General features: G+C 54.6%; 63 protein-coding genes, 1 tRNA gene and 1 riboswitch (1 of these 65 running past the window's edge). Of the genes, 35 read left to right on the top strand and 29 right to left on the bottom strand.

Annotation, left to right across the window (positions count from 1 at the left end; translation table 11 throughout):
• From NMC31_RS07615 to tsuB, 6 genes are all read left to right on the top strand, one after another.
• A protein-coding gene (locus NMC31_RS07615; RefSeq protein ID WP_253897489.1) for an SDR family oxidoreductase crosses the window boundary here: on the top strand, positions 1-661 show its 3' portion. The gene continues 164 nt to the left of window position 1, outside the view; only the last 661 of its 825 coding nucleotides appear in the window; its start codon lies beyond the left edge, outside the window; its stop codon occupies positions 659-661.
• Positions 662-698: 37 nt separating this feature from the next.
• Positions 699-1,616 (top strand): LysR family transcriptional regulator, encoded by a 918-nt coding sequence (locus NMC31_RS07610; RefSeq protein WP_149462348.1) that lies wholly within the window; start codon positions 699-701, stop codon positions 1,614-1,616.
• A gap of 230 nt (positions 1,617-1,846) precedes the next feature.
• Entirely contained in the window at positions 1,847-1,909 is a 63-nt protein-coding gene (gene yoeI, locus NMC31_RS26165; RefSeq protein WP_108475379.1) for a membrane protein YoeI, read from the top strand.
• The gene (gene plaP / locus NMC31_RS07605) at positions 1,899-3,257 is read left to right on the top strand and encodes a putrescine/proton symporter PlaP (RefSeq protein ID WP_108475161.1); all 1,359 of its coding nucleotides are present in this window, start codon (positions 1,899-1,901) and stop codon (positions 3,255-3,257) included. Before yoeI ends, plaP begins: the two co-directional genes overlap by 11 nt.
• Before the next feature lie 186 nt (positions 3,258-3,443).
• Positions 3,444-4,499, top strand: a complete 1,056-nt coding sequence (gene tsuA / locus NMC31_RS07600; protein WP_149462347.1) for a thiosulfate utilization transporter TsuA/YeeE — start codon at positions 3,444-3,446, stop codon at positions 4,497-4,499.
• 14 nt (positions 4,500-4,513) lie between these two features.
• On the top strand, positions 4,514-4,741 hold the full coding sequence (tsuB, locus tag NMC31_RS07595; protein ID WP_015963873.1) for a thiosulfate utilization sulfurtransferase TsuB/YeeD: 228 nt from the start codon (positions 4,514-4,516) through the stop codon (positions 4,739-4,741).
• 29 nt (positions 4,742-4,770) lie between these two features.
• On the opposite strand, the gene NMC31_RS07590 is transcribed toward tsuB, so the two are convergent.
• The 7 genes from NMC31_RS07590 to sbcB form a co-directional block, all read right to left on the bottom strand.
• Positions 4,771-5,187: a hypothetical protein gene (locus tag NMC31_RS07590; RefSeq protein ID WP_253897488.1), complete on the bottom strand. Its 417-nt coding sequence runs from the start codon at positions 5,185-5,187 to the stop codon at positions 4,771-4,773.
• A complete protein-coding gene (locus NMC31_RS07585) occupies positions 5,163-6,449 on the bottom strand; it encodes a phosphatase PAP2/dual specificity phosphatase family protein (protein WP_253897487.1) in 1,287 nt (428 codons plus the stop codon). Before NMC31_RS07585 ends, NMC31_RS07590 begins: the two co-directional genes overlap by 25 nt.
• The gene (locus NMC31_RS07580; RefSeq protein ID WP_253897486.1) at positions 6,446-8,206 is read right to left on the bottom strand and encodes a bifunctional alpha/beta hydrolase/class I SAM-dependent methyltransferase; all 1,761 of its coding nucleotides are present in this window, start codon (positions 8,204-8,206) and stop codon (positions 6,446-6,448) included. Before NMC31_RS07580 ends, NMC31_RS07585 begins: the two co-directional genes overlap by 4 nt.
• The gene (locus tag NMC31_RS07575) at positions 8,199-8,840 is read right to left on the bottom strand and encodes a lysophospholipid acyltransferase family protein (RefSeq protein ID WP_253897485.1); all 642 of its coding nucleotides are present in this window, start codon (positions 8,838-8,840) and stop codon (positions 8,199-8,201) included. The genes NMC31_RS07580 and NMC31_RS07575 overlap by 8 nt, the downstream gene beginning before the upstream one ends.
• A gap of 3 nt (positions 8,841-8,843) precedes the next feature.
• A complete protein-coding gene (locus NMC31_RS07570; RefSeq protein WP_436649891.1) occupies positions 8,844-9,779 on the bottom strand; it encodes a phosphatidate cytidylyltransferase in 936 nt (311 codons plus the stop codon).
• The gene (locus NMC31_RS07565; protein ID WP_149462342.1) at positions 9,758-10,363 is read right to left on the bottom strand and encodes a CDP-alcohol phosphatidyltransferase family protein; all 606 of its coding nucleotides are present in this window, start codon (positions 10,361-10,363) and stop codon (positions 9,758-9,760) included. The genes NMC31_RS07570 and NMC31_RS07565 overlap by 22 nt, the downstream gene beginning before the upstream one ends.
• Positions 10,364-10,529: 166 nt before the next feature.
• On the bottom strand, positions 10,530-11,954 hold the full coding sequence (sbcB, locus tag NMC31_RS07560) for an exodeoxyribonuclease I (protein WP_253897483.1): 1,425 nt from the start codon (positions 11,952-11,954) through the stop codon (positions 10,530-10,532).
• 190 nt (positions 11,955-12,144) lie between these two features.
• Between sbcB and dacD the strand changes: the two genes are divergently transcribed.
• From dacD to NMC31_RS07540, 4 genes are all read left to right on the top strand, one after another.
• Positions 12,145-13,311, top strand: a complete 1,167-nt coding sequence (dacD, locus tag NMC31_RS07555) for a serine-type D-Ala-D-Ala carboxypeptidase DacD (protein WP_149462340.1) — start codon at positions 12,145-12,147, stop codon at positions 13,309-13,311.
• Between the two features lie 116 nt (positions 13,312-13,427).
• On the top strand, positions 13,428-13,901 hold the full coding sequence (gene sbmC / locus NMC31_RS07550; protein WP_149462339.1) for a DNA gyrase inhibitor SbmC: 474 nt from the start codon (positions 13,428-13,430) through the stop codon (positions 13,899-13,901).
• Positions 13,902-13,991: 90 nt separating this feature from the next.
• Positions 13,992-15,050: an FUSC family protein gene (locus tag NMC31_RS07545; RefSeq protein ID WP_253897482.1), complete on the top strand. Its 1,059-nt coding sequence runs from the start codon at positions 13,992-13,994 to the stop codon at positions 15,048-15,050.
• Positions 15,051-15,216: 166 nt separating this feature from the next.
• Positions 15,217-15,552, top strand: coding sequence for a DUF496 family protein (locus NMC31_RS07540; RefSeq protein WP_015963878.1), 336 nt, complete (start codon positions 15,217-15,219; stop codon positions 15,550-15,552).
• A 35-nt stretch (positions 15,553-15,587) separates the two neighbouring features.
• Here NMC31_RS07540 and NMC31_RS07535 read toward each other — a convergent pair whose 3' ends face one another.
• The 21 genes from NMC31_RS07535 to pduA form a co-directional block, all read right to left on the bottom strand.
• Positions 15,588-16,448: a GHMP family kinase ATP-binding protein gene (locus NMC31_RS07535; protein ID WP_253897481.1), complete on the bottom strand. Its 861-nt coding sequence runs from the start codon at positions 16,446-16,448 to the stop codon at positions 15,588-15,590.
• 92 nt (positions 16,449-16,540) lie between these two features.
• A complete protein-coding gene (locus NMC31_RS07530) occupies positions 16,541-17,755 on the bottom strand; it encodes an acetate/propionate family kinase (protein WP_253897480.1) in 1,215 nt (404 codons plus the stop codon).
• Positions 17,740-18,192 (bottom strand): propanediol utilization protein PduV, encoded by a 453-nt coding sequence (gene pduV / locus NMC31_RS07525; RefSeq protein WP_253897479.1) that lies wholly within the window; start codon positions 18,190-18,192, stop codon positions 17,740-17,742. The genes NMC31_RS07530 and pduV overlap by 16 nt, the downstream gene beginning before the upstream one ends.
• A gap of 4 nt (positions 18,193-18,196) precedes the next feature.
• Entirely contained in the window at positions 18,197-18,547 is a 351-nt protein-coding gene (pduU, locus tag NMC31_RS07520; protein ID WP_253897478.1) for a propanediol utilization microcompartment protein PduU, read from the bottom strand.
• A complete protein-coding gene (gene pduT / locus NMC31_RS07515; protein ID WP_253897477.1) occupies positions 18,547-19,101 on the bottom strand; it encodes a propanediol utilization microcompartment protein PduT in 555 nt (184 codons plus the stop codon). The genes pduU and pduT overlap by 1 nt, the downstream gene beginning before the upstream one ends.
• A gap of 2 nt (positions 19,102-19,103) precedes the next feature.
• Positions 19,104-20,459, bottom strand: a complete 1,356-nt coding sequence (locus NMC31_RS07510; protein ID WP_253897476.1) for a 4Fe-4S dicluster domain-containing protein — start codon at positions 20,457-20,459, stop codon at positions 19,104-19,106.
• Positions 20,456-21,568, bottom strand: a complete 1,113-nt coding sequence (locus tag NMC31_RS07505; RefSeq protein WP_253897475.1) for a 1-propanol dehydrogenase PduQ — start codon at positions 21,566-21,568, stop codon at positions 20,456-20,458. The genes NMC31_RS07510 and NMC31_RS07505 overlap by 4 nt, the downstream gene beginning before the upstream one ends.
• Positions 21,569-21,578: 10 nt before the next feature.
• Positions 21,579-22,964: a CoA-acylating propionaldehyde dehydrogenase PduP gene (pduP, locus tag NMC31_RS07500; protein WP_253897474.1), complete on the bottom strand. Its 1,386-nt coding sequence runs from the start codon at positions 22,962-22,964 to the stop codon at positions 21,579-21,581.
• A complete protein-coding gene (gene pduO, locus NMC31_RS07495) occupies positions 22,961-23,968 on the bottom strand; it encodes a two-domain cob(I)yrinic acid a,c-diamide adenosyltransferase PduO (RefSeq protein WP_253897473.1) in 1,008 nt (335 codons plus the stop codon). The genes pduP and pduO overlap by 4 nt, the downstream gene beginning before the upstream one ends.
• Positions 23,969-23,977: 9 nt before the next feature.
• Positions 23,978-24,253, bottom strand: a complete 276-nt coding sequence (gene pduN / locus NMC31_RS07490; RefSeq protein WP_253897472.1) for a propanediol utilization microcompartment protein PduN — start codon at positions 24,251-24,253, stop codon at positions 23,978-23,980.
• Positions 24,254-24,256: 3 nt separating this feature from the next.
• Positions 24,257-24,748 carry a microcompartment protein PduM gene (gene pduM, locus NMC31_RS07485; RefSeq protein ID WP_253897601.1) on the bottom strand — a complete coding sequence of 164 codons (492 nt, stop codon included), beginning with the start codon at positions 24,746-24,748 and terminating at the stop codon, positions 24,257-24,259.
• Positions 24,748-25,377, bottom strand: a complete 630-nt coding sequence (locus NMC31_RS07480) for a phosphate propanoyltransferase (protein WP_253897471.1) — start codon at positions 25,375-25,377, stop codon at positions 24,748-24,750. The genes pduM and NMC31_RS07480 overlap by 1 nt, the downstream gene beginning before the upstream one ends.
• Positions 25,378-25,388: 11 nt before the next feature.
• Positions 25,389-25,838, bottom strand: coding sequence for a BMC domain-containing protein (locus NMC31_RS07475; RefSeq protein WP_253897470.1), 450 nt, complete (start codon positions 25,836-25,838; stop codon positions 25,389-25,391).
• A gap of 23 nt (positions 25,839-25,861) precedes the next feature.
• Positions 25,862-26,137 carry a propanediol utilization microcompartment protein PduJ gene (pduJ, locus tag NMC31_RS07470; RefSeq protein WP_149462325.1) on the bottom strand — a complete coding sequence of 92 codons (276 nt, stop codon included), beginning with the start codon at positions 26,135-26,137 and terminating at the stop codon, positions 25,862-25,864.
• 19 nt (positions 26,138-26,156) lie between these two features.
• Complete coding sequence (locus NMC31_RS07465) at positions 26,157-26,507, bottom strand: glycerol dehydratase reactivase beta/small subunit family protein (protein ID WP_253897469.1); 351 nt, start codon at positions 26,505-26,507, stop codon at positions 26,157-26,159.
• Positions 26,497-28,329: a diol dehydratase reactivase subunit alpha gene (locus NMC31_RS07460; RefSeq protein ID WP_253897468.1), complete on the bottom strand. Its 1,833-nt coding sequence runs from the start codon at positions 28,327-28,329 to the stop codon at positions 26,497-26,499. Before NMC31_RS07460 ends, NMC31_RS07465 begins: the two co-directional genes overlap by 11 nt.
• Before the next feature lie 9 nt (positions 28,330-28,338).
• On the bottom strand, positions 28,339-28,860 hold the full coding sequence (gene pduE, locus NMC31_RS07455; RefSeq protein WP_149462322.1) for a propanediol dehydratase small subunit PduE: 522 nt from the start codon (positions 28,858-28,860) through the stop codon (positions 28,339-28,341).
• A 13-nt stretch (positions 28,861-28,873) separates the two neighbouring features.
• Positions 28,874-29,542 carry a propanediol/glycerol family dehydratase medium subunit gene (locus NMC31_RS07450; RefSeq protein WP_149462321.1) on the bottom strand — a complete coding sequence of 223 codons (669 nt, stop codon included), beginning with the start codon at positions 29,540-29,542 and terminating at the stop codon, positions 28,874-28,876.
• Positions 29,543-29,552: 10 nt separating this feature from the next.
• Positions 29,553-31,217, bottom strand: a complete 1,665-nt coding sequence (pduC, locus tag NMC31_RS07445) for a propanediol dehydratase large subunit PduC (protein WP_253897467.1) — start codon at positions 31,215-31,217, stop codon at positions 29,553-29,555.
• 18 nt (positions 31,218-31,235) lie between these two features.
• Entirely contained in the window at positions 31,236-32,048 is an 813-nt protein-coding gene (gene pduB, locus NMC31_RS07440) for a propanediol utilization microcompartment protein PduB (RefSeq protein ID WP_149462319.1), read from the bottom strand.
• Positions 32,045-32,329, bottom strand: coding sequence for a propanediol utilization microcompartment protein PduA (pduA, locus tag NMC31_RS07435; protein ID WP_149462318.1), 285 nt, complete (start codon positions 32,327-32,329; stop codon positions 32,045-32,047). The genes pduB and pduA overlap by 4 nt, the downstream gene beginning before the upstream one ends.
• Positions 32,330-32,849: 520 nt before the next feature.
• Here pduA and pduF point away from each other — a divergent pair.
• From pduF to ldtA, 23 genes are all read left to right on the top strand, one after another.
• Positions 32,850-33,638, top strand: a complete 789-nt coding sequence (gene pduF, locus NMC31_RS07430; RefSeq protein ID WP_253897466.1) for a propanediol diffusion facilitator PduF — start codon at positions 32,850-32,852, stop codon at positions 33,636-33,638.
• A 212-nt stretch (positions 33,639-33,850) separates the two neighbouring features.
• A complete protein-coding gene (gene pocR / locus NMC31_RS07425) occupies positions 33,851-34,768 on the top strand; it encodes a transcriptional regulator PocR (protein ID WP_149462316.1) in 918 nt (305 codons plus the stop codon).
• A gap of 226 nt (positions 34,769-34,994) precedes the next feature.
• Positions 34,995-35,170, top strand: a riboswitch (cobalamin riboswitch).
• Positions 35,171-35,268: 98 nt separating this feature from the next.
• Positions 35,269-36,648: a cobyrinic acid a,c-diamide synthase CobB gene (locus NMC31_RS07420; protein WP_253897465.1), complete on the top strand. Its 1,380-nt coding sequence runs from the start codon at positions 35,269-35,271 to the stop codon at positions 36,646-36,648.
• Complete coding sequence (gene cbiB, locus NMC31_RS07415) at positions 36,645-37,604, top strand: adenosylcobinamide-phosphate synthase CbiB (RefSeq protein WP_253897464.1); 960 nt, start codon at positions 36,645-36,647, stop codon at positions 37,602-37,604. The genes NMC31_RS07420 and cbiB overlap by 4 nt, the downstream gene beginning before the upstream one ends.
• 10 nt (positions 37,605-37,614) lie before the next feature.
• A complete protein-coding gene (locus NMC31_RS07410; protein WP_253897463.1) occupies positions 37,615-38,247 on the top strand; it encodes a cobalt-precorrin-8 methylmutase in 633 nt (210 codons plus the stop codon).
• Positions 38,244-39,383 (top strand): cobalt-precorrin-5B (C(1))-methyltransferase CbiD, encoded by a 1,140-nt coding sequence (cbiD, locus tag NMC31_RS07405; RefSeq protein ID WP_253897462.1) that lies wholly within the window; start codon positions 38,244-38,246, stop codon positions 39,381-39,383. Before NMC31_RS07410 ends, cbiD begins: the two co-directional genes overlap by 4 nt.
• Positions 39,377-39,982 carry a cobalt-precorrin-7 (C(5))-methyltransferase gene (locus tag NMC31_RS07400; protein ID WP_253897461.1) on the top strand — a complete coding sequence of 202 codons (606 nt, stop codon included), beginning with the start codon at positions 39,377-39,379 and terminating at the stop codon, positions 39,980-39,982. The genes cbiD and NMC31_RS07400 overlap by 7 nt, the downstream gene beginning before the upstream one ends.
• Positions 39,972-40,541, top strand: a complete 570-nt coding sequence (locus tag NMC31_RS07395; RefSeq protein WP_149462310.1) for a decarboxylating cobalt-precorrin-6B (C(15))-methyltransferase — start codon at positions 39,972-39,974, stop codon at positions 40,539-40,541. The genes NMC31_RS07400 and NMC31_RS07395 overlap by 11 nt, the downstream gene beginning before the upstream one ends.
• Positions 40,534-41,307, top strand: a complete 774-nt coding sequence (locus NMC31_RS07390; RefSeq protein ID WP_149462309.1) for a cobalt-precorrin-4 methyltransferase — start codon at positions 40,534-40,536, stop codon at positions 41,305-41,307. Before NMC31_RS07395 ends, NMC31_RS07390 begins: the two co-directional genes overlap by 8 nt.
• Positions 41,288-42,343 carry a cobalt-precorrin 5A hydrolase gene (gene cbiG / locus NMC31_RS07385; protein ID WP_253897460.1) on the top strand — a complete coding sequence of 352 codons (1,056 nt, stop codon included), beginning with the start codon at positions 41,288-41,290 and terminating at the stop codon, positions 42,341-42,343. The genes NMC31_RS07390 and cbiG overlap by 20 nt, the downstream gene beginning before the upstream one ends.
• Positions 42,343-43,068, top strand: a complete 726-nt coding sequence (locus tag NMC31_RS07380; RefSeq protein WP_253897459.1) for a precorrin-3B C(17)-methyltransferase — start codon at positions 42,343-42,345, stop codon at positions 43,066-43,068. Before cbiG ends, NMC31_RS07380 begins: the two co-directional genes overlap by 1 nt.
• Positions 43,065-43,865 (top strand): cobalt-precorrin-6A reductase, encoded by an 801-nt coding sequence (locus NMC31_RS07375; RefSeq protein ID WP_253897458.1) that lies wholly within the window; start codon positions 43,065-43,067, stop codon positions 43,863-43,865. The genes NMC31_RS07380 and NMC31_RS07375 overlap by 4 nt, the downstream gene beginning before the upstream one ends.
• Positions 43,862-44,656 (top strand): sirohydrochlorin cobaltochelatase, encoded by a 795-nt coding sequence (cbiK, locus tag NMC31_RS07370; protein WP_253897457.1) that lies wholly within the window; start codon positions 43,862-43,864, stop codon positions 44,654-44,656. Before NMC31_RS07375 ends, cbiK begins: the two co-directional genes overlap by 4 nt.
• The gene (locus tag NMC31_RS07365) at positions 44,653-45,363 is read left to right on the top strand and encodes a cobalt-factor II C(20)-methyltransferase (protein WP_253897456.1); all 711 of its coding nucleotides are present in this window, start codon (positions 44,653-44,655) and stop codon (positions 45,361-45,363) included. Before cbiK ends, NMC31_RS07365 begins: the two co-directional genes overlap by 4 nt.
• Positions 45,363-46,100 (top strand): cobalt ECF transporter S component CbiM, encoded by a 738-nt coding sequence (gene cbiM / locus NMC31_RS07360; RefSeq protein ID WP_253897455.1) that lies wholly within the window; start codon positions 45,363-45,365, stop codon positions 46,098-46,100. The genes NMC31_RS07365 and cbiM overlap by 1 nt, the downstream gene beginning before the upstream one ends.
• Positions 46,101-46,382 carry an energy-coupling factor ABC transporter substrate-binding protein gene (locus NMC31_RS07355; protein WP_015963893.1) on the top strand — a complete coding sequence of 94 codons (282 nt, stop codon included), beginning with the start codon at positions 46,101-46,103 and terminating at the stop codon, positions 46,380-46,382.
• On the top strand, positions 46,369-47,046 hold the full coding sequence (locus NMC31_RS07350; RefSeq protein ID WP_253897600.1) for an energy-coupling factor ABC transporter transmembrane protein: 678 nt from the start codon (positions 46,369-46,371) through the stop codon (positions 47,044-47,046). Before NMC31_RS07355 ends, NMC31_RS07350 begins: the two co-directional genes overlap by 14 nt.
• Before the next feature lie 8 nt (positions 47,047-47,054).
• Entirely contained in the window at positions 47,055-47,867 is an 813-nt protein-coding gene (locus NMC31_RS07345) for an energy-coupling factor ABC transporter ATP-binding protein (RefSeq protein ID WP_253897454.1), read from the top strand.
• Entirely contained in the window at positions 47,867-49,393 is a 1,527-nt protein-coding gene (locus NMC31_RS07340; protein WP_253897599.1) for a cobyric acid synthase, read from the top strand. The genes NMC31_RS07345 and NMC31_RS07340 overlap by 1 nt, the downstream gene beginning before the upstream one ends.
• Complete coding sequence (cobU, locus tag NMC31_RS07335; RefSeq protein ID WP_253897598.1) at positions 49,387-49,932, top strand: bifunctional adenosylcobinamide kinase/adenosylcobinamide-phosphate guanylyltransferase; 546 nt, start codon at positions 49,387-49,389, stop codon at positions 49,930-49,932. The genes NMC31_RS07340 and cobU overlap by 7 nt, the downstream gene beginning before the upstream one ends.
• The gene (cobS, locus tag NMC31_RS07330; protein ID WP_253897453.1) at positions 49,929-50,669 is read left to right on the top strand and encodes an adenosylcobinamide-GDP ribazoletransferase; all 741 of its coding nucleotides are present in this window, start codon (positions 49,929-49,931) and stop codon (positions 50,667-50,669) included. The genes cobU and cobS overlap by 4 nt, the downstream gene beginning before the upstream one ends.
• A 30-nt stretch (positions 50,670-50,699) precedes the next feature.
• Entirely contained in the window at positions 50,700-51,755 is a 1,056-nt protein-coding gene (gene cobT, locus NMC31_RS07325) for a nicotinate-nucleotide--dimethylbenzimidazole phosphoribosyltransferase (protein ID WP_253897452.1), read from the top strand.
• 142 nt (positions 51,756-51,897) lie between these two features.
• A complete protein-coding gene (gene ldtA, locus NMC31_RS07320; RefSeq protein ID WP_253897451.1) occupies positions 51,898-52,827 on the top strand; it encodes a L,D-transpeptidase in 930 nt (309 codons plus the stop codon).
• A 44-nt stretch (positions 52,828-52,871) separates the two neighbouring features.
• Here ldtA and NMC31_RS07315 read toward each other — a convergent pair.
• A tRNA-Asn gene (locus NMC31_RS07315) sits at positions 52,872-52,947 on the bottom strand.
• A 6-nt stretch (positions 52,948-52,953) separates the two neighbouring features.
• On the opposite strand from NMC31_RS07315, the gene NMC31_RS26260 reads away from it, so the two are divergent.
• Together NMC31_RS26260 and NMC31_RS07310 are read left to right on the top strand one after the other, a co-directional pair.
• Positions 52,954-53,046: a DUF5951 family protein gene (locus tag NMC31_RS26260; protein ID WP_223145796.1), complete on the top strand. Its 93-nt coding sequence runs from the start codon at positions 52,954-52,956 to the stop codon at positions 53,044-53,046.
• Between the two features lie 94 nt (positions 53,047-53,140).
• Positions 53,141-54,565, top strand: a complete 1,425-nt coding sequence (locus NMC31_RS07310; protein WP_253897450.1) for an EmmdR/YeeO family multidrug/toxin efflux MATE transporter — start codon at positions 53,141-53,143, stop codon at positions 54,563-54,565.
• Positions 54,566-54,671: the final 106 nt, after the last annotated feature.

Genomic DNA, 54,671 nt, shown 5'->3' with positions numbered 1-54,671 from the left:
ACTGGTTTGTGAAGCGGATGATTTAGATGCGCTTATGAATGTTGACGCACTGGTCATTACCTTACCGGCGCGTCGCAGCGGGGAGGGGGAGGATTTTTATCGCCAGGCGGTACAGGAGATAGTGGATACCGCACTCGCGCATCATATCCCGCGCATTATTTTTACCAGCTCAACCTCGGTGTACGGTAACACGCAGGGTACGATTAAAGAGAGTACGCCGCGCGACCCCGTAACGTCGAGCGGCAAGGTCCTGAAAGAGCTGGAAGACTGGCTGCATCATCTGCCGGGGACGTCCGTTGATATTTTGCGTCTGGCGGGGCTGGTGGGGCCGGGTCGTCATCCTGGCCGATTCTTCGCCGGGAAATCCGCGCCAGACGGCCAGCATGGCGTCAATCTGGTGCATCTGGAGGATGTGATTTCAGCGATTACGCTGTTATTGCAGGCTCCGAGAGGCGGACATATCTATAATATATGTGCGCCCCTCCATCCGGCCCGCGAAATTTTTTATCCGCAAATGGCGCGCGAGCTGGGACTGGAGACGCCGGTGTTTTCGCAGCATGCGGGCAGCGGCACGGGCAAACTTATTGATGGCAACCGAATTTGCCATGAACTGGGTTTCGAATACCAGTATCCTGATCCGCTGTTAATGCCGATGGAATAATCCGCCTCGGCGTTCAGCCTGATGCAAGGGGACGACCATGAAGCCTTTGCTTGATGTGCTGATTATTCTTGATGCATTAGATAAAGAAGGGAGCTTTGCCGCGGCGTCGGCAAAGCTCTACAAAACCCCCTCAGCCCTCAGTTACACCGTTCACAAGCTGGAAAGCGACCTCAATATTCAACTTCTTGATCGCAGTGGTCATCGGGCGACCTTCACCCGCACCGGGCAGATGCTGCTGGAAAAAGGCAGAGAAGTGTTGCACACGGTGCGTGAGCTGGAGCAGCAGGCGATTAAACTGCACGAAGGTTGGGAAAATGAACTGGTGATTGGCGTGGATGATACATTTCCTTTTTCACTGCTGGCACCATTAATTGAAACCTTTTATCAACATCACAGTGTTACCCGGCTGAAATTTATTAATGGCGTTCTGGGCGGATCGTGGCAGGCGCTAATTCAGGGCAACGCGGATATTATCGTCGGCGCATTGCGTGAACCGCCGCCGTTAAGCGGCTTTGGGTTTATGCCTCTTGGCCAACTGGAGCAGATTTTTGTGGTGGCGGCGCATCATCCGTTGGCGCAAATGCCGGAGCCGTTGTCCCGGCGTACAATCAAACGTTTTCGCGCGATTGTGGTCGGTGATAACACCTCATCAGAGTGTGCCACATTTCAGCAACTTCTTGACGATCAACAAGCGATCACGGTCTTCGATTTCAAAACCAAACTTGAATTACAAATCAGTGGTTTAGGTTGTGGTTATGTACCCCGATATCTCGCGCAACGCTTCCTTGAAAGTGGGGCGCTGGTTGAAAAATCTGTCGTTGCCCATATCCCCTTTGAACCGGTCTGGATTGGCTGGAATGAACAGACCTCCGGGCTCGCCAGTGTATGGTGGCGGGATGCTGTTTTAGCAAATAGTGCTATAGCTGCGGTCTATAATTCGACCGGTGCTGAATAATCAATCGGTTAGACAGCGAAGTTAGCCGATCGGCTTCACATTCTCTTGTATTTTTATGTCAATTTGATGCAGAATGTGCCGCTTGCAAAATATGAGACTAACCGACGTTTTAATACGCGTCGGTTATTTTTTTGCATCAAACAAATCATTCAATAAAAGAGGCCGGGCTTCGTACCGGATAGATACTTACTTAAAAAACGACAGTTGTTGTCGCTGAGGAAATCAAAAAAATGGGGCAATTTTTTGTTTTTGCGACGGTTTTCACCCGTAAGGAGAATAACCATGTCGCATAACGCTACTCCAAACACCTCTCGCGTGGAATTACGTAAAACCCTTACGCTGATTCCGGTTGTCATGATGGGCCTTGCCTATATGCAGCCAATGACGCTGTTTGATACGTTCGGTATCGTATCTGGTCTGACAGACGGTCATGTGCCGACTGCCTACGGCTTTGCACTGGTGGCGATTCTGTTCACCGCGCTGAGCTATGGCAAACTGGTACGTCGCTACCCGTCTGCAGGTTCTGCCTATACTTACGCCCAGAAATCCATTAGCCCGACCGTAGGCTTTATGGTGGGCTGGTCGTCGCTGCTCGACTATCTGTTCGCGCCGATGATCAACATCCTGCTGGCGAAAATCTATTTTGAAGCACTGGTGCCGTCTATCCCATCGTGGGTATTCGTTATTGCGCTGGTAGCCTTCATGACCGCCTTTAACCTGCGCAGCATTAAATCTGTCGCCAACTTCAATACCGTTATCGTGGTGTTCCAGGTGGTGCTGATTGCGGTGATTCTGGGCATGATTATTTATGGTCTGTTCCATGGTGAAGGTGCGGGTACGCTTAGCAGCACACGTCCGTTCTGGTCTGGCGATGCGCACGTGATCCCGATGATTACCGGGGCAACGATTCTGTGCTTCTCGTTTACCGGCTTTGATGGCATCAGCAACCTGTCTGAAGAGACGAAAGACGCTGAGCGTGTGATTCCGCGTGCGATTTTCCTGACTGCGCTGATCGGTGGCCTGATCTTTATCTTCTCCACCTATTTCCTGCAGCTTTACTTCCCGGATATCTCTCGCTTTAAAGATCCGGACGCGTCACAGCCTGAAATCATGCTGTACGTTGCAGGTAAAGCGTTCCAGGTTGGCGCACTGATCTTCTCCACCATTACCGTTCTGGCGTCCGGTATGGCGGCGCACGCAGGCGTTGCGCGTCTGATGTACGTAATGGGTCGTGACGGCGTGTTCCCGAAAAGCTTCTTCGGTTATGTACACCCGAAATGGCGTACTCCGGCGATGAACATCATTCTGGTGGGCGCGATTGCTCTGCTGGCAATCAACTTTGACCTGGTTATGGCAACGGCGCTGATTAACTTTGGTGCGCTGGTGGCGTTCACCTTCGTGAACCTGTCTGTTATTTCACAGTTCTGGATCCGCGAGAAGCGTAACAAAACGCTGAAAGATCACTTCCAGTATCTGTTCCTGCCAATCTGTGGGGCGCTGACCGTTGGCGCACTGTGGGTTAACCTGGAAGAGAGCTCAATGGTTCTGGGTCTGATTTGGGCGGCTATCGGCCTGATCTACCTGGCGTGCGTGACCAAAAGCTTCCGCAATCCGGTTCCGCAGTACGAAGATGTCGCGTAATCATTAAGATTCGCTGAAAACCGGAGGCCAAACGCCTCCGGTTTTTTTATGCCCTAATTTCACGCGGTTTCTAAAAATAATCGATAAATAACCAAACGGAATATCATAGAGGTTTTGGTTATTGGTCCCTGGCAGGTGTGGCTGGAATAATTTACGCACTGATATTTTCCAGGTTGATTAATTTTTATGTTGCAGATGATCGTGAGCGGAATAATTTGTGGCGCGTTGCTGGGGTTTGTGATGCAGCGTGGTCGCTTCTGCCTGACGGGCGGCTTCCGCGATATGTATATCGCGAAAAACAATCGCATGTTTTATGCCTTACTGATTGCCATTTCGGTTCAAAGCCTTGGCGTCTTCGCGCTGATTCAAACCGGGCTGGTGCAGTATGACGCGGGCGCGTTTCCGTGGCTTGGCACCGTAGTGGGCGGTTTTGTCTTTGGTATTGGTATTGTCTATGCAGGTGGTTGTGCGACCGGTACCTGGTACCGTGCCGGGGAAGGGCTGATTGGCAGCTGGATTGCGCTGGTCACCTATATGGTGATGAGCGCGGTGATGCGCTCGCCGCACGCAGCCGGCCTGAACGCGTTTCTGGGGCAGCACACCACTGCGCATAATGGTATTGCGGAAACCCTTAATATCTCCGTCTGGCCGCTGATTGCGGTGCTGCTGATTGCCACCCTCTGGCTGGTCAGCAAAGAGTTGCGTAAGCCGAAGCTGAAGGTTGCGTCACTACCGCCACGCCGGACAGGGCTGGCGCATCTGTTGTTTGAGAAACGCTGGCATCCGTTTGTCACCGCCGTATTGATTGGGCTTATTGCTTTGCTGGCATGGCCGCTGAGCGAAGCCACCGGGCGTATGTTCGGTTTAGGCATCACCTCGCCGACCGCCAACATTCTGCAATTCCTCGTTTCTGGCGAAAGCAAATACGTTAACTGGGGCGTCTTCCTGGTGCTGGGTATTTTCCTCGGTTCCTTTATCGCAGCCAAAGGTAGCCGCGAATTCCGCGTGCGTGCCGCCGATGCCAGCACCACGCTGCGCAGTGCTTCCGGCGGCGTACTGATGGGCTTCGGCGCCAGCATTGCAGGCGGTTGCTCGATCGGTAATGGCCTGGTGATGACCGCAATGATGACCTGGCAGGGCTGGATTGGTCTGGTATTTATGATCCTCGGCGTGTGGACCGCGTCGTGGATGTTGTATGTGCGTCCGCAGCGTAAAGCGAAGCTGAAAACCGCTACGGCATAACAGGAGTAAAAAAGATGACGGTAAAAAAACTCGATGTGGTCACCCAGGTGTGCCCGTTTCCCTTGATTGAAGCAAAAGCTGCAATGGCCGAAATGGCCAGCGGGGACCAACTGGTGATTGAATTCGACTGCACCCAGGCGACGGAAGCTATTCCTCAGTGGGCGGCGGAAGAGGGGCACACCGTGACTGATTTCCAGCAGGCGGGCGATGCTGCCTGGAGCATTACGGTGCAGAAAGCCTGATAGAGTGCGCCCCGCAGGTGCGGGGCGTATTACCTTGCGACCAATACAACGACCCAAATAAGCCACAGAATACCGGTAAGCAACATCGTCAATTTATATTGCTTTAAGGCCCCTGCTTGACGTTGTGCAAACGTCAGCGATTGAAGCTTCTTACGCTGCCATATAAAAAAAAGTGCCTCTCCCGCAAGATGATTATTCTTTTCGTCGATCGCGCGAAGGTACCGGGTATCAAGCCAAAGTCTCCAGCATCCGTACCAGATGAGCCCGCATACAAACGTCATTAATCCCGTGAACAAGCCCGGGGTTAAACAAGGTCTCGACAGCAGTATCCAAATCATGGGCGGAATGGAAAAAAACATGAAAAAACGCGAACTCTCAAGCGTATCTTGCACAAGCTGACGATGTAACAACGCCGCGCTGTTTAATTGATTTTCTCTGTTTTCCATCTTTGCAAGAGTTCTCTGGATGCGGGTGTAAATACAACTTCCGGTCTGGCCTGTTGAATCATTGCTATGGCAGCCGAAGGTTCAAGTTGTGGATTTCGGTAAATCAACCAGGCTGCGGTGACCAGTGCGCTACGTGATAACCCCAGCGCGCAATGTACCAGCACGCTGCCATGGTTTGCGCGCAGTTGTTCCAGTTCCGTTACTGCACGGTGTAGTAGAGTGATGTCCGGAATAACCAAATCTAACATCGGTACACAGCAGTAAGTTTTGCCACCCGTTGAACGAGAGCGTGGGAATTCGCTGGTGAGATCGAGTACGGCCTGTTGAACGGGTAATGTACGCGGATAGATGGAAATGGAGACTCCCTCCCTGACCGGGCTAATCGGGGGTAAAATTCGCGCGTATAAACGCATGGATAGCCACATTCCTGCGCGCCATGGCAGTAATAACCACCACGCAGCTGGAGCAATTCTTCCTTTTTCATCTTTCTGTAGCGCATTCACACCCGCTACGCCGTAAGCCAGGGTTACGATAAATAAGGCTAATGTGGGCCACCAAAACCAGGGCGTGATGAGGGTCGCGCAAAGTGCAACCAGCATGGCGCTAAGATAGCGCAAGCTTAGTTGCCTCTTTTTCTCTGTCGCTAATTGCCCATGCCAGTTACCCTTCTCAGGGATAAGCCAGTCGATGAATAACCCCACAGCGAATCCCGTGAGAACATCAATAAAGTGATGTTGCCAGGTTGTCAGAACCGAAATGGCAATCAGAAAAAACCAGCCGGTATTTAACGATTGCCATCGATCAGGTAAATGCCGAGAGAAATGACGCCATAGCAGCCAGCTGAGAATAATGTGCAAAGAAGGGGATTGGTTATAAGGCAAGTCGACGTGTTCAAGCTGTGCAAATAACCAACCTGTAAAGCCGGTTACATCTGGCCGGGTAAAAGTAAACTGTAAAGGAAACAACAGGAAACCTGCGCAGGCTATCAGCGAAGCCAGTAACAACTGGCAAACCAGCCGGCGCTGTTCATGGCGTGACGTGCAAACAAACAATGATAGACCGTACAGGAGATCGAGGCTCCAGTAAGGCAGGATGGTCAGTGGCAAGAAAGGAATATTCTGTTCCCAGCAAAAGACGACACTCCCGACGTCGCTGCGTCCGGCAGTGAACTGGTTCACCTGCCCATAGGTTAAGAAAAAAAAGGGGGCCAGCACTATTAGCCAGCCCACTCCTTGCCTGAAGAGGGTGAGTCGGGTGGTCATGAGGCGCGGCGCACAGCCAGTGAAACCGTGAAAATACCCCATTCATCAATAAGCTGTGCACACTTATCGAAACCAGCCTCGCGGACGAGGGCGTCCATCTCCCCCTGGGTTCGAACACGCATAACCCACGCTTTGCCATCTTTATGACTGGTGAGGGACCAGGCAATTGTTTTTAATTGCGGATGCCAGGGCTGCCCGGTATAGATCAAAATTCCGCCAGGCTCAATGGCGTCAGCCATTCCCGCAAGCGAGCGACGTACCATCTCGTTTTCCGGAAAAAGTTCGTACAGCCCAGAGACAATTCCGAGTGTTGGGCGCGGGGTGAGGGCGGCTAAATCCTGGCGATTAAACGCGTCACCTTTTTCGAATCGTGCGCGACCAGCCATACCGCGACCTGCGATCATCTCCTGACCTTTTGCCACATTTAATTCACTGAAATCGCGCAAGAGGATGTCCGTTGCCGCAGCATTGTCTTCCAGCGCATCGAGCACATAGCGTCCATGTCCGGCAGCAATATCGACCACGCGCACTGGCCTGTTTTCTGCTGTTAGCTGTTCGACCGCTTGCCTTATAAGCCTCTGAAGATGAATTTTGCGCTGGCGAATACCTTTCCAGCCCACACTGTCGAGGTAGTTCTTATCAATCATGCGCCCTAATATGCTGCTTCCCTGTGGCTGATTACGATAGACATAGTCGAGTGTACTGCCGGAATCAAAGCCAGTCTCAAAACCAAGGCGTACGCCACTGGACTGCGTGCCCAGTATTTTCATGCCATAACGTAAGCCGCGATAGACGAAGTCATCCAATGAATAAGGCTCAGGCCCTCCGCTTAACATGCGCCAGTTGTCGGCACCCGGGCTCCGCTGGTCTTCTGAACTGTAGTCAAAATGCTGTGGTGGATTGGTATAAAGCCTGTCAATGAATTCACGCATTTTATCAAATGCCAGATAGCGATCTTTTTCGCCAAGTGTATCGTGATAAAAACCTGGCAGAACGTGCAGCTCTTTATTTTGATTACGTAGATTATGGTAGAAATCAAGCTGCGGCTGGCGATGCACGACGTAATCTTCCCCCGAGACCAACATCTGAACAGGCAGAGTAATTGCGCTGGCATCACTGACCACGCGCTCCGCCGTTTTATAGAGATCGAGCAGAATATTCACAGCAATCGGACGGGTAATCAGCGGATCCTGGTTGAAGCTCACCACCCGGTCAGGATCATGAGTCAGATATTTACCTTTCACATAAGAGTTCACGAAAAAGAGGCCACGTAATCGATGCAGCAACGCCAGCCCGGGACGGGCAAAAGGTACGTAAAGTTTAACCTTAAACGCGGGGGAAGCCAGAACCAGCCCGCGCAACCTGGGCGCATAATCATGCGCCCAGGTTGCTGCCAGCACCGCACCAACGCTTTGTGCCACCACAACGATGTCCTCCAACGGAACCCCGCTATCACGCGCAGTGAAGCGGACAAACTCGTCGACATCCAGCACCGAACGAGCCAGTGAGGGACTGAAGCCTCGAAGGCCAGGAGAGCGACCATGTCCTCTGGCGTCCCAGGCGTAAAACGTCGTGTCTGGCATGGCAAGTTCATCGACGATGTGCTGCAGGCGACCTGAATGCTCGTGACCACGGTGAAATAACACAATCACTTTTCGCGCCGTCCCGCCCGCGGTTGCGGGCCAGTAGCGATAAAACAGCTCAACATTATCGCTGGTAAGAAATTGTCGCTCTTCAGGTGTCCGTGTATTAATCATGAGGATGATTCCCTGTTGTTTGTTGCTCAAGAGCCTGCAGTTGTTCCTTTAGCATGCTCATAGATAGCTGTTTATCCTGATTGAAATACAACGCATCCCCGACAGTGACATCGATAAATAAAGGCAGGGGGATAACGCTTCCTTTCGCCATCGCCTGGTCCGTTCCGCGAAGCCAGATGGGGACGATGGGCACTTCCGGCACCGCCTGACTCAAGTGCCAAACGCCTGATTTGAGAGGCGACAGAATGCCTGGGTCGCCACGTGTACCTTCAGGAAACAGAATGACCGTTTTGCCTTCTCGCAGCGCTTGTTCACATAACGCCAGTGGGTTGTTGTCGCCCCCTTTGCGTGAGACGGGAATAATGTTGAGGATGTTTAGCGAAAACCACGCCATTACCTTGTTTCGCAGGAAGTAATCCGCCGCCGCAACGGGGTGAACGCTGGCCTGCTGACGCAGTGGAAAGAGAGACAACAGTGCAAATACATCCATATGGCTATTATGATTCGCCACGACAATCGACGGGCCATGTTTGGGCAGTTTTTCACGGTGCCTGATTCGTAGCCCTAACCATAGCCACATTACGGGCCAGACAATGCAAAGCGAGAAAAGCGAGCGAAGAATACGTTTCTGCATAGATTAGTAATAATAGTAACGAATGAAATGGAAGAAGACCGGTGCAGTAAAGAGCAGTGAATCCAGACGATCGAGGATGCCTCCATGGCCGGGTAAGAGGGTTCCGCTGTCTTTCACACCGATGTCACGTTTAATGGCTGACATCACAACATCGCCACAGAAACCCGTTATGCCGATGATCGTCCCAGCGGCTAATGCCATTGGCGAGGATAGCGGTGTGAGTACCGGCCCCAATACTGTTGCGACGAGCGCGGTGGTTGCAACCCCACCCAAAAGGCCGGCCAACGTTTTATTAGGGCTGACTTTAGGCGTCACTTTGATATGACCCAGCGATTTGCCCCATAGATATTGCGCTATGTCGTTTAGCTCTGTCAGACCGACCAAAAAAAGGACCAACAATGCGCCAGTGGATTGATTGTCTGACGGTAAAATGAGCAAAAAGGCGACGTGACTGAAGGCAAAAACCGTCGTCATCAGACCCCAGTGCAACTGAGATGCTGTTCGTAAAAAGTTGTGAGTGTCACCAGCAATCACCATTCGTGTCGGTAAGAACAGAAAAACATACACGGGAATAAAAATCGTAAACATGCCGTACCAGCCGATACCAATCAGCCAGTAGTTAAGGGGAATAGCAATAAACATCCATAACAATGGCATGCGATCGGATTGACGCAATGGCGCCAGGGTCAGAAATTCTTTCAGCGCGACAAAACTGACCAGGGCGAAGAAAGTAAGTGCCAGCCAGTGAGGGCTGAGCAGGGCCAGTGAGAACAGGATGATGATGATCCACCAGGTACGTATACGTAGCGTGAGTTCTCGCCAGTTTTTCCCCGGACGTAGCAGCACCAGTAATCCATTGATTAGCGTGGCGAGCAATAAGAGTAAATAGATAGCCGCCAGCGATTTCTCAAGCAACATTATGTCGTCTCTCCCTGGCATATCGCACTGCGGCAACGATTCACCACTGTCCAGAGCAACAGTAGCGTCGCCATGCCCCATAATGCGTTATTCCATTGCACTAACGAGGGCCAGAATGTCAATGCAAGCCCCCACGCGCCGAATACCAGTGCTCTGTCACTCTTGCCAAACGGCCCGGTATAACTGCGATTACCGGTGAGTGTTTGTGCCAATACCCCACAGAACTCTGTCATCAGCGCGCAAAACAGCATGAATAGAATAAGAATGGCGTTACTGTCGGGGAGAAGCATGAAGGGTAAGTAGAGTGCAACATCGGAAAGCACATCCCCTGTTTCATTCAAAATAGCCCCGAGGGATGTTTTCTGATTGCACTCACGGGCAAGCATGCCATCCAGAGCATTGAGCGCCATACGAATGAACAGCACGACGGGCAGAAGCACAAATAAACCCGGGTCAGGGAAGATGGCCAGTATGCCGCCTGTGATAAACGAGAGTGCCAACGCAGAGAGTGTGATGTGATTAGGCGTAATGTGATGTTTATGCAGCCAAAACATCATCGGACGCAATAGGCGCTGAAAGGCGGGTTTTATCTGGTAGAGGGTCATTATTCTATTCCGTGAATAATTTTCGACCCGGGTATGATGCGCCTACACATCCGCATGGAGGAAACGCTTTTTATTCGGAAGAGGCAAATTCGGAAAAGAGCCCGTCACGAGTCGCGTGCGGGCTTAAAGGCAAAACACTAACCGTCTATTAACAGTGCGGCGAGCGTTAAACAATTTCCTGCGCGTACTGATACAGCGCTTTCAGCAGTGCCAGTTTCTCACTGTTCCCTTCATACTGCGCGTACAGCGCTTCCAGTTGCTGCATATAGGCTTGTAAAAACTCCGGCGTAAAGATATCGCGGCGATGTTCCAGCCAGCGCATCTGCTCCTGCTCGTCCAGCGAGCCTGGGAAATTGCGCGCCCGGTAGTTAAACAACAATTTCTCAATACGCGCATCGGCAAAGGTAAGGTCCAGCGCGGGCAGGTTGCGCGGCTCGGTTTCCAGCACAATTTTCATTGCGGCCCGATCTGCATCGCTGAAGAAGCCATTATAGAGCTGCGCATCGACATTCGGCGACGGCACGAACGGCTCGGCTTCGGCGAAGATCGCCACCACTTTTTCACGTACCTGCGGGTTTTCGCGCAGAACTTTAAGATTATCCAGACAATGCTGGCGATTAATGCCCAGACGTTCGGCATCCTCCGGGCGTAGAGTATTCGCGACGGCCAGCACCGGGCATTTATTCAGATGCACCAGTTTCACCGGAACCGGTGAGGCATCTCCAAGGTCGGCTTTCGGTGTGTAGAGACGTTCGCGCAGGGTATCGGTGTCCAGATCCAGCAGTGAAGAGATATCACCAGCCAAATCCACCATGATCACCGCATTGCGGTTGTCCGGATGCCAGGCCAGCGGGGCAATCCAACTGGTATTGCCGCGCCAGGCGCCAAACATCCCGGACACATGCACCAGCGGTTTCATTTGCGGCACATCAATCAGCGTGGTCAGTTTTTGCTTGCTGCGATAGGCATATAAATAGTCAAACAGCTTCGGCTGCTGGGTTTTGACCAGTTTTGCCATGGCGATAGTGGCATAAACATCCGCCATCGCATCGTGAGCGTTAGTGTGCTCAATACCGTTCGCTTTGGTCAGATGTTCAAGACGGAAGCTCGGCAACCCGTCTTCATTTTCTGGCCAGTTGATCCCTTCCGGGCGCAGGGCATAGCAGGCGCGCATCACATCCAGCAGATCCCAGCGCGAATTATGGTTTTGCCAGCTCCAGGCGTAAGGATCGTAGAAGTTGCGGTAGAAGATATTGCGCGTAACTTCATCATCGAATCGCACATTGTTGTAACCCACCACACAGGTATTTGGCACGGTGAAAAGATCGTGAATGCGGCGAGCGAACGCAGCTTCGTTATCGCCCTTCGCGCGCGCTTCCTGCGGGGTAATGCCGGTAATCAATACCGCTTCCGGTTGCGGCAGATAATCATCAGCGGGTTTACAGTAAAAGACCTCGGGCTCTCCGACGATAGTAAAATCGTTATCGGTACGAATGGCGGCAAACTGAGCCGGGCGATCCAGCGACGGGCTGGTGCCGAAGGTTTCGTAATCGTGGAAGAGGAATCCGGGGGTATTGGCAGGTTCTTGCATGGTCTTAACGTAATCCCTGATAAGCGAGCGGGCGAATTAACACCATGGTAAACGATTTACAGTCCCATCAGAAGGGTGGGTTTTCGAGGCCGATTCAGGTTATGTCATATTTTCTTGCAATTAATGGCTGTATGAAAGCGGGAAGTTCCGTAAAAAGGACCACGATTTTGAAATTGCTGAGGATTTGCTGTTGAAAGCCCGTTTGTTTATTGCTGTATCTTTGCTCGCTTCGAGTATTTCTTGTGCCTTTGCTACTGACAGCGCGGTTCCTCCCGTCACGCCACCGGCAATTAAAGCCGGTTCCTGGGTATTAATGGATTATACCACCGGGCAAATTTTGACTGCCGGAAATGAACACCAGCAGCGCAACCCGGCAAGCCTGACTAAGCTAATGACCGGTTACGTCGTGGATCGCGCCATCGATAGCCACCGTATTACGCCGGACGATATCGTCACCGTGGGCCGCGATGCCTGGGCGAAAGGCAATCCGGTATTTGATGGCTCGTCGCTGATGTTCCTGAAAGAGGGTGATCGGGTCAGCGTGCACGATCTGAGCCGTGGCCTGATTGTCGATTCCGGGAACGACGCCTGCGTCGCGCTGGCGGATTACATCGCCGGGGGCCAGCCGCAGTTCGTCGCCATGATGAATCACTATGTGGAAACGCTGAAACTTCGCGATACCCATTTTGAAACGGTGCATGGCCTGGATGCGCCGGGGCAGCACAGTTCTGCTTATGATCTCGCCGTATTGTCACGCGCGATCATTCATGGCGAGCCTGATTTTTATCACATGTACAGCGAGAAAAGCCTGACGTGGAACGGTATCACGCAGCAGAACCGTAACGGACTGTTGTGGGATAAAACCATGAACGTTGATGGCCTGAAAACCGGCCATACATCCGGCGCAGGCTTTAACCTTATCGCCTCTGCGGTTGACGGCAAACGCCGCCTGATTGCGGTGGTCATGGGCGCAGACAGCCCGAAAGGGCGTGAAGAGCAGGCGCGCACATTGCTGCACTGGGGACAACAGAATTTCGACACCGTGCAGGTGCTGCAAAACGGTAAAAAAGTGGGCACTGAGCGCATCTGGTACGGGGATAAAGAGACGATTGATCTCGGCACCGATCAGGATTTCTGGCTGGCGCTGCCGAAGAAGGAAATTCCCAACATTAAGGCGAAATACGTGCTGGACGGCAAAGAGCTGGAAGCACCTATCGCCGCGCATCAGCGCGTGGGGGAAATTCAACTTTATGACCGCGATAAGATTGTCGCTCACTGGCCGCTGGTCACGCTGGAGAGTGTCAATAAGGGGGGGATGTTCTCGCGCCTGAGCGACTATTTCCACCATAAAGCGTAACGCTGACACCTCCGTCATCCCCTGGCGACAATGTGAAGCAGTGCACATACTATCAGGTAAGGCACTGCTATATTTTACTGTATCTATATACAGTAAACTCTGTCTGAGGGGGATCTATGCACTACAGTATCGAACATGTCCACGCCCGTACCGTCGCCGGTTTCCATCTGGTTGGCCCATGGGAAGAAACCGTTAAGCAGGGTTTTGAGCAACTGATGATGTGGGTAGACACTCAGTCAATACCGGCGAAGGAGTGGGTAGCCGTCTATTTCGATAACCCCGATGAAGTGCCGCCTGAAAAACTGCGCTGCAATACGGTGGTGACGGTGGCTGACAATTTCACATTGCCACCCAATAGCGAGGGCGTCATCCTCACCCATATTGATGGCGGCGAATATGCGGTTGCCAGCGCGCGGGTTCTTGAGCATGATTTTTCCACGCCATGGCTGCAATTCTTTGACGTATTGCTGAAAGACAATGCGTATCACATTGATGGCAAGCCCTGCTTCGAAATCTATCTCAACGACGGCAATCAGGATGGCTACTGGGATATTCAGATGTACGTTGCGGTGGCGCGAAACGTGGTCTGAAAATTAAGGTGAAAGATTTTTTTCGCCTCATGATGCGAGCCGGGCAAAAGCAGGTACAATTGCGCTCTTTAGTTCTGCCGGAGAACCGGTGTGCGTCCTGACAAATCACTCAGTCCTTTTGAAATTCGGCTATACCGCAATTACCGTATCGTCCACGGTATCCGTATAGCCCTGGCATTTGTGCTGGCCTTTCTGATTGTACGTATTTTTGACATTCCGGAAGGCTCGTGGCCGCTGATTACTCTCGTGGTTATCATGGGGCCCATCTCGTTCTGGGGAAACGTGGTGCCGCGTGCCTTTCAGCGTATTGGTGGCACTATCCTCGGCTCGGCGCTGGGTTTAATTGCGCTTAAACTTGAACTCATTTCTTTACCGCTGATGCTGATGTGGTGTGCCGGGGCAATGTTCCTGTGCGGTTGGCTGACGCTCGGGAAACGTCCCTATCAGGCACTGCTGATTGGCATTACGCTGGGCGTGGTGGTCGGCGCACCGCCGGGCGATATGCATACTGCGCTGTGGCGAAGCGGCGACGTTATTTTCGGTTCGCTGCTGGCGATGCTTTTCACCGGTGTCTGGCCGCAACGGGCGTTTATCCACTGGCGTATCCAGATGGCGGCCTTTGTGACCCAGTTTAATCGTCTCTATCAGGCCGGGTTTTCACCTAATCTGGTGGAACGGCCGCATCTGGAAAAACATCTGCAAAAAGTATTGAATGATGTGGTGAAAATCCGCGGGCTGATTACGCCTGCCAGCAAAGAAACGCATATCCAGAAATCGGTATTCGAAGGTATCCAGACCGTGAGCCGCAATCTCGTTTGTATGCTTGAGTTGCAAATTAACGCGCACTGGGCGTCTCGTGAAAGCCACTTTTTAATGCTTAATGCTCATACGCTACGCGAAACGCAGCAGATGACGCAGCAAACGCTATTAACCATCGCCCATGCGCTGTACGAAGGTAACCCGCAGCCGGTAAAAGCGAACACGGAAAAACTCAACGAGATCGTCGATGAGCTCCGCCAGTTGCTGACGGAGCACAAAAGCAATCATTTGGTGGAGACGCCCATTCATGGCTACGTGTGGCTCAGCATGGAGCTGGCGCGTCAGCTTGAGCTCTTATCCCTGCTTATCTGCCGCGCGCTGCGTAAATAAGCGACGAATGCAACACCTTTGGCCCTGGGTTGTTTCGATTCAGCAGCGTTTAGGGTTATGATGAGGGACAGGTAAAAACCATTGTCATTAGCAGCGGCTATACGTATATATAGTCTTATAGCCGTTGCATTTACGAATCCGAGTCTCAAATATCAGGGGTGTAAAAATGGAAACAACTAAGCCTTCATTTCAGGATGTACTGGAGTTTGTTCGTCTGTTCCGTCGTAAAAACAAACTGCAGCGTGAAATTCAGGACGTTGAGAAAAAGATCCGTGACAACCAGAAGCGCGTACTGCTGCTGGACAACCTTAGCGACTACATCAAACCGGGCATGAGCGTTGAAGCGATTCAGGGCATCATTGCCAGCATGAAGAGCGATTACGAAGATCGCGTTGATGATTACATCATCAAAAATGCCGAAATTTCTAAAGAACGTCGCGACATCTCTAAAAAGCTGAAAGCGATGGGTGAACAGAAGGTTGCTGAGCCGAAAGCTGAGTAATTTTTTCATCAGGCGGCCTCCGTGCCGCCTGAATGCTATCTGACACCGCCTTCCACCATGGGCAGCAGGTATTTTTGCGGCCACAGCACATTACCCTCGCCCTTTTCCAGCTCTGCCACCACGGCGTCAACATCGTGTTGAGCGTTATCCAGCATCAATCCCATCACGCTACCGCTATGCGCAATACTGACGCCATACAGCGAATAGTGTTCAACAATATCCAGCACGCGTCTGAAACCCGGTTTTGGCAGGATAGCCTGGCTGGCGATAGCGCTCAGCGTTGCCGCCTCGCCCAGCAATACCGCTGACCCCGTCTCACATGCCTGACGCGCTTTCTGCCAGGCGAGCGTCAGTTGCGGCGCGCTGGCGAGCAGAGCGCTATGTCTGTCGAGACGGTGGTAATCTGCGGTTTGCAGTGTGTCCGGGCTTTCAAGTACCAGAATATCAAGCCGGGGTTGCCGAATGCCCACGGTCTGCGCACTGCCTTCATTGTGATCAAACAACGTCAGATGATGAAAGGGTGTGCTATCGGTGGGTTCGAGATTGACGCAAAGTCGTGCCAGTTCCTGCTCGCCAATACTCTTATCAAAATAGCGAGCCATCGCGACAGCGGTGGCGGCAATATCTGCCGTGCTGCTGGCCATCCCTTTGGCGACCGGAATCGGTGAGTGCAGGTTAATGCGCAACTGGCTGCTCCACTCTGGCGGAAAATCCCAGAGCGTCAGCAACTGATTAACCATTGCGCGGGTAAGCGGGCGTTCATTGTTCGCCGGTTTACCCGCTTTAACTTCCACGGTGCTGTATAGCCCAACCGGGCAGGAGATTAATTTCTCACTTCCCTGGATCCAGCCCTGAATCAGTTCCCCGCAGGATGCGGGGCATTGTGCAATGGCCACGTCAGTACCTTTCGATTGCTTTTTTCTGTGCGCATAGTGTCATGCCAGAAGCGCTATTGCCATGACTTGTCGCAACCCAGAGAACCACAGCATCAGGCAGTAAGACAGGTCTCCAGTGTGTTCGCTATAGCAATACGCATCACATCTTTGGCAATCATCAACTCTTCGTTGGTATTGATGATCGCCACTTTAACAAGGGCGTTTTCGGCCTGAATGAAAGCTGCGTTACGCTGGTTTTTTTCATCATCAATGGAAAGACCCAGGAAGTGCAGGTTATGGCAAATTGCTTGCCTGATCCTCGCGCTATTCTCGCCGATCCCCCCGGTAAAGATCAGGGCATCCAGCCCGCCCATCTGCATGATATAGCTACCGATGGTGGCGCGAATGCGTTCGGTAAACAGCGTTAACGCCAGTCTGGCTCGCGGGTTACCCGCGGTAGCCGCGTTTTCGACATCGCGACAATCGTGCGATACCCCTGAGACGCCTAACAGACCTGATTCGTTGTTAAGCAGATGGTTGAGCTGCTGGGGCGTTTGACCTTCACGCATAGCGACCCACGGCAGAATTGACGGATCAATATCGCCGCTTCGTGTGCCCATCATCACGCCAGATTGCGGCGTGAACCCCATTGAGGTATTAACGGATTTACCGCCCTGAATCGCACAAACACTACTGCCGTTACCCAGATGACAACTGACAATCCGTATTGCGCTAAGGGGAACACCCAGTTTTTCCGCGAGTGTATTGCTGACATATTTGTGGCTGGTGCCATGAAAACCGTAGCGGCGAATGCCCAGTTCAGCGTAAAAACGCCAGGGAAGAGGGTAGAGGTAGGCGGATGCCTCCAGCGTCTGGTGAAAGGCCGTATCAAATACGGCGACAGCAGGCGCGTTAGGCAGCAACTGGCGAAACACGTTAATGCCTACTACGTTGACGGGGTTATGCAAGGGAGCCAGTTCGGAAAGGCGCTCAATCTCTGCCAGCGCATCATCCGTAACAAGTGCGGAATCTTTAAATGATTCTCCGCCGTGGGCGACGCGATGCCCGACCCCGTCAATTTCATTAATGCTGCTGATAATATTGTGACCGAGCAGCTTTTCCAGCAGCAACGCCACTGCCTCGCGGTGGTCGGCGATGGGTAAGGTATCCTGCCATTTCTGCCCCTGCGTCTTGAGGGTGACTTGCCCGTCCACCATCCCGATGCGCTCAATCAGACCCTGGCAGATTTGCTCGCCCTGCGGCATTGAAAGCAGTTGAAACTTAAGAGATGAGCTGCCTGCGTTGATCGCCATTATTTTGTAAGACATGTCAGTTCCTTTTCGTTCAGGAAGGTAAACACCGCGTCCAGCCCGTATTTTGTCAGCGAACTGGTGATGAATACCTTTTCCGCTCCCGCCTGTTCCAGCCACTGCGCAACGGCTGAAATGCGTGACGGGGGGGCTAAATCGGCTTTGGTGACCAGCCCGATCACCGGGCGGTTCATTGGCCCGGTGAATCCCGGTGAGAACGGTGACCAGGGCGCATCCGCATTCAGCACCAGCGCGATGACATCGGCCTCGCAGGAACTGGCCAGTAACGCGCTGTACAGCCGTCGGTTCTCCAGATATTCACCGGGGGTATCAATCGTGTCAGGCGACCAGACGATCGCCTGCGTTTTTTGATAGTGAAGCGCTTCACCCTGCATACACTGCGTAAGCGATGTTTTACCGCACTGGCTGGGGCCAATTAACATCATTCGTTTCATAGCGTTATGTCCGCGTAATAGGGCAGGCGGTAAACCGCATCATCTCGCCCAGCGTGCGCGTGACCTGGTTGAGCGCATACTCGACCGCGGATACGTCGCCCGTCAGCACGACCGCACCAGTGAAGCGGTCGAGGAAACCAATTTCTACCGCCCCTGACTTCGTGGCGATATCACAGGCGATAATCGACGCTTCGCTCGGCGTAATCGTCAGAATACCAATGGCGGTCACCGCATCCTGTAACCCCAGTTTTTTGAATAAATCTTTGCCGGGGTTGGCAATGAGATGTGCCAGCGTGACTTGTTTCCCCGGTACATATTCCTGGATCATGCGATCCGTTGTGGCTTGTTTGTCCATTATCCCTCCACCATCTGACGCCACATCGCCTCATGAGGACGCGGGATCACTGAACGATAGACCAGCAACCCTTTTTCCCCCGCGCTTTCGCTGGCAACCGTAACGGCATTGTTGACATCAGATACCTCTCCGGCGACGACCATGTAGCATTTCCCGCCAATGCCAAACGCCATATGCACGCGTACCAGCGTAACGCTGGACGCTTTGACGGCGCGGTCGGCGGCGCTGATGCAGGCTGCTACGCTCCAGGTTTCGACGATCCCGATGGCCTGGCGCGTATCGACGCTGTTAAGGCCGCTAATGGCAGGCAGTACGCTGGCGTGAATATTGGGCAATACCAGACTATCGACGAGCATCTCTCCGGCAAGCGAAGTCCCTGTTTCAATAGCCTGTTGCACCGCGCCAACGTCCCCGCCGAGCATCAACAGGAATTTGCCCGGACATATCGTTTTGCTGACCAGCACATTCACATTGGCGCTTTTCAGCATCGCATCGCCGGTTTCCATGCCTTTAGCGATGCTGGTGAGTTCTAAAATACCTATAGCCTGAGACATGATTACCCTCTCACAACGGTAATGGACTGGTCGGTCACATCACTGACAAGACCGTCGATACTGGCATGGACGGGGGCGCCTAACGCACCTTGTGGCATGTCAGCCACGCACTGACCCCGGATAACGTGGTCACCTTTTTGTACGCAGGGAATTGCGCTGGCACCAATGTGCTGTCGCAGCAGGAGCGTGGTGGTCCCGGTGGTGAATTCAGCATCAGACAGTGGCGCATCGTGATACCACGGCGTGAGGCCCAGTTTGGCGATCAATCGTTTCACGGGTACCAGGCGGTACTTCGCCATCTCATCAGCAGGATTCAGTGGCCCTTCATAACGCTGGTTTTGGGCGCGCAGTTCGCGTTTCAGCATGCGGTTGATACGCATTGGGGATATCCCCACCGGGCACGCGACGCTTTCGCAGACATTGCATTCGGAGCAGGTCAGGGCGCTGAGTAACAACTGCGGCGTTGCGGTTTGCTGAAAATTGACGGCGCGAACGAGCAGGTGTGGTGACAATTCGTGCCCGATAAGGTGTCGCGGACAGAGGTCTGTGCACAGACGACACTGCTCGCAAACGGTTCTTGCCATGGAAAGCACGGTGCGTTCATCCTGCATACGACGCTGAATCAACGGATGCGATTTCGGCAGGACCAGCAGGCCGCCGGTGGTTTTGGTTACCGGGGCATTCAGCGATGTGATAAGGCTTCCCATCATCGGGCCCCCGTTGATAAAACCAGGGTCATCGATGGTCGCCCCGCCAGCCAGTGTCAGCACTTCGCGCAGAGAGATGCCAACAGGAACGCTCATTGTGAGAGGATTCGCCACCGCGCCGTTCACGGTTAATGTCCGGCGTGTCACCGGATAATTTTGCTCCACGGCTCTGGCGATATTCAGGACCGTCTGGACGTTATTAACCACCACCCCCACGCTGACGGGAAGGGCCGCAGGGGGAACGCGGCGGCCAGTTGCCATCCAAATCGTTAACACCTCGTCACCTGCCGGATAGACATCTGGCAGGATATGCAATCGGATGTTGCCGGGTAAAAGCGGGGTTAACTCATTGATGGCAGGCTGATATTTCTCTTTAAGCGCAATAATGCCTTCGCGTGCGCCGGTTGCCTTCATTGCATACTCGATGCCACGGATCAGGCGTGCAGGTTGTTGAACCATCAGTTGCTGATCAACTTTCAGCATGGGTTCGCACTCGGCAGCATTGACCAGAAAGGTCTCTACCTGCGCCTGCAATTTAACATGGGCCGGAAAACCCGCACCCCCGGCACCCACGACGCCCGCATTGCGAACCGCCTCGCGAATAGCCTGAGCATCAACATCAGGGTGTTCTGTATTCAGGGCGCTGTTCATAACAACTCCTCAAGCAATGCCTGAATGGCATCCGCATCTGCGGTGCGCGGGTTACTCTTCAGCGTGACGTCTGCAAGGGTTGCTTTAACCATGGCCGGAATATGTTGCGACCAGCGTTGTGTCTGTTCTTTAAGCGCGTCGTAAAGCGTGGGGATATTGCACGCTTTTTTGAGCTGTTCAATGTGCTGAATGAGTGCGTTTACGCTGGCTGTTTCATTTGCGTCTTGCGCGCAAAGACGGCAGGCTTTTGCGAATCGGGCATAGCGTTTTTCTGCGCGTGAGTCGTGGGCGTTATAGCGAATGACTGATCCCAGCAGAAGGGCATTTGCCAGACCGTGAGGCAGATGAAACTGACCGCCAAGTTGATGGGCAATGGCGTGATTCAGCCCCAGACCGGCCTGACTAAAGGCCATCCCCGCCATCGTCGAGGCATTATGCATTTTGCTCCGGGTTGCCAGACAATCGCCTTTACGCACAGCGACAGGCAGATACTGGAAAACAATCTGGCCAGCTTTTTCGGCAAGTGCATCTGTGAAATCACTGGCCTGTGATGAGACGTAAGCCTCCAGCGCGTGGGTCAACACATCCAGCCCCGTGTTAGCCGTGATTGCGGGAGGAACGCTCACTACCAGCATCGGGTCGAGAATGGCCATATCCGGGTAGAGGTCGTTATTGAATAACGGATACTTAATCCCTTTTTCGGTATCGCTTATCACACAAGCGCTGGTGACCTCTGAACCCGTGCCGCTGGTGGTAGGGATGGCGACACAGGTTTCAATTTCGATACCAAACTGGCGGCTGAACCAGACGATGGCTTTCGCCGCGTCAAGCGCCGAACCACCACCAAAACCAATCACCACGTCAGGAGTCAGGGACTGCATTTGCGCAATCCCCTGTACGACCGTCGCGATGGTAGGATCGGGGGTGATCTCACTAAACACGCTAATGCGATTGCTCGCGGGAAGCGCACCGCGCAGCGTTTCAATCAGTTCGGAGCGCGCCAGAAACCCGTCGCAGATAATCCAGATATGCTTATTCGTAAAGCGCTTCAGCACATGCAAAGAATCTTTGCCACTATACAGCCGGGTTTGCAGTGAAAACCTATTCATCACGACCTCGTTATCGGATGGAGAAACCGTTTGTCAGCACGCAACGACGCGAACGAGCAAAGGTGCGGGCTGATGTGGTGCCTTCCCCGGTGGGCGTTGCGATTGTGAAGGTGGTAAACCCTTCTCCACCCACGCCAATACCTGCGTAGGAGGGGCCGTTTTTCACGAAAATAGACGTTTGCAGCGTGCGAGCCGCCAGGTTAAGGCGAGACACGTTTTGCGAATGCATGATGGCGGTGTGGTGCAGGCCTTCTTCGACCTTCAGCGCCAGCGCCAGTGCACGGTCAAAATCGTTGACTTTGACAACAGGCAACATTGGCATGAGTTGTTCACCGGTTACCCAGACATCATCCGCCTTCACCACGGCAATAAGCAGGCGTGGCACTTTTGCGGGAACCGGAATCCCGGATGCTTCCAGCATGGCTGACGGGCTTTTACCAACCAGTTTTTTGTTGGCCTGGCCGTTCGGCATACAGGTGGCTCGTAGCTTGTCAGTATCCGCTGCGCTGAGAAGCAGAGCGCCAAAACTTTGCATCTGCTGAATCAGTTTTTCCGCGACGGATTCAACAACGATCAGGCTTTTTTCGGCAATACAGGGCAGGTTGTAATCGAACGATGCGCCGTTAATGATATCTTCGGCGGCTTTCACGAGATCTGCCGTTTCATCCACGATACACGGTGGATTTCCTGCGCCCGCGCCAATCACTTTTTTCCCACTGGTCATGCCCATCGCCACAATGCCAGGGCCTCCGGTGATCGCCAGAACGGCAATCCTGGGGTGGGCCATCATTTGCCGGGTCGCTTCAAATGTCGGTTCCGCAACGGTCACGACCAGGTTGCGAATGCCGCAGCAGCGGAAGGCAATCTCTTCGATCATCGCAATCAGTTTGAGCGACACGTTTTTTGCACCCGGATGCGGGCTGAAGTAAACGCTGTTTCCCGCCGCCAGCATGCTAATGCTGTTGTTGATAATGGTTTCTGTCGGGTTTGTACTGGGGGCCACCGAACCTATCACGCCAAACGGTGAGTACTCGAACAGCACCATGCCGCCATCGCCCGTGAGTGCCGTGGTGGTTAAGTCTTCGACTCCCGGCGTGTTATTCAGCGCAGCTTTGTTTTTAAGGAGTTTGTCCTCTTTGTTTCCCATGCCCGTTTCGTCCGCACTTTCGGCCGCCAACGCAGGCAGGTGCGGCATCAGCTCTTCCCGCATCGCGCTGATGATGGCGCTGCGGGTTTTTAACGGGCATTGCTGATAGCGCAAGAAAGCCTGGTGGGCAGCATCAATGGCTTCGCCAACGGACTGAAAAATGCCGTTTTGTTTGGCCTCCACGCGCCCGGGTACTAATTGTTCGCTCAGGATTGAGCGAATGAGGGTTTCCAGTTCTGAACTGTTCATTGATGAGTACTCACGTTTATGGCCGCAATGGCGGCTTGTGCAATATCCATGTCCTGTTCAACGCTTCCACCGCTGACACCAAGACCCCCAATGAGTTGCCCGTCACGCCAGAGCGGGAAGCCCCCACCAAAAGTGACGACTTTTCCCTGCATATGACTTTCAAGCCCGTAAAGCGGCGCACCTGGCTGTACGGCGCTGGCCAGTTCGTGTGTCGCGGATTTCATCGCCACGGCAGTCCAGGCTTTTTTGGGCGCGAGTTCGCTGCTGACTAACAGGGCGTCAGGCATTCGCCATGTCACTGCTTCCGTACCGTGGCCATCAACAATGCTGACCACAACAGGTACGTTGATTTCTTCTGCTCGTGCCACGGCAGAGCGGGTCAACTGGTGGAGATCCTGAAAAGAGAGACTCATAGCGTAATCCTTCGCGGGTAAGGAGTGCGTGGACGCCATGTAGCGTCTCATCACTTCCTGAATGATCGTATCCTGATGGGCGTCGTGATCTTCGGCGCGCGCCAGGGCATACAGGCAATCGGAAAGCCGATTGATATAGCGCATTAACACCTGCCTGACGGATATTTCCTCAGACAGTTCAACCAGACGACGCTCTGCGCGGCGAGCGAGGGTGCGGGCGAAATGCAGACGACTTGCGGCTTCGCTGCGGCCTGGCAGAATAAAACTGTGCAGAGGGGGAACACGCCCCATTGCGGTATCAATGGCTGTTTCCAGTGCGGCAATCTCTTCCGTGCTGATGTAACGCTGGTTCGGCGAGGGCGTATCGCTTTCGCAGGCCAGTTCGGCGCTAAACCAGAAAAGCTGCTGTTGAACCGCCTCCAGCAGAGAACGATGCTGTTCGCACTCTGTGGCACACACGCACAGGCTCAGGGCAGCGTTGAGTTCATCGAGCGTGCCGTAGGACTCAACGCGTGGATGTGCTTTGCTGACGCGCTGACCGGTAAAGAGGGCGGTTGTTCCGCCGTCGCCCGTGCGGGTATAAATCGGCATGCTGCCCCCTTAGCGAGAAAGTGTGTCGACAATGCCGACAACGGCCAGATCGATGGCTTCGTTGGGGCCGGAAAAAACGTGCCGCGCACTGGAGCCGCTACTGAGCAACACCAGCTCGCCCACACCAGCGCCCACTGAATCGACCGCCACCTCATCACCGGAAGCGGGGCTTGCGGGCAGTTCTCCGTCGGCGCTAACCCGACGCACCAACAGGAGTTTTTTACCCACCAGAGAAGGCGATTTTTGCGTGGCGACCACTGCGCCGGTAACTCGGGCCAGATGCATGGTTCACTCCTGCTTAATTAACTGAATATTCCGCTGGCTGGCGGCTTCTCGGGCTAACGCCGTAACAACGCACTGGCGACGTAACACCAGCACGCCTCCACAGTGACGCGCCACGTCGGCATGGCTCAATAGCGTAAGCGGGTGTAAAAAAACGTTTTTCCCCTGTTCGTCGCTGAACGTAAGGGGCAGTCGGGCCAGCTTTTTTACGGGCATAGCCGATAACAATCGGTGCTGTACTGACAGGTGTACGCGCAGACCGGACGCCATCGCGTCCTGAACAATGACTGCCGCTGTATTTGACGATGCGGCATGGGCAACGTGCTCCAGCAACGGCAGATCAACCTGCAGGATCGTCAGCGAGGCATAGTGGCAAAACAACGCGCGAGCGTTGGCTTCCCGCAGTTGCGCGACGCTGAGGGTAGCAACACGCCCGGCACGACGCGTGAGGCGGCAAACAACCTCTTCGACGATTCGCTGCAACTGTTCACTGTTCATCACGGCATGACCAGTCTGGCGCAGACCTGGGGATTATCGGCCCCTGCGGCATTGGCTTCGTCCGTGTCGATATGCATCTCAAGGCACATATCCGGTGAGACTCGAACCGCGACGTTATCGAACACCAACCGCCGCGCATCGCCTTCAATGGCAACAGAAACGCTGTCGCCGTGAGATACGCGCAGGATCAAGGCATCCAGTGGCGACATGTGAATATGACGCTGAGCGACAATGACTCCGGACGTTAAATCCAGCTCGGCGAAGGGGCTTACAAGGCGCACGCCTGGTGTGCCAGCCAGATCGCCGGACATACGCAGTGGCGCGGTAATCCCTAACGTTCTGGCATCGGTTCGCGAAATCTCCACCTGGCTGGCGCTGCGCAGCGGCCCCAGTAAACGGACATTCTTCAACTGACCCTTTGGCCCGACGATCGTCAGGGTCTGGTCCGATGCGAACTGCCCAGGCTGGAGAAGCCCCTTTTTCTCACTGATCGGTTGCCCCGGGAAAAGCCGGGCATAATCGTCTTCACTGAGATGGATATGACGGTTTGAAACGCCCAGTGGGATAGGGCGTTCGCGCATTTCATCCAGTACTTTGCTGACCGTTGTTTCCAGTTCTTGTTTGTCCATTACGCTTTACCTTACTTACCTGAATGCAGACAGAGCGACCGGGGATCACCTTTTTGACGCGAACAGGCCGGGTCCAGACACAGATTGCAACTGACTTCCCGATCCGCAGGGTTTCCTTCCGGTTCTGACTCTTCTGTAACGACTTCAGTGTCAGGCTGTTGGTCGGCTTCTCTCGTGGGCGCAGGACCCGCAGGCGCTGCGCGGGAAAGAATGCCTTCGCCGGGTCTGGCTATCACTTTATGTGCAACCAGACCGTGCTGAAGGTCTGCAAAACTGGCACCGGTGATGATGGCGGACTGCACGGATGCCACATCGCCGGTGATTTTGATCACCGTCCAGCCTGAACCGTTAGTTTTTTCGAGGCCAACCAGCGTGATGGAAGCGGCTTTCGCCATGACATCCGCGCAATTGATGGCTAATGCCAGACCACTAACTTCGAGTAATCCCAGTGATTGCTTCACGCTGAACTCCTTTTATCTGCGATTTAAGCGGACTTCGGTAAAATGGCCTCAACGTCAGTGTGAGGACGAGGAATGACATGGCAGGATTTGACTTCGCCCACGGCATTAGCTGCGGCGCTGCCCGCATCGACAGCCGCTTTTACGGCACCCACATCGCCGCGAACCATTACGGTAATCAGGCCGGAACCGATTTTTTCGTAGCCAACCAGTTGCACGTTGGCGGATTTCACCATGGCATCCGCAGCTTCAATGGCGGCGACCAGTCCTTTTGTTTCAACAAGCCCCAGTGCGTTATTCATACAGCGATTCTCCAGTGGATTACTTATTCAGATCCCGAAAAGGGATCCCTTTAACTAACCTTGCCGCATTGTTTCCTGTACTTCGGCGATCAAGGCTGTTCTGCTGATGCGTCAGCGTAAAAAGCGGCGCTGATGCGGGTAAATTCTTGTAATGCACAACCAGCGTTTGGTTATCGCAGGCTATGCCCACGAGCAGGGGGGATCGGCACGCTGCCAGCCATGCTTGGTGTGCCACATCGCCGTCCGTTTGCGGCAGGATTACGAAGGGGATTCCTTCTTCTTCGATGCCGAGCAGGACGTCATTCCAGTCGGAGAGGCTTTCTCCGGTGGGGGAAATCACAATGGCGGGAATGGGGTTGTTACTGTCCATGCGAGAACTCCTTTTGCCAGGAGAGGATCAACCCTGTGGCGACGGCATTGCGCGGACCTTCCGTTCCACGAATGTTTCCTCGCCCGGCAACCAGGCGATAGTGCGCCAGCGCGTCGGTGACAAGCTGTGGGACTTCAAAATCAAGGGATGATCCTCCTACCAGCACCACAAACGGAATATCACGAATATTGCCGGTGGGGCTGACCTGACGAAGTGCGCGTAGAGCGTTGGTAACAAAGACGCGCTCTTTGGCGCTACGGCGAATCGCACGTACTTTCTCAAGCGCCAGATCGCCGGGCAGGGGCACCAGTTCATCGGGTTTCACCACGCAGACGCGAGCAAAAACCGTCGGGGGGAGCGGGGAAGGGAAGAACTGCACGCTGCCATCTTCATGTCGCAGATGGAACAGGCTTTCTACTTTCGCCAGCGGATATTTTTTGATCTCTTCCGCCAGATAACGATCGTCCAGCCCAAGTTCGCGGGCAATGATCATGGTGACCATATCACCCGCCCCCGCGAGGTGTGTGGCAATAATGTCCCCTTTCGGGTTGATGATTGAGGCGTCTGTTGAACCCGCGCCCAGGTCCAGAATCGCCAGCGGGCGTGTCGTTCCGGGCGTGGTTAACGCCCCTAAAATCGCCGCTTCCGCTTCGGCCCCACCGACCTGAACATCTACGCCCAGTTTTTGCGTGATTTCTCGGGCGATCATCGCCATTTGCAGCCGATCGGATTTCACCATCGACGCGATGCCGACGGCCTGCTCCAGCGAGAATTCCCCTGCTAATCCGCCACTGACGCTAACCGGAACGGAGGTATCAACGGCCAGCAGATCCTGGATAAAAATCTCGTTGCCTGGTTTATTGGTCAGTTCTGCCATGGTCTGGCGAACGTGTTCAAGCATACCGCCGATGTTGGAGCCCGCTTCGCCAATGACGTTATCCAGTTTTGGGCATTCGCCGACCGCTTTCATAATGGCGTTAGCCCCCGCCGCCACGTCGACCCGCAATGTGCGCCCCTGTGATTGCAGTTCAATGTGTCCGGCTGGGATTGCGCGTGCTTTCACATCACCCGATGGTGTTTTCACCACCACAGCGGAACGGTTGCCAATCAATGCCCTCGCGACCGGAACAATATTTTTGGTTTCATCCGCGTTGAGGTTAAAGACAGTGGCAATGCCATAGGGATTAGAGAGTGTTTCAATCACTTTTCCGGGAACCGCAACCTCAATGGCGGCCAGCATTCCCAGCGGGATACGGTCGATATAACGCACTTCATCCACGATGGGCAGCCGGGTATCCAGACGGTTACTGACCAGCACGCCATCATCTTGCTGCAGAATCACGCCGGTGAGCTGATAACCTGCGCGCGTGGATGCGTTAATCATGGCGGCAACATCCGCGAAATCGAACGCTGATGGCACCACCAGGATATAAGGCGTATCCGCAGAACAGGTTAACAACGCATCCGGCGTAATGGTGATCCCCACGCCCAGGCCGACCCCGCCCGGCGTTTTGGGGTTATGGCCAATCATCGTGGACTCGGTGATGATGGTTTCGGTGATGGTTTCCATCGCCACATCGCCAATGACCGGCGTGGCTTCGTTGATGCGAATGAGTGAAATATCGCTGACATTGATGCCCGCGTGATGGGCCGCACGCGTAAGCGCTTCCTGAATGCCAAACACATTACGTAATGTGCCTTTGATTCCGGTGGTTTCTGCCAGTGCGCTACCGATTAGGGTGCATGCATCTGTCTCATCCAGCGCCGCCAGAGCGACTTCTGTTGATGAGTTACCAATATCAATGCCAGCGATATATTTCATGTCCTGTCCTTAATCGTCGCCTTTGAGTTTTTTACGCTCGACGTACAGGGCTGCTGCTTCACGAACGAAAGCGGCGCAGATTTTCGCCTGATAGCGACTTTCGAGATCGTCAGCAATAGCCATTAACTCTTCTTTCGTTGAGCGATAGGGCCGCAGAGCGTTGTAGATTTCCAGGATGCGGTCGTCCGATACGGCCGTTAACTCTGCTGCACGTTCAAAGTTCATCGCCAGCCGATCGCGCCCTGCATCTTTTGCGATAGCAGCCTGAATACGCAGTGTTTCCGGCGTGATACGCATATCCTGCGCGGTGATTTTATTGCTCAGGACGTTTTCAAGGGTGAGCTCATCCAGCGTTTTATTGGTGGCGGTTTTTACCCATTCCGGATGCTTATTTGCCAGCGGGTAGTCAGTCACTTTCGCGGTGTGTGTGGTACTGACGGATGCGGTAACCGGAGCAGAAGCGTCGCCCTGCAGGCTGTTCATGCGGCTCAACACGTCCCGAACCATCGATTCAATTGCATCGGTATTCATAAAGGGATCCTTATTAAAGCGCCACGCGCAGTTCCTGTGGGTTTTTGCCCGTTACGACGTATTTCGTCTCTTTGATGTGCAGAATGGCGGATTTAGCCTGATATTTCGGGCGCGCCATCTGGTCATTCAGCGTAGGGACGGGCTGTGGTGATTGACGCTTTGCGTACTGCGCCGCGTTCTTACCAATCTGACGGTAGGTTTCCAGCGTCAGCAGCGGTGCCTGCGGGAAGAGTTCGAGATTCGACAGCGGCGGCAGACCCTGCTGGTGGATAACTGTCGTGCCTTTGGACTGGATCCCGATGGCGATGCCTGATCCGCTCAGGCGATTACCTTCGACGGCGACGAATGCCACATCGGAGGATTTAAAGCAGCGAATCACACGTGCTTTAATCCCTTCTTCTTCAATGCCGGCAATCATTTCGCGCAGGATGCTTTTATGGGATACGCCGACAATGTTGGTGGTTTGAGAGAGGCCAAACGCAGGCCCCACAGCAATGATGACTTCGTCCTGCTGGGTACCCTGTTTCGCCTCGCCGATTTCCGTCAGAAAGCTTTCGCCTTGTGGCGCAGTGGGCGTTGCAGATGCGCTGGCTGCACGGAAGGAGACAGGTTTATCGCTGGCCTGCATCTCGGACAGCACGTCTTCGATAATCTGGCGCAGCAGCTTTTCATTAATTTCCATTGTTCACCCCTTAGCCAAGCTCGTTGGGATCAAGTGCGCCAGGGATGTTTTTAATCTCTTCCCAGCGTTCGCCTTGTAAGCGATAACCTGTTGCCGGACCGGCATAGTCGTTGACGTCATTTACGGCAGAAAGCACCTGTCCGTCGCCCACGATAATGGCGGAGGTATGCAGATAATCTCCGGTCAGTTTGGCTTTCTGAATATTCAGCATGTCTTGTGCAACATCGTTAAACCCGCCCTGAGCCAGTGCTTTCACCACTTCCAGGCCGTTACGGTTCTTGTTGATGACTTCCTGGGCAAACTTGAGATCTTCGACGATATTGCGTTCAGGCATATCCTTCGAGCCATGCGCATAGGTTGCGGCTTCCACTTCTTCGTCAGTGATAGGCGGTAGCCCCATCCCCGCAAACACGGCCTGCAACGCACGAGCGGCTTTATTTCGAATGGCGATAACGTCTTCTTCACGTACCGGGCGCAGACCGCCGTCAACCTTCAGGTCGCGCTGAATAACGTTATAGTCGTCGAAGTCTTCGGCATCTTCGTTGGAGCCTGCGAACATGTTGTCGTAGTTCGGTACCGCAGAGAAACCGGAGGAGATAAAGTCCGTACCCGGCAGGAACTGCATCAGGAAACGTGCGGTACGACGCATATCGGAGTGGGTGAAGGTCTGGTCATTACTGGAGGCGCATTCCAGATCCAGTGAGGAGCAGATCAAGTTTTCCGCCAGCACCGCGCGGATCCCCGATGGCACCGCTGAAGGGACACCGATGCAACTGACGGAGCCGTTTTGTAGCCCCTGAACACCTGCGGCTTTGGTGATGTAAATGCAACGTGCTTCCAGGTACAGCATGGATTTGCCTTCGGCATAGCCCATTTGGACTTCGGAACCGGAGCCCGAAGTAAAGCGCATTTTCAGGCCACGCGATGCGTAGGACGAGGCTAAAAAGCCTTTCGACCACGGCGTATCATCGCCATCGGTGAAGACAGGTTCCGTACCATAAACAGAGATGGTTTCGGCGTAGCAGGTGTGTCCCAGCATACCGAGCTTCAGTTCAGTCGCTTCTTCCAGCGAGCATTGTGTCAGAACGCCGGGGCGTCCAACTTGTGAGCCAACAAGTAACGCGATGGCGTTGAAGGGTGCATAACGCCCTACCGCGACGGTAGTTTCCTGTTCGTCGAACCCACGCCATGCGCCTTCCGCAGCATCTGCGGCAATCTGCACCGGGTTGTCTTTAACGTTGGTAATGTGTGATTGCTGAGAAGGGGTACGACGGGCGCGCATTTTCTGCATCGCCATCATCATCTCAACCACGTTCATGTGCGATACCACTTCGACAATTTTTGCCGGGGTCATCGCTGTAGTCAGCGGCACGATTTGGCTACGTTTTACATTGGGGTCGCAGAGCATATTGGCGAGTTTGACAGAGTCCATCGCCATGACTTCTTCCGCACGTGCCAGATTGATCCCGTAACGCGCGATAAAGTGGTCAATCAGATCAAATTCGCTGACCGGTTTGCCGTCCAGCTCGGTCACGGCACCGTTAACGATTTTAATTGACGGTTTCGGGTCGTTTGGGCTCTCCATCGCAATGAAGCCTTCTTCGATCCACTCTTTAACAAACCCGTCCTGATTCACAGGGCGTTTTGCCAGTGCTTCAAATCTTTTCGATCTCATGAATCAGCCTCATGGATATCAAATGTAGGAGGGACGGTCGTTTTTCGGTTCAGAACCGAGCGTCGAGAGGACGGTTTTGCCGATTTCACGTGCGGAGATCACCGCCTGACGAACGGCTCCGGAGTCGCCGGATATCACCAGAATGACTTCGTTGCTGAAACTGGTGCCCTGCGCAGGGGAGCTGTACGCCACCACGTCAACATTGGCGGATTTCAGTGCCGTATCCGCCATCAACACACCGACAGCCGCGGGTGCGCCGACAATCACGCCGCAGGCGCGGCCAATCGGGGTACCAAACGCTTTTTCCAGCGCGTAGCTGGCGCGTGCGGTGTATTGCAGTTCGAGGTGCCCGGCTTCGTTGGCATAGACGTCGCCAAAGGTGCGGTCGAGCTCTTTCAGGGCGACTTCGATACCGCGCTTAACGTCAGAAACGTCATTGCCACCCAGAACAATCAGCGAACCGTGACCTGCGCCACCCTTGGTATCACGCGGAAGTTCAATGCTCACGACTTCCGTGTTGGTCGCTTTGACGGCTTCATCGGCGGCCATAATGTGTGGGCCTGCTCCAACGCGCGCGCCGAGGATGCCGATAGAGCGATAGCGTTTTTCAAGCTTCATGGCGTCCAGCAGGGCGCTGTCCACATTCGCGATAACCAGGCCAACGGTGTCACCCATCGCGGTGCCCACAAATTCCGTTAAACTGCAGCTTTTCTCTGCCATAGCGGTTTCTCGTTTTGTATTGGAGGTTTCAGGGGTAACTGATTGCTCCGGCGTTGCCACACGGGCGATCACCTGTGCCATGATCTGTTCCACCAGTTCATTGCTGCTCATCCGTTAATTCCCTTTGGTAAGATTTTTTCGACATCGGTGTGTGGGCGAGGAATGACGTGTGTTGCTTTCACTTCTCCCACGTTGCGCGCTGCCGCAGCACCCGCGTCAGTGGCCGCTTTTACCGCGCCAACATCGCCACGGACAATAACGGTCACCAACCCTGAACCGATTTTTTCGTAACCGACCAGCATCACGTTGGCCGATTTCACCATTGCATCTGCGGCCTCTATAGCGGCAGTTAATCCTTTGGTTTCTACCATTCCTAACGCTTCTTGTTGCATAAAGACCTCGCCTGGTTTTTTGATATTGATGACTATAAAAAGAAGGGCGAAAAAAGAATGGCTGACTTGAATTTATGCGTGAAAAAATAGTGGTGTAGCCATGGCATAAAATTGTCATGGTTTGTTTTATGTTGATGATTTTATTCGTTTTGAAGGTTTTTGTTTATGTGAATAATTAGCTATTAACCATCCATATTTACATTTTTGTTGATGACAGCGAAAACATTCTTTGCTAAGCGACAATAAACCGATATGTGATGTTTATTGAAAAAAAGACATCTAAAAAAAGCAATATTTTCACATTTTAAAAAATGAAATAATTAGCTGGAATACCCGGTGCATATGGAAAGTTGAAACGGGCATAGCAAGAATTTGCTATTGCAAGGCGATTTTTCAGACGTGTATTTATTCAGGTTGCCAACAATTTTCATGGGCCACTTTTTATAGTAAGGGCCGACGTTTTGCACCGTCAGCAATGGATCCGCTGGCTAAGACACAACTCCGCTTAAAAGGTGTCACCATGAATGATTCACTAAAAGCACAATGTATTGCCGAATTTTTAGGTACAGGGCTGTTTCTCTTTTTTGGTATCGGTTGCCTGAGCGCTGCAGTTGTTGCGGGCGCGAGCTTCGGCTTATGGGAGATTTGCATTGTCTGGGGGCTTGGGATCTCGCTTGCCGTGTACTTAACCGCGGGGATCTCTGGTGCGCACCTTAATCCGGCCGTCACGGTCGCGCTTTGGCTGTTTGCTCAATTTCCAGGGCGTAAAGTGCTCCCCTTCGCCGTCGCTCAGTTTGCTGGCGCGTTTTGCGGCGCGCTGCTTGCGTATCTGTTGTATGCCTCTCTTTTCACTGAATTTGAAACGGCTCACGATATGGTTCGTGGAAGTGTCGGGAGTCTGCAACTGGCGGGAATCTTTAGCACTTACCCGGCTGCGGGGCTGAGCGTTTGGCAGGCCGCCCTGGTTGAAATCGTCATTACATCCATGCTGATGGGGTTGATTATGGCGCTGACGGACGATGGTAATGGTGTGCCCAAAGGCCCGCTGGCGCCGTTGCTTATCGGTATTCTGGTGGCGGTGATTGGCGCAGCAACCGGGCCGCTGACGGGGTTCGCGATGAATCCTGCGCGTGACTTTGGCCCCAAACTTTTTACCTGGCTTGCCGGGTGGGGAAATGTCGCTATCACGGGTGGGCGTGATATTCCTTACTTTATCGTTCCGTTGATCGCGCCGCTCATTGGGGCTTGTGCGGGGGCGGCAATTTATCGTTATTTGATCAGTAATAATTTGCCCGTGAATATTAAATAATGCATTCATTAGGCCTTTGAACAGCGATAACATTTTATTCATTATTATTTCGTGATCTGCTTTCCGAATTTATTAAAAAGTCTCTCAGCTTCGAGGGGCTTTTGTTATTGTCAACCTTACGTCATGCCATCGATAAGGATTAAAGATGATATGAAATAGGTGTGTAAAAATAATGTTGCATTATAACAATGGATTAACTGAGGGGTTTTATCATGATTTCTGCGAGTACACTGAACTCAGAACTCATTAATAAAATCGCACAGGATTTTGCACAAGCCACCAGTCTGGCGGTTGTGGTGGTCAATATTCATGGTGATGAAATTTCTGAGCTGTTTAATTTCACCTCATTTTGCCAGATGATGCGTCAGCATCCGCAGCACAGCACTCGCTGCCGGATGAGCGATCGCTGCGGTGGGCTGGAGGCGTCGAAATCAGATCAGCCGTGCATCTATCGCTGTCATGCCGGGTTAACGGATATTTCTATTCCACTGGTGATTGCCGGGCATCTTGTCGGGTTCGTTCTGTGTGGCCAGGTACGTGTGCGCAATGAAGCGGAGACGGGCATGATTGATATTCTGAATATTGATGATCGCTGGCAGGCCGATCCTGAACTGCTTAATGAATTTCGCAATGTCCCGGAAATGGATTTTTCACGGGTGATGGCTTCTGCGGATCTCCTGAAATTGATAGTAGAAAACTGCCTTAAAAAGCAGCTTAATTTTGTGGTGATTAAAGATAACCCTCAGCAGGCGGCATTGCCCCGTTCCGTGCGGGAGACGAATCCTCATGACAGTAAAATGAATAAAGCACTACGTTACATTGATGCGCATTTGTCGGATGAACTTCGTCTCGAAGAGGTAGCTTCTCATGTTTATCTTAGCCCTTATTACTTCAGCAAACTGTTTAAAAAGTATCAGGGTATTGGCTTCAACGCCTGGGTAAATCAACAACGTATGGCGAGCGCCAAAGAGTTGCTGAGCCACAGTAACTGGAGCATTGCCAGTATTGCCCGTAATTTAGGATTTTCTCAGACCAGCTATTTCTGCAAGGTTTTTCGCCACACCTACCAGATAACGCCGCAGGCGTATCGCCAGCAAATTAGCGAAAAGCGTTCAGAAGAATCGGCCTGATTTGCATTGCCGATTTTTGATACTGTATTGCATGGATAGCGATGTAGCATGAAAAAATCTCGCGCCATGCAATAAATTGTCACAGCGCAACAAAATAGTGATTTAGGAGAGATAAACTGCAACGACAATTATTTTTGTGATGAGATAACGGCGTTATTGCGAATTGATTTTTTCGCTTTATGCATTCGTTAACACATCATTTTGTGATGAGCAGTATACGGCTGCTCATCATGTAAAACCGACAGGTCAGACACGTAATGTGTCAGGGAAGGGGGTGTAAATCCCCCGCAGCCCCCGCTGCTGTAATGCTGACGACCCCGTAATAACCACTGATCGCGAGATTGGGAAGGACGGGCGAGGATGATGCTAAGCCAGAAGACCTGCCTGTCGGTACATCTCAACAACTTCGGTGGGAAGTGGGTTGCTCAGAAGCGTGCGGTCGAAAGACCGGGTATACGCGCATCCTGATGTTCCCCTACCACCCTGACAGGAATCGGGGTATGGCGGCCAGACGTTACGCATTCATTCTTGCAGGAACCGGCAGCGGCTGTGGCAAAACCACGGTAACGCTTGGCTTACTGAGCCTGCTGAAACAACGCGGATGGCGGGTACAGCCGTACAAAGTGGGCCCGGATTACCTTGATACCGGTTGGCATACGGCGGTATCCGGTGTCGCCTCTCGTAACCTTGATAGTTTCATGCTGCCCGCCCCGGTGCTGAACGCCCTGTTTAATGAGCAGATGCAACAGGCGGATATTGCGGTCATTGAAGGTGTGATGGGCCTTTATGACGGAATAGGTTCCGACCCTAACCAGTGCAGCACCGCTGCGATGGCGAAACAACTGGGTTGTCCGGTCATCCTGCTGGTTGACGGCAAAGCCGTTTCAACCTCCATTGCCGCGACAGTCATGGGTTTTCAACATTTCGACCCCTCTTTGAATATCGCGGGCGTGATTGTCAATCGCGTCAACAGCGACAGCCATTTCGAGCTTTTAAAAACGGCCATTGAGCGCTACTGCGCGCTGCCAGTACTTGGCTACGTTCCTTCCGTGGCGGGTGTTGCTCTGCCGGAACGTCACCTTGGGTTAGTTACCGCGCGTGAGTCTGTGGTGACCCAACAGCCATGGCGCGATTTTGCTGACACCCTCGCGCTGACGCTGGATATCGACAAACTGCTGACGCTAAGTGCCCTTGAACACGATCCTCAGGGCGAATGGCCGCCTCTGCCTGCTGTTCATGATGGCGAAAATATCACTCTGGCGCTGGCGGACGATGAGGCGTTCAATTTCTACTATCCCGACAATATCGCGCTGATCGCGCGTGCGGGTATCAATGTTGTGCGCTTTAGCCCCCTGCACGATAACGTGCTGCCGGAGTGCCAGATGATCTGGCTGGGTGGTGGCTACCCGGAGTTGCATGCCAAAGCGCTGGCGGCAAACCAGACGATGCTTGCACAACTTCGCGCGGCGCACGCACGCGGTGTGGCTATCTACGCCGAATGTGGCGGCCTGATGTATCTCGGCAGTACGCTTGAAGATGCGCAGGGCGAAATCCACCCGATGGCAAATATCATTCCCGGTCACAGCAAAATGGGTAAACGGCTGACGCGTTTTGGCTACTGCGAGGCGCAGGCTCGTGAGCAGACCCTGCTGGCGGCCCCCGGTGAAACGCTGCGGGGCCACGAGTTTCACTACTCTGACTTCTCCCCGCAAACCCCGGCGGTCCTCGATTGTCGCAAAGTGCGTGATGGGCAGACTCTACAAACCTGGTCAGGTGGCTGGCAGGTTGGCAACACGTTTGCCAGCTATCTGCACATGCACTTCGCCCAGCATCCGATGATGCTGGCACACTGGCTCAATGCCGCGAGGAGCGCACGATGACGCTGCTTGCCTGGTGTATCGCCTGGATACTCGACGTGCTTATTGGCGACCCGCATAACTGGCCGCATCCGGTACGCTGGATGGGCGCGCTTATCAACGCGGTGCAGACAAAGGTGCGCCGTTACTGCCACAGCGATCGCGCATTGCGTATCGGTGGCGGGGTGATGTGGCTGGTGGTGGTCGGCGTGACCTGGGCGCTTTCCTGGAGTGTACTGGCACTGGCATTTACGCTCCATAGCTGGCTGGGCTGGGCGGTTGAAATCTGGATGATTTTCACCGTGCTTGCCGGGCGCAGCCTCGCCGATGCTGCGCGCGCTGTAGAACGCCCGTTACAGGCGGGCGACCTGGCGGAAAGCCGCGTAAAACTTTCCTGGATAGTGGGACGCGACACGTCGCAACTGCAACCCGAGCAGATTAACCGCGCTGTGGTCGAGACGGTTGCCGAAAACAGCGTCGATGGCATTATCGCGCCGCTCTTCTTCCTGATGCTTGGCGGTGCGCCGCTGGCAATGGCGTATAAAGCAATCAATACCCTCGATTCCATGGTCGGCTACAAACATGAGAAATACCGCGCGATTGGCATGGTGAGCGCCCGGCTGGACGACGTCGCCAACTTCATTCCTGCGCGTCTGAGCTGGCTGTTGCTCAGCGCCGCCGCATTTCTTTGCCGCGACAACGCCGCTGCCGCGTTACGTATCGGCTGGCGCGATCGCCATCGCCACAGCAGCCCCAACTGTGCATGGTCTGAAGCTACCGTTGCCGGCGCGCTGGGTATCCGTCTCGGTGGCCCGAATGACTACTTTGGTGAGCGTGTTGAGAAGCCGTGGATAGGCGACGCGCGACGCCACATTTCTGTAGGTGACATATCCCGAACGATTCGACTGATGTGGGTTGCTTCCACGCTGGCGCTGGTGCTGTTTATGACGGCACGGTGGCTGGTTGCTGGTGCGGCCTGAGGAGTAGCACATGAATTACATCCGCCAGCCACAGGCCATTGAGGCCAAAAGCTTTGACATTATTGGCGAGATAATCCGCGAAACCCGACCTGATTACCGGTTCGCCAGCCCGCTCCATGAAGCGATTATCAAACGGGTCATTCACACCACCGCCGATTTCGAATGGCTGGACATTTTATGGTTTTCCGCCGATGCCCTGGAGCAGCTAACCGCGGCGTTAAGCCGCCCTTGCACGCTCTACACCGATACAACAATGGCGCTCTCCGGCATCAACAAACCGCTGCTGGCAAACTCTGGCGGCGAATGCCGCTGCTATATCAGTGACCCGCGCGTAGTGCGCGAAGCGAAGGCGCAGGGCATCACGCGTTCAATGGCGGCGGTCGATATCGCAGTGCGTGAAGAGGGTGAAAAGGTGTTTGTATTCGGCAACGCACCGACGGCCTTGTTCCGTCTGCTGGAGCATCCTGTAAAGGTGAGCGGTGTGGTGGGCGTTCCGGTCGGGTTTGTGGGTGCGGCGGAATCTAAAGAGGCGCTGACGCACAGTGATTTACCCGCCATTGCTGCGCTGGGGCGTAAAGGGGGAAGTAATGTGGCGGCGGCGATTGTGAATGCCATTCTCTATCATCTGCGAGATGCGAAATGAGTGACGCGGCATTTGATGCACCTGTCTGGCACAACGGTAAGCCCCTGCGTAAGGGCTATACCACGGGGTCCTGTGCCACTGCGGCGGCGAAAGTCGCGGCGCTGATGGTGCTGCGTCAGCATCTCATCCACCAGGTCTCTATCGTTACGCCCTCTGGCGTGACGCTCAACCTGAACGTGGAATCGCCGCACATTGAAGGGCAGCAGGCCGTGGCGGCGATACGCAAAGATGGTGGTGACGATATTGATGCCACTCACGGCATGCTGATTTTTGCCCGTGTCAGCCTGAACGACAGCGGCGAGATTGTGCTGCGCGGCGGTGAAGGTGTTGGCACCGTCACCCGCAAAGGGGTGGGGCTGCCGTTGGGAAGCGCGGCGATTAACCGCACACCACGTCAGACGATTGAAGCCGCCGTCCGTGAAGCTATCGGCCCATTGCGCGGTGCGGAAGTGGAAATTTTTGCCCCGGAAGGTGAAGAGCGGGCGCTGAAAACCTATAACGCGCGCCTCGGTATTGTTGGCGGTATTTCGATTCTGGGCACGACGGGAATTGTTACGCCGATGTCAGAAGAGAGCTGGAAACGCTCCCTGTCGCTGGAACTGGAGATCAAACGTGCTGCCGGGTTGACGCGAGTCGTGCTGGTGCCGGGGAACCACGGTGAGCGCTTTGTCCGGGAACAAATGGGCATCGACAGTAATGTGGTGGTCACCATGAGCAACTTCGTCGGCTACATGGTGGAAGAAGCGGTGCGTCTGGGGTATCAGCACATTGTCCTCATTGGTCATCCCGGCAAGCTTATCAAAATTGCCGCCGGGATTTTCCACACCCACAGCCATATCGCGGATGCGAGAATGGAAACGCTGGTGGCGCATCTGGCGCTGCTGGGCGCACCGCTCGAACTGCTGACGCTGGTCGGCGACTGCGATACCACTGAGGCGGCGATGGAGCACATCGACGCTTACGGTTTCCAGCATATCTACAACCATCTTGCCGAACGTATCTGCATGCGGGTACTGCAAAAACTCCGCTACACCAAAACGCCGCCTGTTTGCGACGCCATCATGTTCGCCTTTGATAACCAGGTCCTGGGCAGTAATCGCCCGGTCAGCGACATTGTGGAGGCGCTGCAATGTTAACCGTTGTGGGAATGGGGCCGGCCGGATTAACGCTGATTACGCCGCTGGCACAGAACGCTATCGCGCAAGCCGATGCACTGGTGGGGGCAAAACGTCATCTGGCTCAGTTTCCCGATTTTAACGGCGAGCAGCGTCTCCTTGATGCCGATATTGCGCAACTGCTGGTGTGGATAACGGAACATCAGCACCAGAACATCGTGGTGCTGGCCTCTGGCGATCCCCTGTTTTACGGCATTGGTACGCGCATGGTGGCGCATTTTGGGCGTGAAGCAGTGCGTATTGTGCCGGGCATTAGCGCCGTGCAATACCTCTGCGCCCGCGCGGGTATTGATATGAACGAAATGTGGCTGACCAGCAGCCATGGCCGTGAGGTTTCTTTTGATGAACTGGCTCGTCAGCGCAAAGTGGCGATGGTGACGGATGCCCGGTGCGGCCCGCGTCATATTGCGGCGCAACTCGTCGCGCGGGGAAAAGGGGAACGCTGGATGGTGATTGGCGAAAATCTGGCGATGGAAAATGAACAGATCCACTGGCTGCGCGTCAGTGAGGTCAATGCTGACTATGGCATGAATACCGTGGTGATCCTTGATGAAAGATGAACTGTTTTTACGCGGTGAAAAAGTCCCGATGACCAAAGAAGTGGTCCGCGCACTGGCGTTATCAAAGCTGGAACTGCACCGTGCTGACCATTTTATTGATGTTGGCGCAGGTACGGGAAGCGTCTCCATTGAAGCCGCAGTGCATTTTCCCGCGCTTCAGGTTACTGCGATTGAACGCAACCCGGCGGCGCTCGACCTGATGGCTCAGAATTGCCGCCATTTCGGCTGTGAACACATCTCGATTGTTCAGGCGCACGCCCCTGTTGCGGTAAAAGAGAAAGCTGATGCCATTTTCGTGGGCGGTAGCGGCGGCGAGTTACCCGCGCTTATCGACTGGGCGTTTGAGCAACTCCATCCCGCCGGGCGACTGGTGATGACCTTTATCCTGCAGGAAAACCTTAATGCCGCGCTGGCGCACCTGCAAGCACGTGGGTGTGTTGAGGTGGATTGCCAGCACATTCAGGTATCAGCACGTATGCCGCTCGGTAGCGGTCACTATTTCAAAGCCAATAACCCCGTTTATGTCATCGCCTGTCAGAAGGAAGAAGCGCATGTCTGAAACATTCGACCCCCGTTGCGTCTGGTTTGTGGGCGCAGGCCCCGGTGACCGGGAACTGATTACCCTTAAGGGCTACCGGTTATTACAGCAAGCACAGGTGGTGATTTACGCCGGATCGCTTATCAACACGGAACTGCTGGAATACTGCCCGGTGGAAGCGCAGTACTACGACAGCGCTGAGCTCCACCTGACGCAAATTCTCGATGTGATGGAGGCGGGCATCAAAGCAGGAAAAACCGTGGTTCGCCTGCAAACGGGCGATGTCTCGCTCTATGGTTCCGTGCGCGAGCAGGGGGAAGAGTTAACCCGCAGAGGGATTGCGTGGCAGGTGGTGCCGGGCGTGAGCGCTTTTCTGGGAGCGGCGGCAGAGCTGGGCGTCGAGTACACCGTGCCGGAAGTGTCGCAAAGTCTCATCATTACGCGTCTTGAAGGACGCACGCCGGTCCCGGAACGCGAACAGCTTGAATCTTTCGCACAGCATCAAACCTCAATGGCGATTTATCTCTCCGTCCAGCGAATCAACCGCGTTGCCGAACGCCTGATTGAAGGCGGGTATCCGGCAACGACGCCCGTTGCGGTCATCTACAAAGCGACCTGGCCCGAAAGCCAGACTGTACGCGGCACACTGGCAGATATCGCCGACAAAGTGCGCGATGCGGGCATTCGCAAAACAGCGCTGATTCTGGTGGGGAAATTTTTGGGCGATGAATACCACTATTCAAAACTCTATGCCGCGGACTTTAGCCATGAATATCGTAAAGCCTGAGTCAATAGCGCTGTTTTGCCTGACGCCCGGCGGAGTTCGTTTGGCAAAACGCTTATCGGCCCTGTTGCCGATGACCTGTTTTACCAGTGAAAGCTTGCTGGAAGCGGGGTTTAGTCCCTTTGAGGGGGGATTCGCGCAGGCTGCCCGTGAGGCATTCGCGAACTATTCTGCGCTGATTTTTATTGGTGCAACGGGGATTACCGTTCGCGTGCTGGCACCGGTGATCGCCGACAAGTTTAGTGACCCGGCGGTGATCGTTATTGATGAGCAGGGGCGTCATGTTATCAGCCTGCTTTCGGGACATGCTGGCGGGGCGAATGCCCTGACGCGTTATCTGGCCGATTTGCTCGATGCTGAGCCGGTGATTACGACCGCGACAGATGTGAACCAACTGGCGTCACTCGATACGCTGGCCTTTCAGCTAAATGCGCGAATGGTTGATTTTCGCGCGACGGTAAAAACCGTCAACCAGATGCTGGTAAGCGGGAAGCGGATAGGGTTGTGGTGCGATGCCCCTTTTCAGCAGGCACTCAGTCAGTGTGATAGCCGTGGGTTTATTGCCGTTGCCGATTTGCAGTCGTTACCGGAACTGGATGCGCTCGTGTGTATCACGCTGCAGCGCGACTTACCTGATATTGCCATCAGACACTGGAAGCTGATTCCACAGCGTGTTGTGGCCGGGATTGGTTGTCGTCGCGATACCCCCGGTCCACGCGTCTTCGCGCTGCTTGAGCGCCTGATGGCAGCGCAAAATGTTGACCCGCTGGCGTTGAAAGCCATCGGCAGCATTGAGCTTAAAAAAGAGGAAGCCGCGCTGAACGAGCTTGCTGCAGCCTGCCGCGTGCCGTTTTACACCTTCAGCGCCGACGCGTTGAGTGAACATGAACACCGATTTACCTCCTCTGATTTTGTCCGCCAGACGGTGGGCGTTGGCAGCGTCTCCGGCCCATCGGCCTGGTTGCTGAGTGAGGGCAATATCACCGGAGAGACCCTGCGCGAACAGGGCGTCACCATCACTTTGGGAGTAGCACACTGATGTTAACCGTTATTGGAATTGGCCCTGGCTCGCAGGCAATGATGACTATGGAAGCCGTGGAAGCGTTACAGGCGGCGGAAATTATCGTCGGTTATAAAACGTATACCCATCTGGTGAAAGCCTTTACCGGCGACAAGCAGGTTATCAAAACCGGCATGTGCAAAGAGATTGAGCGTTGCCAGACGGCGATTGACCTGGCGCAGTCCGGGCACAACGTGGCGCTGATCAGCAGCGGCGATGCCGGTATTTACGGCATGGCAGGGCTGGTGCTGGAACTGGTCAGCAAACAGAAATGTGATGTGGAAGTGCGCCTGATTCCAGGGATGACCGCCAGTATTGCGGCGGCGTCATTGCTTGGCGCGCCGCTGATGCATGACTTCTGCCACATCAGCCTGAGCGACCTGCTGACGCCGTGGCCGGTTATTGAAAAACGCATTATCGCCGCAGGAGAGGCTGACTTTGTTATCTGTTTCTATAACCCGCGCAGCCGGGGTCGCGAAGGACACCTGGCGCGCGCGTTTGAACTGCTGGCCGCCAGTAAAAGTGCGAATACGCCGGTGGGCGTGGTGAAATCGGCGGGGCGTAAGAAAGAGGAAAAATGGGTGACCACCCTTGGCGAGATGGATTTTGCGCCGGTGGATATGACAAGCCTGGTGATTGTCGGCAATAAAACCACCTATGTGCAGGATGGCCTGATGATCACCCCGCGAGGGTATGTGCTGTGAGTTTCGGCGATGTGTTGGTCATTGGCGGCACCAGCGATGCGCGAATGATCTGCCTGCTGCTGGATGCCGCGAATGTGCATTACACCCTTTCCGTTGCTACGCCAACCGGGCAGCAACTGGTGGGCGATATTCGCGGCCAGGTACGCTGCGGGCGGCTGGAGTTGGCGCAGATGGTGACGTGGTTAAAGGAAAACAACACGCGCTGGGTGATCGACGCGTCGCATCCTTACGCCGAAGTCGTGAGCCGTAACGTAGTGCGCGCCTGCGAAGCGGCGGGCGTAGTGCTGAGCCGCTATCAGCGCCCGGAACAGCTACGCGATCTCACCCATCCGTTGCTTCATTTTGTGCCAGATATCCGCCAGGCGTGCGACATGGCGAAGCGTTTTGGCGAGCGCGTATTGCTCACCACCGGCAGTAAAGATTTAGCGCAGTGGCGTGCAGGCCTGCCGGAGAAAACGCTGTTGGCCCGCGTATTACCGGTACCTGAAGTGATAAACCAGTGTGTCGAACTGGGTTTCGGGGTGGGCGAGATTTTTGCACTCTGCGGCCCGTTCAGTGCGGCGTTTAACGCCGCGTTTTACCGCCAGTGCCACGCCGATGTAGTGATTACCAAATCCTCAGGCGCTGAGGGCGGTTATCAGGAAAAAGTACAGCCCTGTCTGGATGCGGGTATTCCCTGCATCGTGATTACGCGCCCGGCACCGCTGGTGTCGGGGGAGGAACTACTGGAAAACCGCGCCGATGTGCAGCGGCGTATTGTACGCTGGCTGGCGACGGCGGAAGGAGAGAATCGATGAAAAAAGCCCTTCTGGTCGTCAGTTTCGGCACCAGCTACCCCGAAACCTGCGAAAAAAATATCGTTGCCTGCGAGCGTGAGCTTGCCGCCAGTTGCCCGGATCGCGACCTGTTTCGCGCTTTCACGTCCGGGATGATTATCCGCAAGCTGAAACAGCGCGACGGTATTGAGATTGATACCCCATTGCAGGCGTTGCAAAAACTGGCGGAGCAGGGATATCAGGATGTGGCGATTCAATCGCTGCATATTATCAACGGTGATGAGTACGAAAAGATTGCAAGCGAAGTGCAATCTCTGCGCCCGCTATTTTCCCATCTGACGCTGGGCGCGCCTTTACTGAGCTCCCACGATGACTACGTTGAGCTGATGTCGGCGCTGCGCCAGCAAATGCCCACGCTCACCGCTAACGAGAAAGTGGTCTTTATGGGCCACGGCGCCAGCCACCATGCCTTTGCCGCCTACGCCTGTTTAGACCATATGATGACCGCGCAGCAGTTTCCTGCACGCGTCGGCGCGGTTGAGAGTTACCCGGAAGTGGACGGTCTGATTGCCAGCATGCAACGCGAAGGCGTGAGTGCGGTTCACCTGATGCCGCTGATGCTGGTCGCGGGCGATCATGCGATCAACGACATGGCTTCTGATGAAGAAGACTCGTGGAAAACCTTATTTAACGCCGCCGGGATCCCCGCCACACCGTGGCTGTGTGGGCTGGGCGAAAACCCGCAGGTGCGGGCGATGTTTGTGAAGCATTTACATCAGGCACTTGATGAAACGCTGGGAGAAGCCGCATGACGGGGAAATTATATGCGCTGAGCACCGGGCCCGGGACATCCGATCTGATTACCGTTCGCGCCGCCCGCACGCTGGGCTCACTCGATATTTTGTATGCGCCCGCCGGACGTAAAGGTGGCGATAGTTTAGCGCTCTCCATTGTGCGGGAGTATCTCGGCGAACAGACCGAAGTTCGCTGTTGCCACTTCCCGATGAGCGCCGACAGCGCGGAAAAAGAAGCCGTCTGGAACGACGTTGCCGCCGCGCTGGTGCAGGAAGTGGAGGCCGGCAAACAGGTCGGATTTATCACGCTGGGCGACGCGATGCTCTTCAGCACCTGGGTCTTTCTGCTGGCGCGTATTGGCAATCCAGACTGGCTGGAGATTGTGCCTGGCGTGACCTCGTTTGCCGCCATTGCCGCCCGCAGTAAAACGCCGCTGGCCATGGAACAGCAGTCGATGGCGGTGATTGCCTGTACCGCGCCAGAATCGGAGATTGCTCAGGCGCTGGTGCAGCACGACAGCCTGGTACTGATGAAGGTGTATGGCCGCTTCGCCCGCATTAAGGCGCTACTGGCGCAGGCGGGGCTGCTGGAGTGTGCGTTGATGATGGCGGAAGCCACGCTGCCCGGCGAGCAGTGCTGGCACAATCTGGCGGAGGTGAGCGACGATCAGCCGCTGCCGTATTTCTCCACCATCCTGGTCAATAAACAGTGGAGGTCAGCGTAATGATCCTTGAAAAACAACTGAAACAGCTTTCCCTGAGCGGCCTCGCCGCCGCGCTGCTGCTGATGGTGGTACCCGAGCAGGCGTTCGCTATGCACATTATGGAAGGTTTTTTACCGCCGATGTGGGCGCTGGCCTGGTGGCTGCTGTTTCTGCCGTGCCTGTGGTACGGCTTAGTGCGCCTGCGCCGCATCGTGGCGGAAGATAATCATCAGAAGGTGCTGCTGGCGCTGTGTGGGGCGTTTATCTTCGTGCTCTCCGCACTAAAAATTCCGTCGGTCACCGGGAGCTGTTCGCACCCCACCGGGGTTGGGCTGGCGGTGATTCTGTTTGGCCCCGGCGTGGTGGCGATTCTGGGCGCCATTGTTCTGTTGTTCCAGGCGTTATTGCTGGCCCACGGCGGATTAACCACGCTGGGCGCCAACGGGATGTCGATGGCGGTCATTGGCCCGGTAGTCGGGTATCTGGTGTGGAAGATGGCCTGCCGCGCCGGGCTGCGTCGCGATGTGTGCGTATTTTTGTGCGCTATGCTGGCGGATCTGGTGACCTATTTCGTCACCTCAGTACAGCTGGGCGTTGCGTTCCCGGACCCTGAAACGGGCGCAACAGGTTCCATCGTCAAATTTATGGGGATCTTCTGCCTGACGCAGATCCCAATCGCTATTGCTGAAGGGTTATTAACGGTGCTGATTTACGATCAGCTTACCAAACGACAGTTGATTTCCGTACAGGGGCATTAAATGAAAAAGACGTTGATTCTATTGGCGATGGTAATTGCGCTGGTGATCCTGCCGTTTTTCATTAATCACGGCGGCGAATATGGCGGGTCGGACGGTGAAGCGGAGAACCAGATTCAGGTGGTCGCACCCGACTATCAACCGTGGTTCCAGCCGCTGTATGAACCAGCCAGCGGCGAGATTGAAAGTTTACTGTTCACGCTGCAAGGCTCCATTGGCGCGGCGGTAATTTTCTATATTCTTGGCTACACCAAAGGACGCCAGCGTCGTGATGACCGGGCTTGACCGCATCAGCTATCAGAGCCGCTGGCGGCATATTGCGCCGGAGTGGAAATTTCTGCTCTGGCTGTTGCTGATGGTGCTGGCATTTACGCTGCCCGTTCTCGGGCGCGTGATAACGCTGCTGTTTACCGCCGCGCTAACCTGCTTTGTGGCGCGCATTTCCCTGTGGCGCTGGTGCCGCTGGATGGCGCTGCCGCTGGGTTTTTTGCTGGTGGGCGTATTGACGATTTTGTTCAGTATCAGCCGCGACCCGCAAAGCCTGTGGTGGGGCATTTCCATTGGTCATTACTGGCTGGGCATGACGCCGTCAGGGCTTTTCACCGCCAACGACACATTCTGGCGTAGCCTGTGCGCGTTGTCGGCGACGTTCTGGTTGGTGCTTAATCTGCCGTTCGATCAGCTCATCGTTTTGCTACAGCGCGCGCGGGTGCCGCGCTTAATCACCGAACAAATTCTGCTGACCTGGCGGTTCATTTTTATTCTGTTAGATGAAGCACTGGCCATTCATCGCGCACAGACGCTGCGTTTTGGGTATCGTAGTCTGCCGAAAGGGTATCGCTCGCTGGCGATGCTGGTTGGGTTGCTGTTCACGAGGGTGCTTATGCGTTATCAGCAGATGGCGACAACGCTGGATATCAAACTTTATCAGGGTGATTTTCACCTTTAGGGGCCCGGATGCTCGCGACCAACAATCTCTGTTTTCGCTATCAGGACTCGCCCGTGTTGACCGGCCTGAATCTTGATTTTTCTGCGCACGCCGTTACCGGGCTGGTGGGCGCTAACGGCTGCGGGAAATCGACGCTGTTTATGAATTTAAGCGGCATATTACGCCCGCAACAGGGCGCGGTACTGTGGCAGGGCAAACCGCTGGAATACAGCAAACGCGGGCTGCTGGCGCTTCGCCAGCAGGTCACCACTGTCTTTCAGGACCCGGACCAGCAAATCTTCTACACCGACATCGACAGTGATATTGCGTTCGCGCTACGCAACCTGGGCGTGGATGCGGCGGAAATCGCCCGCCGCGTCGAGGACGCGCTGACGCTGGTGGATGCACAGCATTTTCGTCATCAACCGATTCAGTGTCTCAGCCACGGGCAGAAAAAGCGCGTGGCGATTGCCGGCGCGCTGGTGCTGAAGGCGCGCTATCTGTTGCTCGATGAACCGACGGCGGGGCTTGATCCGTCCGGGCGTACGCAGATGATTGAGATAATCAGGCGCATTGTTAGCCAGGGCAATCATGTGGTGATCTCCAGCCACGATATTGACCTGATTTATGAAGTGAGCGATGCGGTGTATGTCATGCACCGTGGCGAAGTGCTGGCCGAGGGGGCGCCGGGAGAGGTATTTTCCCGCGCGGATGTGATGGCAAAAGCCGGGTTGACGCAGCCCTGGCTGGTAAAGCTGCATGCCCAACTCGGCCTGCCGCTGTGTAAAACCGAAGATGAATTTTTCAGCCGTATGCGCAACAACAATCAGGAACATGCATGATGACGCAGGCAATTATGATTCAGGGCACCGCGTCCGACGTCGGCAAAAGTGTGCTGGTGGCGGGGCTGTGCCGTATTTTTCATCAGGACGGGCTAAAGACCGCGCCGTTTAAATCGCAGAATATGGCCCTTAATTCCGGCATCACGCCGGATGGCAAAGAGATGGGGCGTGCGCAGATTTTTCAGGCGGAAGCCGCCGGTATTACGCCGGATGTACGCATGAACCCGGTGCTGCTCAAACCGACCAGCGACCGCAAGGCGCAGGTGGTGTTGATGGGCAAAGTCATGACCGATATGGACGCCGTAAGCTATCACGACTATAAGCCGCGCCTGCGTCAGCAAATTCTTGAGGTCTATACCAGCCTTGGGCAGGAGTACGACGCGCTGGTGCTGGAAGGCGCGGGGAGCCCGGCGGAAATTAATCTGCGCGATCGCGATATCGTCAATATGGGCATGGCCGAACTGGCGCAGTGCCCGGTGATTCTGGTGGCTGACATCGACCGGGGTGGCGTTTTTGCTTCCATTTACGGCACGCTGGCACTGCTACTTGAACATGAGCGCGCGCGGGTCAAAGGGGTGATCATCAATAAGTTTCGCGGCGATGTCTCGCTGCTGATGCCTGGTGTTAAACAGATTGAAGACCTTACCGGCGTACCGGTGCTCGGCGTAATGCCGTGGCTGGATGTTGACCTTGAAGAGGAAGACAGCGTTGCTATGCAGCGAGGGCTTTATCGACATGTGGGCGATCGCCCGGTGACCATCGCGGTGGCGCAACTTCCACATTTATCCAACTTCACCGATCTCAACGCGCTGGCGGCGCAGCCGGATGTGCGCGTGCGTTATGTGCGCACGCCGGAGGAACTGGCCGATGCCGACCTCATCATTCTACCGGGCAGCAAAAATACGCTCGGCGATCTTAACTGGTTGCGGCAAAGCGGCCTTGCGCAGGCGTTGCTGGCACGGCACCGCGAAGGCACGCCGGTGATGGGCATTTGCGGCGGCTATCAGATGCTTGGCGAAACGATTACCGATGAGATTGAATCGGGGCTCGGCGTACTACCGGGTCTGGGGCTGCTGGCGACAGACACGCTGTTTGCGCCGGAGAAAACTACCGAGCAAACGCGCGCGCGCCTACAAACTACGCTCCCCGGCTGGCTGGCGAATGTCTCCGGGATGGATATTTCCGGGTATGAAATCCATATGGGGACCACCACCCGCCACGCGCACTGTCGCGCGGCGCTGGAGCTGCATCGCCCGGACGGCTCCACGCTTGCCGACGGCGCGGTCAGCGACGATGGGCTGGTATTCGGCACCTATCTGCACGGTTTATTCGATAGCGATGCTTTCACGCGCGGCATCGTTAACGCTCTGCGTCAGCGCAAAGGGCTTTCCGCGCTGGACGTCACGGTGAGCTATGCCGATTACAAAGCGCAGCAGTTTGATATCCTCGCCAACGCGATGCGTGAACATATTGATATTGAGAAGATTTATCAGATTATGCACGACTATCAGGAGCCGCAATCATGATACTGGTCACCGGTGGCGCGCGCAGCGGTAAAAGCCGTCACGCGGAATCACTGCTGCGCGAATACCCGCACGTGCTTTACATCGCCACCTCGCAAATTACCGATGCGGAAATGGACGCGCGCATTCAGCATCACCGCGATAGCCGCCCGGCGCACTGGCGGACTGCCGAACGCTGGCAGGATTTAGACGCGGTGATCGCCCCGACAAACGATCCCGAAGAAGCGATTTTGCTGGAGTGTGTGACGACGCTTGTGACCAACGTGCTGTTTGCCAACGGCGGGGAAGGCGATGTCGATAACTGGGATTTCGCGGCGCTGGAAAGGGCGGTGGACCTGGAAATTGAGAAGCTTATTATAGCCTGCCAGCGCTGCCCATCATTGGTGGTGCTGGTAACCAATGAAGTGGGAATGGGGATCGTGCCGGAGAACCGTCTGGCGCGCCATTTTCGCGACATTGCCGGGCGAGTGAATCAAAGACTGGCGCAGGCGGCGGATGACGTCTGGCTGGTGGTGTCAGGAATTGGAGTCAAAATAAAATGAGCAGGATCTTCTTTGCCACGCTGTCGTTTATGAGCCGTTTGCCGGTGCCTCAGCGCTGGTCGCAGGGCCTGGATATCGACCAGTATGTCCGTGGCGTTGTTACGTTTCCCCTCGTCGGGTTACTGCTGGGGGCATTAAGCGGGCTGGTCTTTATGCTGCTACAGCCCTGGTGCGGCGTGCCGCTGGCGGCATTTTTCGCGGTGCTGGCGCTGGCGCTGTTGACCGGGGGGTTCCATCTGGATGGCCTGGCCGATACCTGTGATGGCGTCTTCTCTGCGCGTCGTCGTGAAAAAATGCTGGAGATCATGCGCGACAGTCGCCTGGGCACACACGGTGGATTAGCGCTCATTTTTGTTCTGCTTGGCAAAGTGCTGGCGGTGAATGAAGTGGCGCTGCGTGATACGCCGATGCTGGCGGCGCTGGCCTGTGCCTGTATCGCCGGCCGCGGCTGTGTGGTGCTGCTGATGTATCGCCACCGCTACGCGCGTGAAGAGGGGCTGGGCAATCTGTTTATTGGCAAAGTTACCGCTCGCCAGGCGGCGTTGACCCTCGCGCTGACTGCGGTACTGGTGGTGACGCTGCTGGGAGCACATGGGTTACGTGCGCTTCTGGTGACCTTTATTGCCGTCTTTATCCTTGGTCAGTTGCTCAAACGTACCCTGGGGGGCCAGACGGGTGACACCATGGGCGCAAGCATTGAACTGGGCGAACTTATCTTTCTGCTGGCGTTAATTTAAGCCAGCCTTAACGGAACATCGGGGAAAAAGATGCAAACACTCTCAACGCTGCTCGCTGCTATTCCGGCGTTAGATAGCGCCGCGATGGCGCAGGCGCAGCACCATATCGACGGGTTGCTTAAACCGCCGGGAAGCCTGGGACGCCTGGAAGCGCTGGCGATACAGTTAGCGGGCATGCCGGGGCTAAAAGGTAAGCCGCAGGTCGCGCAAAAAGCGATTCTGGTGATGTGCGCCGATCATGGCGTCTGGCATGAAGGCGTGGCGATTTCGCCGCAGGTGGTCACTGCGATTCAGACCGTTAACATGACGCGTCATACTACCGGCGTTTGCGTACTGGCGGCGCAGGCGGGGGCGAAAGTGCATGTGATTGATGTCGGGATTGACGCCGATCCTATCCCTGATGTGGTGAACATGAAAGTGGCGCGCGGCAGTGGCAACATTGCGCGTGGCCCGGCAATGCGCCATCAACAGGCGCAGGAATTGCTGCTGGAAACCATCCGCTATACGCAAAATCTGGCACAGCAGGGGGTAACGCTGTTTGGCGTTGGCGAGTTGGGCATGGCGAACACCACGCCCGCCGCGGCGATTGTCAGTGTGTTAACGGGCGCCGATCCGCAGGAATCCGTAGGGATTGGCGCGAACCTGCCCCAGGCACAACTGGCGAATAAAGTGGATGTGGTGCGACGCGCAATCGCGGTTAATCAGCCCAATGCGGCTGATGGCGTGGATGTGCTGGCAAAAGTGGGCGGTTTCGATTTAGTCGGCATGACGGGCGTGATGCTGGGTGCGGCATCCTGTGGTCTTCCGGTGGTACTGGACGGCTTCCTTTCTTACGCCTCGGCGCTGGCTGCGTGTCGAATCGCCCCGGCGGTCAAACCGTATCTGATCCCCTCGCATCTGTCGGCGGAGAAGGGCGCACGTATCGCGCTGGAAGCATTGCAGCTTGAGCCGTATCTCAATATGCAGATGCGTTTGGGTGAAGGAAGTGGGGCGGCAATGGCGATGCATATCGTGGAATCCGCCTGCGCTATTTATAACAACATGGGGACGTTAGCCGAAAGTAATATCGTCCTGCCAGAGAAGTAATCTTTTCCCTCACCGCTCCGCACTGGAGCGGTTTCGCTTCGCCTAAATAAAATTCCCCTCGTTAATCACTGCTTTTATCAGCGGAAGGTAAACAAAAAAGCTATAATTAACAATTATCTTTCACGGCTGAGGAAGGGAAATTATGCGTCGTGTCAAACGGTTATGCTCCGCTATGCTGCTGCTTGCCAGCCAGAGCGTTCTGGCGGTGACCTACCCGCTGCCCCCGGAAGGAAGCCGACTGGTCGGCAGCCCGTTAAAAATCATCGTCCCTCTCGACAGTAACTTCCCGCTGGAAGCCTTCGCCGCCCGCTATGGGCAGGGGCTGAGCAATATGCTGGAGGCCAACCCTGGTGTGGATGTTTATCTTCCCGCGCGCGGTACAACGCTGACCATTCCGCAGCAGCTCATCCTGCCTGATACGCCGCGAGAAGGTATCGTGATTAACGTTGCGGAGATGCGCCTCTATTACTACCCACCGGACGGCAGCAGCGTTGAAGTGCTGCCGATTGGCATTGGCCAGGCAGGGCGTGAAACACCGCGCAACTGGGTAACAAAAGTGGAGCGTAAGCAGGAAGGACCCACCTGGGTGCCGACGGCCAATACGCGTCGTGAATACGCCAAAGAGGGCAAAACGCTGCCCGCGATGGTGCCTGCCGGGCCAGAAAACCCGATGGGGCTGTACGCTATTTATATTGGCAGGCTGTATGCCATCCACGGCACCAATGCGAATTTTGGTATTGGGCTGCGCGTAAGCCAGGGCTGTATTCGCCTTCGCAATGACGATATCAAATATTTGTTTGATACGGTGCCGGTGGGCACACGGGTGCAAATTATTGACCGCCCGGTGAAATACACGACTGAACCAGACGGCAGCCGCTGGCTGGAAGTTCACGAGCCGTTATCCCGTAACCGCGCTGAATATGAATCGGATAAAAAAGTACCGCTCCCGGTCACGCCAGCCATGCAGGCTTTCGTGCGCGGGGAAGGGGTAGATGCTACCCGGGCGCAAAGCGAAATGCAGCGTCGTTCGGGCATGCCGGTGAATATCAGTGCGGGAAGTGAGCGTTTCTGATTTGCAGATAGCAAAAAGCCCGCTAAAAGCGGGCTTCTCGAATTTGGCTCCTCTGACTGGACTCGAACCAGTGACATACGGATTAACAGTCCGCCGTTCTACCGACTGAACTACAGAGGAATCGTTGTGGAGGCACATATTAGCGGCGAAAAAAATTTTGTCAAACACCAATTCTGGCTGTTCATGCTGATTGCCGATTCCGTCAACAATTTGTTGTAATTACCGACAAATATTAAGGAAAAATGTTTTGCAGGATCCGGGTTTCTCCCTCATCATTTGAAATGGAGTTTCAACTTTCTCACTAAGGTCCACTTTGAACGTCACTACCGCGCTCCGTCAGGCCGTCGCACGCACGCCCTGGTATAAAAAACGCAAAAGCTATCGAGTCCTCTTCTGGCGTGAAATCACCCCCCTTGCTGTACCTATTTTTCTGGAGAATACCTGCGTCCTGCTGATGGGGGTATTGAGTACCTTCCTGGTGAGCTGGCTGGGGAAAGAAGCGATGGCAGGGGTCGGGCTTGCCGACAGTTTTAATATGGTGATCATGGCTTTTTTTGCGGCTATCGATCTCGGGACAACGGTGGTGGTCGCCTTTAGTCTGGGTAAACGTGACCGGCGAAGGGCGAGGGCGGCTGCACGACAGTCACTGGTGATTATGACCTTGTTTGCCATTGTGCTGGCTGCGGTCATCCACTATTTCGGCAGTGAGATTATTAATATTGTCGCGGGTGAAGCGACGCCGGAAGTAAAAGGGCTGGCCTTAACCTACCTTGAACTGACGGTGCTGAGTTATCCGGCGGCGGCGATTGCGTTGATTGGTAGCGGCGCGCTGCGTGGCGCAGGGAACACGAAAATTCCGCTGATGATTAACGGTGGAATGAACATTCTCAACATTATCATCAGTAGCATCCTGATTTACGGCGCGTTTTCCTGGCAAGGGTTGGGGTTTGCGGGCGCGGGTCTGGGGTTAACCATTTCGCGCTATATCGGTGCGGCAGCGATTATCTGGGTGCTGATGATTGGCTTTAACCCGGCGCTGCGTATTCCGCTGAAAAGCTATCTGAAGCCGCTGAATTTCGCCATTATCTGGGAGGTGATGGGGATTGGTATTCCGGCCAGCATTGAGTCGGTGCTGTTTAATGGCGGGAAATTACTTACCCAGATGTTTGTTGCCGGAATGGGGACCAACGTTATCGCAGGCAACTTTATTGCCTTTTCTGTGGCGGCGCTCATTAACTTGCCCGGTAACGCCCTGGGTTCGGCATCAACTATCATCACGGGTAAACGTTTGGGTACCGGGCAGATTGGTCAGGCGGAACGCCAGCTGCGCCATGTCTTCTGGATGTCGACCATCGTACTGACGGCCATTGCCTGGGGCACCGCGCCATTTGCGGGGCTGTTCGCGTCATTCTATACCCAGGAGCAGGATGTAAAAGAAGTGGTGAAAGTGCTGTTGTGGCTGAACGCTGCCTTTATGCCAATCTGGGCCGCATCCTGGGTGCTGCCCTCAGGCTTTAAAGGCGCGCGTGATGTGCGCTTTGCGATGTGGGTATCAATGCTGGGGATGTGGGGCTGCCGGGTAGTGGCGGGCTATACGCTGGGTATTGTGCTCGGTATGGGCGTCGTCGGTGTGTGGTTAGGGATGTTCCTCGACTGGGCAGTCCGTGGTGCGCTGTTCTACTGGCGACTGGTCAGTGGCCGCTGGTTGTGGAAATACCCGCGCGTGAAGATGGAGTAAGCGCCATTGCTGTGAAAATCATCAGAAACCGATGATTTTTAACCGAAGTGTGGAATAAAACAGCAAACGGTATTTTTTTGTGAAAACAGGCTTTGACAACCCCGGG

It is taken from the genome of Pseudocitrobacter vendiensis, assembly GCF_943590815.1.
GTDB classification, from domain to species: Bacteria; Pseudomonadota; Gammaproteobacteria; order Enterobacterales; family Enterobacteriaceae; genus Pseudocitrobacter; species Pseudocitrobacter vendiensis.
Note: the sequence above shows the minus strand (reverse complement) of the source record. Positions and strands in the feature narration are given on the sequence as shown.

What these genes read in the sequence shown, in the direction of transcription:
- cbiB (WP_253897464.1), top strand. Translation starts at nt 36,645, where the DNA reads ATGACGCTGCTTGCCTGGTGTATCGCCTGGATACTCGACGTGCTTATT.
- ldtA (WP_253897451.1), top strand. Translation starts at nt 51,898, where the DNA reads ATGCGTCGTGTCAAACGGTTATGCTCCGCTATGCTGCTGCTTGCCAGC.
- NMC31_RS07420 (WP_253897465.1), top strand. Translation starts at nt 35,269, where the DNA reads ATGGCGGCCAGACGTTACGCATTCATTCTTGCAGGAACCGGCAGCGGC.
- NMC31_RS07540 (WP_015963878.1), top strand. Translation starts at nt 15,217, where the DNA reads ATGGAAACAACTAAGCCTTCATTTCAGGATGTACTGGAGTTTGTTCGT.
- pduM (WP_253897601.1), bottom strand. Translation starts at nt 24,748, where the DNA reads ATGAACAGTGAACAGTTGCAGCGAATCGTCGAAGAGGTTGTTTGCCGC.
- pduC (WP_253897467.1), bottom strand. Translation starts at nt 31,217, where the DNA reads ATGAGATCGAAAAGATTTGAAGCACTGGCAAAACGCCCTGTGAATCAG.
- pduA (WP_149462318.1), bottom strand. Translation starts at nt 32,329, where the DNA reads ATGCAACAAGAAGCGTTAGGAATGGTAGAAACCAAAGGATTAACTGCC.
- NMC31_RS07585 (WP_253897487.1), bottom strand. Translation starts at nt 6,449, where the DNA reads ATGACCACCCGACTCACCCTCTTCAGGCAAGGAGTGGGCTGGCTAATA.
- NMC31_RS07505 (WP_253897475.1), bottom strand. Translation starts at nt 21,568, where the DNA reads ATGAATAGGTTTTCACTGCAAACCCGGCTGTATAGTGGCAAAGATTCT.
- cbiM (WP_253897455.1), top strand. Translation starts at nt 45,363, where the DNA reads ATGATCCTTGAAAAACAACTGAAACAGCTTTCCCTGAGCGGCCTCGCC.
- plaP (WP_108475161.1), top strand. Translation starts at nt 1,899, where the DNA reads ATGTCGCATAACGCTACTCCAAACACCTCTCGCGTGGAATTACGTAAA.
- NMC31_RS07510 (WP_253897476.1), bottom strand. Translation starts at nt 20,459, where the DNA reads ATGAACAGCGCCCTGAATACAGAACACCCTGATGTTGATGCTCAGGCT.
- pduU (WP_253897478.1), bottom strand. Translation starts at nt 18,547, where the DNA reads ATGGACAAACAAGCCACAACGGATCGCATGATCCAGGAATATGTACCG.
- pocR (WP_149462316.1), top strand. Translation starts at nt 33,851, where the DNA reads ATGATTTCTGCGAGTACACTGAACTCAGAACTCATTAATAAAATCGCA.
- NMC31_RS07390 (WP_149462309.1), top strand. Translation starts at nt 40,534, where the DNA reads ATGTCTGAAACATTCGACCCCCGTTGCGTCTGGTTTGTGGGCGCAGGC.
- NMC31_RS07465 (WP_253897469.1), bottom strand. Translation starts at nt 26,507, where the DNA reads ATGGACAGTAACAACCCCATTCCCGCCATTGTGATTTCCCCCACCGGA.
- cobT (WP_253897452.1), top strand. Translation starts at nt 50,700, where the DNA reads ATGCAAACACTCTCAACGCTGCTCGCTGCTATTCCGGCGTTAGATAGC.
- pduJ (WP_149462325.1), bottom strand. Translation starts at nt 26,137, where the DNA reads ATGAATAACGCACTGGGGCTTGTTGAAACAAAAGGACTGGTCGCCGCC.
- NMC31_RS07380 (WP_253897459.1), top strand. Translation starts at nt 42,343, where the DNA reads ATGTTAACCGTTATTGGAATTGGCCCTGGCTCGCAGGCAATGATGACT.
- NMC31_RS07350 (WP_253897600.1), top strand. Translation starts at nt 46,369, where the DNA reads ATGACCGGGCTTGACCGCATCAGCTATCAGAGCCGCTGGCGGCATATT.
- NMC31_RS07530 (WP_253897480.1), bottom strand. Translation starts at nt 17,755, where the DNA reads ATGTCTTACAAAATAATGGCGATCAACGCAGGCAGCTCATCTCTTAAG.
- NMC31_RS07570 (WP_436649891.1), bottom strand. Translation starts at nt 9,779, where the DNA reads ATGCCAGGGAGAGACGACATAATGTTGCTTGAGAAATCGCTGGCGGCT.
- pduO (WP_253897473.1), bottom strand. Translation starts at nt 23,968, where the DNA reads ATGCCGATTTATACCCGCACGGGCGACGGCGGAACAACCGCCCTCTTT.
- sbcB (WP_253897483.1), bottom strand. Translation starts at nt 11,954, where the DNA reads ATGCAAGAACCTGCCAATACCCCCGGATTCCTCTTCCACGATTACGAA.
- cbiG (WP_253897460.1), top strand. Translation starts at nt 41,288, where the DNA reads ATGAATATCGTAAAGCCTGAGTCAATAGCGCTGTTTTGCCTGACGCCC.
- NMC31_RS07460 (WP_253897468.1), bottom strand. Translation starts at nt 28,329, where the DNA reads ATGAAATATATCGCTGGCATTGATATTGGTAACTCATCAACAGAAGTC.
- NMC31_RS07565 (WP_149462342.1), bottom strand. Translation starts at nt 10,363, where the DNA reads ATGACCCTCTACCAGATAAAACCCGCCTTTCAGCGCCTATTGCGTCCG.
- NMC31_RS07450 (WP_149462321.1), bottom strand. Translation starts at nt 29,542, where the DNA reads ATGGAAATTAATGAAAAGCTGCTGCGCCAGATTATCGAAGACGTGCTG.
- NMC31_RS07610 (WP_149462348.1), top strand. Translation starts at nt 699, where the DNA reads ATGAAGCCTTTGCTTGATGTGCTGATTATTCTTGATGCATTAGATAAA.
- NMC31_RS07365 (WP_253897456.1), top strand. Translation starts at nt 44,653, where the DNA reads ATGACGGGGAAATTATATGCGCTGAGCACCGGGCCCGGGACATCCGAT.
- tsuB (WP_015963873.1), top strand. Translation starts at nt 4,514, where the DNA reads ATGACGGTAAAAAAACTCGATGTGGTCACCCAGGTGTGCCCGTTTCCC.
- cbiK (WP_253897457.1), top strand. Translation starts at nt 43,862, where the DNA reads ATGAAAAAAGCCCTTCTGGTCGTCAGTTTCGGCACCAGCTACCCCGAA.
- NMC31_RS07575 (WP_253897485.1), bottom strand. Translation starts at nt 8,840, where the DNA reads ATGCAGAAACGTATTCTTCGCTCGCTTTTCTCGCTTTGCATTGTCTGG.
- NMC31_RS07580 (WP_253897486.1), bottom strand. Translation starts at nt 8,206, where the DNA reads ATGATTAATACACGGACACCTGAAGAGCGACAATTTCTTACCAGCGAT.
- cobS (WP_253897453.1), top strand. Translation starts at nt 49,929, where the DNA reads ATGAGCAGGATCTTCTTTGCCACGCTGTCGTTTATGAGCCGTTTGCCG.
- NMC31_RS07340 (WP_253897599.1), top strand. Translation starts at nt 47,867, where the DNA reads ATGACGCAGGCAATTATGATTCAGGGCACCGCGTCCGACGTCGGCAAA.
- cbiD (WP_253897462.1), top strand. Translation starts at nt 38,244, where the DNA reads ATGAGTGACGCGGCATTTGATGCACCTGTCTGGCACAACGGTAAGCCC.
- NMC31_RS07590 (WP_253897488.1), bottom strand. Translation starts at nt 5,187, where the DNA reads ATGGAAAACAGAGAAAATCAATTAAACAGCGCGGCGTTGTTACATCGT.
- sbmC (WP_149462339.1), top strand. Translation starts at nt 13,428, where the DNA reads ATGCACTACAGTATCGAACATGTCCACGCCCGTACCGTCGCCGGTTTC.
- NMC31_RS07410 (WP_253897463.1), top strand. Translation starts at nt 37,615, where the DNA reads ATGAATTACATCCGCCAGCCACAGGCCATTGAGGCCAAAAGCTTTGAC.
- NMC31_RS07480 (WP_253897471.1), bottom strand. Translation starts at nt 25,377, where the DNA reads ATGGACAAACAAGAACTGGAAACAACGGTCAGCAAAGTACTGGATGAA.
- NMC31_RS07355 (WP_015963893.1), top strand. Translation starts at nt 46,101, where the DNA reads ATGAAAAAGACGTTGATTCTATTGGCGATGGTAATTGCGCTGGTGATC.
- NMC31_RS07400 (WP_253897461.1), top strand. Translation starts at nt 39,377, where the DNA reads ATGTTAACCGTTGTGGGAATGGGGCCGGCCGGATTAACGCTGATTACG.
- pduE (WP_149462322.1), bottom strand. Translation starts at nt 28,860, where the DNA reads ATGAATACCGATGCAATTGAATCGATGGTTCGGGACGTGTTGAGCCGC.
- NMC31_RS07345 (WP_253897454.1), top strand. Translation starts at nt 47,055, where the DNA reads ATGCTCGCGACCAACAATCTCTGTTTTCGCTATCAGGACTCGCCCGTG.
- pduP (WP_253897474.1), bottom strand. Translation starts at nt 22,964, where the DNA reads ATGAACAGTTCAGAACTGGAAACCCTCATTCGCTCAATCCTGAGCGAA.
- pduV (WP_253897479.1), bottom strand. Translation starts at nt 18,192, where the DNA reads ATGAAACGAATGATGTTAATTGGCCCCAGCCAGTGCGGTAAAACATCG.
- pduF (WP_253897466.1), top strand. Translation starts at nt 32,850, where the DNA reads ATGAATGATTCACTAAAAGCACAATGTATTGCCGAATTTTTAGGTACA.
- pduT (WP_253897477.1), bottom strand. Translation starts at nt 19,101, where the DNA reads ATGTCTCAGGCTATAGGTATTTTAGAACTCACCAGCATCGCTAAAGGC.
- pduN (WP_253897472.1), bottom strand. Translation starts at nt 24,253, where the DNA reads ATGCATCTGGCCCGAGTTACCGGCGCAGTGGTCGCCACGCAAAAATCG.
- tsuA (WP_149462347.1), top strand. Translation starts at nt 3,444, where the DNA reads ATGTTGCAGATGATCGTGAGCGGAATAATTTGTGGCGCGTTGCTGGGG.
- NMC31_RS07395 (WP_149462310.1), top strand. Translation starts at nt 39,972, where the DNA reads ATGAAAGATGAACTGTTTTTACGCGGTGAAAAAGTCCCGATGACCAAA.
- pduB (WP_149462319.1), bottom strand. Translation starts at nt 32,048, where the DNA reads ATGAGCAGCAATGAACTGGTGGAACAGATCATGGCACAGGTGATCGCC.